At 37.8% G+C, this 57,671-nt stretch carries 51 protein-coding genes (1 of these 51 running past the window's edge); 28 read left to right on the top strand and 23 right to left on the bottom strand.

Annotated elements, in window-relative coordinates:
• Positions 1-120, bottom strand: the 5' end (the start) of a protein-coding gene (locus tag EPI11_RS11585; RefSeq protein WP_128390138.1) for a PKD domain-containing protein. 4,767 nt of this gene lie to the left of the window's left edge; only the first 120 of its 4,887 coding nucleotides appear in the window; the start codon lies at positions 118-120; its stop codon lies beyond the left edge, outside the window.
• Between the two features lie 358 nt (positions 121-478).
• On the opposite strand from EPI11_RS11585, the gene EPI11_RS11580 reads away from it, so the two are divergent.
• Entirely contained in the window at positions 479-2,938 is a 2,460-nt protein-coding gene (locus EPI11_RS11580; protein WP_128390137.1) for an AsmA family protein, read from the top strand.
• A 6-nt stretch (positions 2,939-2,944) separates the two neighbouring features.
• On the opposite strand, the gene miaE is transcribed toward EPI11_RS11580, so the two are convergent.
• The 4 genes from miaE to EPI11_RS11560 form a co-directional block, all read right to left on the bottom strand.
• Positions 2,945-3,526 (bottom strand): tRNA-(ms[2]io[6]A)-hydroxylase, encoded by a 582-nt coding sequence (gene miaE, locus EPI11_RS11575; protein ID WP_128390136.1) that lies wholly within the window; start codon positions 3,524-3,526, stop codon positions 2,945-2,947.
• Between the two features lie 117 nt (positions 3,527-3,643).
• On the bottom strand, positions 3,644-4,411 hold the full coding sequence (locus tag EPI11_RS11570; RefSeq protein ID WP_128390135.1) for a TIGR03915 family putative DNA repair protein: 768 nt from the start codon (positions 4,409-4,411) through the stop codon (positions 3,644-3,646).
• Between the two features lie 13 nt (positions 4,412-4,424).
• Positions 4,425-5,687, bottom strand: a complete 1,263-nt coding sequence (locus tag EPI11_RS11565; RefSeq protein ID WP_128390134.1) for a putative DNA modification/repair radical SAM protein — start codon at positions 5,685-5,687, stop codon at positions 4,425-4,427.
• A gap of 180 nt (positions 5,688-5,867) precedes the next feature.
• Positions 5,868-6,458 carry a riboflavin synthase gene (locus tag EPI11_RS11560; protein ID WP_128390133.1) on the bottom strand — a complete coding sequence of 197 codons (591 nt, stop codon included), beginning with the start codon at positions 6,456-6,458 and terminating at the stop codon, positions 5,868-5,870.
• 52 nt (positions 6,459-6,510) lie between these two features.
• On the opposite strand from EPI11_RS11560, the gene pdxA reads away from it, so the two are divergent.
• The 9 genes from pdxA to EPI11_RS11515 all read left to right on the top strand — a co-directional run bounded on the left by pdxA (position 6,511) and on the right by EPI11_RS11515 (position 13,957).
• Positions 6,511-7,560 carry a 4-hydroxythreonine-4-phosphate dehydrogenase PdxA gene (gene pdxA / locus EPI11_RS11555; protein ID WP_128390132.1) on the top strand — a complete coding sequence of 350 codons (1,050 nt, stop codon included), beginning with the start codon at positions 6,511-6,513 and terminating at the stop codon, positions 7,558-7,560.
• Between the two features lie 135 nt (positions 7,561-7,695).
• A complete protein-coding gene (locus tag EPI11_RS11550; RefSeq protein ID WP_128390131.1) occupies positions 7,696-8,247 on the top strand; it encodes a YceD family protein in 552 nt (183 codons plus the stop codon).
• A 9-nt stretch (positions 8,248-8,256) separates the two neighbouring features.
• Positions 8,257-8,451: a 50S ribosomal protein L32 gene (gene rpmF / locus EPI11_RS11545; protein ID WP_026993360.1), complete on the top strand. Its 195-nt coding sequence runs from the start codon at positions 8,257-8,259 to the stop codon at positions 8,449-8,451.
• Between the two features lie 159 nt (positions 8,452-8,610).
• Entirely contained in the window at positions 8,611-9,609 is a 999-nt protein-coding gene (locus tag EPI11_RS11540; RefSeq protein WP_128390130.1) for a beta-ketoacyl-ACP synthase III, read from the top strand.
• A gap of 27 nt (positions 9,610-9,636) precedes the next feature.
• Positions 9,637-10,119 carry an acetyl-CoA carboxylase biotin carboxyl carrier protein gene (accB, locus tag EPI11_RS11535; RefSeq protein ID WP_128390129.1) on the top strand — a complete coding sequence of 161 codons (483 nt, stop codon included), beginning with the start codon at positions 9,637-9,639 and terminating at the stop codon, positions 10,117-10,119.
• Positions 10,120-10,211: 92 nt separating this feature from the next.
• Positions 10,212-11,558, top strand: a complete 1,347-nt coding sequence (gene accC, locus EPI11_RS11530; RefSeq protein ID WP_128390128.1) for an acetyl-CoA carboxylase biotin carboxylase subunit — start codon at positions 10,212-10,214, stop codon at positions 11,556-11,558.
• A gap of 159 nt (positions 11,559-11,717) precedes the next feature.
• Positions 11,718-12,089 (top strand): hypothetical protein, encoded by a 372-nt coding sequence (locus tag EPI11_RS11525; RefSeq protein ID WP_128390127.1) that lies wholly within the window; start codon positions 11,718-11,720, stop codon positions 12,087-12,089.
• Between the two features lie 78 nt (positions 12,090-12,167).
• Positions 12,168-13,421, top strand: a complete 1,254-nt coding sequence (locus EPI11_RS11520) for a serine hydrolase domain-containing protein (protein ID WP_128390126.1) — start codon at positions 12,168-12,170, stop codon at positions 13,419-13,421.
• A 131-nt stretch (positions 13,422-13,552) separates the two neighbouring features.
• On the top strand, positions 13,553-13,957 hold the full coding sequence (locus tag EPI11_RS11515; protein ID WP_128390125.1) for a hypothetical protein: 405 nt from the start codon (positions 13,553-13,555) through the stop codon (positions 13,955-13,957).
• Positions 13,958-14,021: 64 nt separating this feature from the next.
• On the opposite strand, the gene EPI11_RS11510 is transcribed toward EPI11_RS11515, so the two are convergent.
• The 4 genes from EPI11_RS11510 to EPI11_RS11495 all read right to left on the bottom strand — a co-directional run bounded on the left by EPI11_RS11510 (position 14,022) and on the right by EPI11_RS11495 (position 19,632).
• Positions 14,022-15,605 carry an FMN-binding glutamate synthase family protein gene (locus tag EPI11_RS11510; protein WP_128390124.1) on the bottom strand — a complete coding sequence of 528 codons (1,584 nt, stop codon included), beginning with the start codon at positions 15,603-15,605 and terminating at the stop codon, positions 14,022-14,024.
• Positions 15,606-15,793: 188 nt separating this feature from the next.
• Positions 15,794-16,381, bottom strand: a complete 588-nt coding sequence (locus EPI11_RS11505) for a hypothetical protein (RefSeq protein WP_128390123.1) — start codon at positions 16,379-16,381, stop codon at positions 15,794-15,796.
• Positions 16,382-16,454: 73 nt separating this feature from the next.
• Positions 16,455-17,657: a C1 family peptidase gene (locus EPI11_RS11500; protein WP_128390122.1), complete on the bottom strand. Its 1,203-nt coding sequence runs from the start codon at positions 17,655-17,657 to the stop codon at positions 16,455-16,457.
• 73 nt (positions 17,658-17,730) lie between these two features.
• Entirely contained in the window at positions 17,731-19,632 is a 1,902-nt protein-coding gene (locus tag EPI11_RS11495; protein WP_128390121.1) for a S9 family peptidase, read from the bottom strand.
• 210 nt (positions 19,633-19,842) lie between these two features.
• Here EPI11_RS11495 and EPI11_RS11490 point away from each other — a divergent pair, with 210 nt between their 5' ends.
• From EPI11_RS11490 to EPI11_RS11465, 6 genes are all read left to right on the top strand, one after another.
• Entirely contained in the window at positions 19,843-21,072 is a 1,230-nt protein-coding gene (locus tag EPI11_RS11490; RefSeq protein ID WP_128390120.1) for a dicarboxylate/amino acid:cation symporter, read from the top strand.
• A gap of 28 nt (positions 21,073-21,100) precedes the next feature.
• The gene (locus tag EPI11_RS11485) at positions 21,101-21,820 is read left to right on the top strand and encodes a DedA family protein (protein WP_128390119.1); all 720 of its coding nucleotides are present in this window, start codon (positions 21,101-21,103) and stop codon (positions 21,818-21,820) included.
• Positions 21,821-21,835: 15 nt separating this feature from the next.
• Complete coding sequence (locus tag EPI11_RS11480) at positions 21,836-22,948, top strand: NAD(P)/FAD-dependent oxidoreductase (protein WP_128390118.1); 1,113 nt, start codon at positions 21,836-21,838, stop codon at positions 22,946-22,948.
• 4 nt (positions 22,949-22,952) lie between these two features.
• Positions 22,953-23,540 (top strand): class I SAM-dependent methyltransferase, encoded by a 588-nt coding sequence (locus EPI11_RS11475; protein ID WP_128390117.1) that lies wholly within the window; start codon positions 22,953-22,955, stop codon positions 23,538-23,540.
• Between the two features lie 617 nt (positions 23,541-24,157).
• Entirely contained in the window at positions 24,158-24,835 is a 678-nt protein-coding gene (mtgA, locus tag EPI11_RS11470; RefSeq protein ID WP_128390116.1) for a monofunctional biosynthetic peptidoglycan transglycosylase, read from the top strand.
• Positions 24,835-25,779, top strand: coding sequence for a lipid A deacylase LpxR family protein (locus EPI11_RS11465; RefSeq protein ID WP_128390115.1), 945 nt, complete (start codon positions 24,835-24,837; stop codon positions 25,777-25,779). Before mtgA ends, EPI11_RS11465 begins: the two co-directional genes overlap by 1 nt.
• Positions 25,780-26,003: 224 nt before the next feature.
• On the opposite strand, the gene EPI11_RS11460 is transcribed toward EPI11_RS11465, so the two are convergent.
• From EPI11_RS11460 to EPI11_RS11415, 10 genes are all read right to left on the bottom strand, one after another.
• On the bottom strand, positions 26,004-28,085 hold the full coding sequence (locus tag EPI11_RS11460) for a prolyl oligopeptidase family serine peptidase (protein ID WP_394343639.1): 2,082 nt from the start codon (positions 28,083-28,085) through the stop codon (positions 26,004-26,006).
• Positions 28,086-28,172: 87 nt separating this feature from the next.
• Positions 28,173-28,550: a DoxX family membrane protein gene (locus tag EPI11_RS11455; RefSeq protein ID WP_128390113.1), complete on the bottom strand. Its 378-nt coding sequence runs from the start codon at positions 28,548-28,550 to the stop codon at positions 28,173-28,175.
• Between the two features lie 144 nt (positions 28,551-28,694).
• Positions 28,695-29,261 carry a type 1 periplasmic binding fold superfamily protein gene (locus tag EPI11_RS11450; RefSeq protein ID WP_128390112.1) on the bottom strand — a complete coding sequence of 189 codons (567 nt, stop codon included), beginning with the start codon at positions 29,259-29,261 and terminating at the stop codon, positions 28,695-28,697.
• A gap of 17 nt (positions 29,262-29,278) precedes the next feature.
• Entirely contained in the window at positions 29,279-31,663 is a 2,385-nt protein-coding gene (locus EPI11_RS11445) for a TonB-dependent receptor (RefSeq protein WP_128390111.1), read from the bottom strand.
• A gap of 117 nt (positions 31,664-31,780) precedes the next feature.
• Positions 31,781-32,116, bottom strand: coding sequence for a hypothetical protein (locus EPI11_RS11440; protein ID WP_128390110.1), 336 nt, complete (start codon positions 32,114-32,116; stop codon positions 31,781-31,783).
• 152 nt (positions 32,117-32,268) lie between these two features.
• A complete protein-coding gene (locus tag EPI11_RS11435; protein WP_128390109.1) occupies positions 32,269-33,039 on the bottom strand; it encodes a hypothetical protein in 771 nt (256 codons plus the stop codon).
• 166 nt (positions 33,040-33,205) lie between these two features.
• Positions 33,206-34,195 carry an aspartate-semialdehyde dehydrogenase gene (locus EPI11_RS11430; protein WP_128390108.1) on the bottom strand — a complete coding sequence of 330 codons (990 nt, stop codon included), beginning with the start codon at positions 34,193-34,195 and terminating at the stop codon, positions 33,206-33,208.
• 140 nt (positions 34,196-34,335) lie between these two features.
• Positions 34,336-34,728 carry a large conductance mechanosensitive channel protein MscL gene (gene mscL, locus EPI11_RS11425; RefSeq protein ID WP_128390107.1) on the bottom strand — a complete coding sequence of 131 codons (393 nt, stop codon included), beginning with the start codon at positions 34,726-34,728 and terminating at the stop codon, positions 34,336-34,338.
• A gap of 62 nt (positions 34,729-34,790) precedes the next feature.
• Complete coding sequence (locus EPI11_RS11420; protein ID WP_128390106.1) at positions 34,791-37,232, bottom strand: bifunctional UDP-N-acetylmuramoyl-tripeptide:D-alanyl-D-alanine ligase/alanine racemase; 2,442 nt, start codon at positions 37,230-37,232, stop codon at positions 34,791-34,793.
• On the bottom strand, positions 37,229-37,873 hold the full coding sequence (locus tag EPI11_RS11415; protein ID WP_128390105.1) for a thymidine kinase: 645 nt from the start codon (positions 37,871-37,873) through the stop codon (positions 37,229-37,231). The genes EPI11_RS11420 and EPI11_RS11415 overlap by 4 nt, the downstream gene beginning before the upstream one ends.
• 101 nt (positions 37,874-37,974) lie before the next feature.
• Between EPI11_RS11415 and EPI11_RS11410 the strand changes: the two genes are divergently transcribed.
• From EPI11_RS11410 to EPI11_RS19215, 5 genes are all read left to right on the top strand, one after another.
• Positions 37,975-39,249, top strand: a complete 1,275-nt coding sequence (locus EPI11_RS11410; RefSeq protein ID WP_128390104.1) for a hypothetical protein — start codon at positions 37,975-37,977, stop codon at positions 39,247-39,249.
• The gene (gene rsmI, locus EPI11_RS11405) at positions 39,249-39,962 is read left to right on the top strand and encodes a 16S rRNA (cytidine(1402)-2'-O)-methyltransferase (protein ID WP_128390103.1); all 714 of its coding nucleotides are present in this window, start codon (positions 39,249-39,251) and stop codon (positions 39,960-39,962) included. Before EPI11_RS11410 ends, rsmI begins: the two co-directional genes overlap by 1 nt.
• A gap of 160 nt (positions 39,963-40,122) precedes the next feature.
• On the top strand, positions 40,123-40,896 hold the full coding sequence (locus EPI11_RS11400; RefSeq protein WP_164879163.1) for a toxin-antitoxin system YwqK family antitoxin: 774 nt from the start codon (positions 40,123-40,125) through the stop codon (positions 40,894-40,896).
• A gap of 96 nt (positions 40,897-40,992) precedes the next feature.
• Positions 40,993-41,406, top strand: a complete 414-nt coding sequence (locus EPI11_RS11395; RefSeq protein WP_128390101.1) for a hypothetical protein — start codon at positions 40,993-40,995, stop codon at positions 41,404-41,406.
• 35 nt (positions 41,407-41,441) lie between these two features.
• Complete coding sequence (locus EPI11_RS19215) at positions 41,442-41,573, top strand: hypothetical protein (RefSeq protein ID WP_262707702.1); 132 nt, start codon at positions 41,442-41,444, stop codon at positions 41,571-41,573.
• Between the two features lie 329 nt (positions 41,574-41,902).
• Here EPI11_RS19215 and EPI11_RS11390 read toward each other — a convergent pair whose 3' ends face one another.
• Entirely contained in the window at positions 41,903-43,297 is a 1,395-nt protein-coding gene (locus EPI11_RS11390; RefSeq protein WP_128390100.1) for a hypothetical protein, read from the bottom strand.
• A gap of 319 nt (positions 43,298-43,616) precedes the next feature.
• On the opposite strand from EPI11_RS11390, the gene EPI11_RS11385 reads away from it, so the two are divergent.
• On the top strand, positions 43,617-44,453 hold the full coding sequence (locus tag EPI11_RS11385; RefSeq protein ID WP_128390099.1) for a hypothetical protein: 837 nt from the start codon (positions 43,617-43,619) through the stop codon (positions 44,451-44,453).
• A gap of 32 nt (positions 44,454-44,485) precedes the next feature.
• The gene (locus tag EPI11_RS11380; RefSeq protein WP_128390098.1) at positions 44,486-44,986 is read left to right on the top strand and encodes a hypothetical protein; all 501 of its coding nucleotides are present in this window, start codon (positions 44,486-44,488) and stop codon (positions 44,984-44,986) included.
• A 25-nt stretch (positions 44,987-45,011) separates the two neighbouring features.
• Here EPI11_RS11380 and EPI11_RS11375 read toward each other — a convergent pair whose 3' ends face one another.
• Both EPI11_RS11375 and EPI11_RS11370 read right to left on the bottom strand, forming a co-directional pair.
• Positions 45,012-45,602 (bottom strand): hypothetical protein, encoded by a 591-nt coding sequence (locus EPI11_RS11375; protein WP_128390097.1) that lies wholly within the window; start codon positions 45,600-45,602, stop codon positions 45,012-45,014.
• Between the two features lie 73 nt (positions 45,603-45,675).
• Entirely contained in the window at positions 45,676-46,743 is a 1,068-nt protein-coding gene (locus tag EPI11_RS11370) for an IS1595 family transposase (protein ID WP_206619116.1), read from the bottom strand.
• A 218-nt stretch (positions 46,744-46,961) separates the two neighbouring features.
• Here EPI11_RS11370 and EPI11_RS11365 point away from each other — a divergent pair, with 218 nt between their 5' ends.
• The 3 genes from EPI11_RS11365 to EPI11_RS11355 all read left to right on the top strand — a co-directional run bounded on the left by EPI11_RS11365 (position 46,962) and on the right by EPI11_RS11355 (position 49,534).
• The gene (locus EPI11_RS11365; protein WP_128390096.1) at positions 46,962-47,282 is read left to right on the top strand and encodes a hypothetical protein; all 321 of its coding nucleotides are present in this window, start codon (positions 46,962-46,964) and stop codon (positions 47,280-47,282) included.
• A 101-nt stretch (positions 47,283-47,383) separates the two neighbouring features.
• Positions 47,384-49,081 carry a single-stranded-DNA-specific exonuclease RecJ gene (recJ, locus tag EPI11_RS11360; protein WP_128390095.1) on the top strand — a complete coding sequence of 566 codons (1,698 nt, stop codon included), beginning with the start codon at positions 47,384-47,386 and terminating at the stop codon, positions 49,079-49,081.
• Positions 49,082-49,180: 99 nt separating this feature from the next.
• Positions 49,181-49,534 carry a hypothetical protein gene (locus EPI11_RS11355; protein ID WP_128390094.1) on the top strand — a complete coding sequence of 118 codons (354 nt, stop codon included), beginning with the start codon at positions 49,181-49,183 and terminating at the stop codon, positions 49,532-49,534.
• Positions 49,535-49,543: 9 nt separating this feature from the next.
• Here the strand turns inward: EPI11_RS11355 and EPI11_RS11350 are convergent, their stop codons facing one another.
• Positions 49,544-50,296 carry a UDP-2,3-diacylglucosamine diphosphatase gene (locus EPI11_RS11350; RefSeq protein WP_128390093.1) on the bottom strand — a complete coding sequence of 251 codons (753 nt, stop codon included), beginning with the start codon at positions 50,294-50,296 and terminating at the stop codon, positions 49,544-49,546.
• A 227-nt stretch (positions 50,297-50,523) separates the two neighbouring features.
• Here EPI11_RS11350 and EPI11_RS11345 point away from each other — a divergent pair, with 227 nt between their 5' ends.
• Entirely contained in the window at positions 50,524-56,637 is a 6,114-nt protein-coding gene (locus EPI11_RS11345; RefSeq protein ID WP_128390092.1) for a choice-of-anchor L domain-containing protein, read from the top strand.
• Positions 56,638-56,784: 147 nt separating this feature from the next.
• A partial coding sequence (locus EPI11_RS11340) for a PorP/SprF family type IX secretion system membrane protein (protein WP_164879162.1) occupies positions 56,785-57,671 on the top strand: 887 nt, incomplete at its 3' end.

Raw genomic sequence — 57,671 nt, 5'->3', positions numbered from 1 at the left:
TTCTTTGTCCCACGTGAGGGTAATGTTTTGGGCGTTGAGGTTGTTAAACATCATCAGCCAGAATAAACAGCCCAGGACAAACTTGAGCCGCTTTCTTCGTTGCGTAAGGTGTCTTTTCATAATTGGTTGGTTTTTTTAAAAGTGATTGTTAAACTTTCTTAAAACTACCTAATTTATTGTGAGACAAAATGTTAAAAATATCTTAACAAAATTAATCTTACTAATTTATATCCGAAACCATCAGTGTTCATAAGTGTTTTTTAAATATAACATTTTAACTATTTTTTGTTGTATATAAAACATTGTAGTTAACAATTAGATAAATGTGTTAAAAATCCTTTAAAAATGCTATTTTTTTTATTTAAAAATAGAATATTGTTAATGTTGTGCTGTAGAAATGTTTTTTAACAAAATATAAAGTAGATAATGTATTAAATTTAAAATCATTATCCACTTCGGATAATCAAGATGCTATAGTATGAAGGAGAAAATAAAACAGTTATGGGCTTATTTTGCTAGACCTCGCAAGTGGCTGCGCATAACATTACGAATCATTTTGGTGTTTTTTGCACTGGTTATTGCTGCCTATGTGGGGCTTGCCTGGTATATTAATACCCATAAAAAAGAAGTTCAGGCTAATTTGCTCAAAGAACTTAATGGCGGACTTACAGGTATACTTACTGTAGGAAATATGGAACCTACTTTTCTAAAAGGGTTTCCTCAGGTGTCATTACGTCTTGAGAAAATTGTACTACGCGACAGTCTCTATCAAAAGCATGGTCATACACTGTTAACCGCTGAAGAACTTAATGTTACGGTAAATACGCTGGCGCTGATTAGAGGAACTATCGAAATTCAAAAAATGAACATAAGCAATGCCGCTATAGATATGTTTACAACTGTAGACGGCTATAGCAATACTGCTGTATTTAAAGAAAAGAAATCCCAGCCGGAAAGCGAGGGTAATGGCAGTTTTCCGCAATTGCGAAAATTGTCCCTAAATAATGTGAGCCTTGCGATAGATAACCGTCAGAGGAATAAACTGTTTAAGTTTAATGTAGAAGAACTCGATGGAATTATTGATTACAAATGGTCTGACTGGACTGCCGATGTTAGTTTAAGAACTGTTGTACACAGTATGGCATTCAATACACAGCATGGTAGTTTTATTAAAGAGAAAAAGATAGAAGGTAATTTTGATATTTCGTACACTAAAAACAAGGGATTCATTGTTTTTGAACCTAATAATCTGGATATAGGCGGAGAAGATTTTGTAATAGGTGCTAAGTTTCAAGTGGCGGATAATTCGTCCGATTTTACGATTAATATCTCTAACGAAAAGATCATGTGGCGCAATGCTGCCCATTTACTATCGGCAAATATATCTTCTAAGCTGGATATGTTTGCTCTTAGCCAGCCTATTAGTGTAAAGTGCGATCTTATTGGTGACTTTAACGAAGAAGGCGATCCTTTTATTCATGTTCTGGCAAAAATTCGTGATAATGAGCTTAACACGCCGGGAGGTTTGGTAAGTCAATGTAATTTTGACGGGGAGTTTACCAATAACCATGTTAAGGGTAAAGGGCTCAATGATGCTAACTCGGCAATAAAACTCTTTGGTTTTAATGGTGTGTATGCAGGACTACCTTTTGAGATGAAAAAGATATTTATCCTCGATCTTGAAAAACCTATCGCTGTGGGGAACTTTACATCAACATTTGATGTTGCCCAGCTAAAGAATATTATAGACAAAGACCTGCTTACTTTTTCTAAAGGTACTGCTGATGTTAAGCTTGATTTTACTGCTGATATTGTAGACTTCAAATTGGCAAAGCCAATGATAAAAGGCGTAGTAAATGTAAAAAATGCTGATGTGAGCTATGTGCCGCGTAAGCTCGATTTTAAAGATGTATCACTGGCGCTAACTTTTACACGTGACAATCTTAATATTAGCAAGATTGTTTTAAAAAGCGGAAAGAGCCTGGTAAATATGGAGGGGAATATTGAGAATTTTTTGAACCTGTATTATACAGATCCTCATAAAATAGTGCTAACATGGCAGATTCATAGTCCGCAATTGCATTTAGGGGAATTTCTTGGTTTTTTAGGGAGCAGACAGATAGCTAAGACAAAGCGTAAAAAAGCCAAAGGCAATTTTACCGACGAGATAAATGACCTTTTCGAGAAAAGCAATGTAGATATGAAACTTAGGGTAGATAAGCTCTACTACAACAGGTTTTTAGCGACCAATGTAAAGGCCGATATATTGCTTACAGATGCTAAAATAGTATTGAAAAATGCAGGACTCCAGCACGGTGGAGGTACATTACTGCTAAATGGGAATTTAGTGCCTAAGGGTAAGCTGAACCAGTTTAATCTTGATGCTGTGGTAAACAATGTAGACATCAATAAATTCTTTTATGCCTTTAAAAATTTTGGTATGGAAACCTTACAATCTAAAAACCTTTCGGGGTTGGTGAGTTCTAAGGCTGATATTTCAGGCACTATAACTGATGCCGGTGTCTTAGTGCCAAAATCAATATACGGGAATGTGTCTTTTGGAGTAAAAAAAGGAAAGCTGCTCAATTTCGATCCCGTACGCAATGTAGGTAAGTTTGCTTTTCCGTTTCGGGACATGAATACTATTGAATTCTATAACCTTAATGGAAAGTTTGATATTAAAGGCGAAAAAGTAACTATATGGCCAATGCAGATCAATTCTAGTATCTTAAATATGGATGTGCAGGGTATTTACTCTTTTGGGAAAGGGACACAAATTTATATTGATGTGCCCTTGCGTAATCCTAAAAAAGATAAAGATATTATAGATAAAGAAGAACTTGCCAAACGACGTAATCGCGGTATCGTTGTACACCTTACTGCCGAAGATGATAAAGATGGTAATGTAAAGATGAAAATTGGTGGTAAAAAAGATTGAGCCTTATTATCCGTGTATGGCTTCAGATTTACCATAGCTCTGGATAAGCTGTCCTTCATATTCAAGCCATTCAGCCCAGCGTTTATCTACATCCACATCTTCTGCATATTTTCGGGCAAGGCCTAAAAAGGTAGTATAGTGCGTAGCTTCAGACACCATGAGGTCATAATAGAATTTTGCCAGTTCAGGGTCTTTCAGGTTTCGTGACAACACTTTAAAGCGTTCACAGCTCCTTGCTTCGATCATTGCTGAAAAAAGCAGCCTGTCTACAAATGAAGTATTACGGCTGAGATCTTTTCTGGCAAATTTTAAGAGCTGGTTAACGTAATCATCTTTTCTTTCTCTACCCAGCGTATAGCCGCGCTGTTTTATAATAGCAACAACCTGCCTGAAATGTTCCAGCTCTTCTGCAGCAATTTCCAACATTTTCTCTACCACTTCCATGTGTTCAGAGTTATTGGTGACCAGGTAAATGGCATTGGTGGCTGCTTTTTGCTCGCACCATGCATGGTCAGTAAGGATTTCTTCCAGATTAGATTCGGCTATATTCGCCCAGCGAGGGTCGGTTAAAAGTTTGAGTCCCAGCATAAAATTAATTTATAGGAGCAAAAATAAGTAATTTGAAGATTTATGGCTTGATAATTTGAAGATTATGTTTGCTTGAATAAGGATTTCATCTTCCAAGCATTGCATTTTTAAAGATAATTATTGTTTCTCATTTAGGTATTTCCAATACCGTTTTGGCACATGCTGTATGTGAAGCTTCATGTTTTTACGGGCAGGGATATTAGTGCTGTTAAAATAATCTTTCCATAATATAGAGGCCAGTTCTTCTTTAGGATCAGTCAATTCTATAGGCAGGATAACTTTTTTAATATCAATTTCAGATATAAACTCATAGGTAATTTCCTGTACGCTCTTGAGGTCATAAAACAGGCCGTACTTCCTTTTAAGGTCATAAATAATCCATCTTTGGTCGGTATATCGGTTTTTAAAGAAAGAAGCTATAAGCGGCAGTACATTAAAGTCGGGGTCAACGGGGCAGTAGTAAATGTTGTCGCCTGTTTGCTGAAACCGAATAAAAGCTTTCATCCTGTGCTTTTCACGATTCACCTTTTTGTCCATCTTGGAGATCGCTATAACATGTGGGTTACCAAAATTGGCTTCGGCTCCTGCCGGATTATCAAAAATATAACGGGCAAAGTCAAGTAGATCCTGAAATGTTTGCGGATCTTCAGATAAATAAGCTTTGTAAAAACGGGTGCGCCATTCCGGACTCAGCTTTTTCTTTAGGCCATCCCAAACACGTTTGGCTTTAAATTCGTCATTTACTATTTCCAGTGCCTCATCAAGTATAGACGGCTGGTATAATTTATCCCATACCAACTCCACGGCTTTTTCTTTCCGGTCATAGAACTCGAAGATCGCGGTAAGAAGCCCTTCAAAAGAACCGTTGAAAATATAAGTGGTCATGGGTATTTATAATTTAAAATAACGACAGCTGGTTTTGCGGTACTTTTAAATACTTACTGCTGCTTTCTGTAAGAATAATGCTCTTTAAATGTGGTGCATCGGGCTCATTGAGTATAATAGGACTGTCGGCACAACGGATAAAATGTTTTGCCCTGTTATACGATATTCCTATTTTTTTAAGCTGATCGCTTCGCAGTTTACCAAATTTGCGGGCCTGGACTATTTTTTGTGCAGAGTTTACGCCTATGCCCGGCACACGCAGGATCATGTGATAATCGGCGGTATTTATGTCTACGGGAAACTGCTCGAGGTTGCGCAATGCCCAGCTTAGCTTAGGGTCGATATCAGTATCCAGATGCGGATTGTTAGTGTTGAGGAGTTCTTTTACATTAAAGCCATAAAAACGCATAAGCCAATCTGTTTGATACAATCTGTTTTCACGCAATAAAGGTGGCTGGCTGCCAATTACCGGCATACGACTATCGTGGCTTATAGGGATGTAACCGGAATAGTATACGCGCTTAAGCGAAAAGTTTTTATAATACTCGTCTGCGCTGTACATGATTTCCATATCAGTTTCGGGCGTAGCGCCAATAACCATTTGCGTACTTTGGCCTGCAGGCACAAATTTTGGAATGCTCTTTATAAGTCCGGTCTTTTTCTCGTCTTTAAATTTAGCTATAGTGTCTTTTATAAAACCCAGCGGCATCTTTACATCGTCGTGTGATTTTTCGGGAGCCAGAAGCTTTAGTCCCATTTCGGTAGGCATTTCAAGGTTAATGCTCATCCTGTCGGCATAAAGGCCGGCTTCGGTAAGCAGTTCCTGGCTGGCTCCGGGGATGGTCTTTAAATGGATGTATCCATTAAAACGCTCTTCAAGACGAAGCCTTTTAGCAATGCGAACCAGGCGTTCCATGGTAAAATCGGCATTTTTAAAAATACCCGAGCTCAGAAATAATCCTTCAATATAATTACGTCTGTAAAAGCTCATGGTAAGCTCTACGACTTCGTCTACAGTAAATGCGGCGCGTTTAACATCGTTGCTCTTTCGCGATACGCAAAAGGCACAGTCATACACGCAATGATTGGTAAGTAATATTTTTAGAAGCGATACACAGCGGCCGTCTTCGGTATAGGTGTGGCAAATACCGCTGGCACTGCTGTCGCCAATGCCTTTGTTGTCATTTTTGCGGTTGCCTCCGCTGGAAGAACAGGATACATCATACTTTGCTGCATCTGCAAGGATGCTTAGCTTCTCTCTAATCCGGTCATACATTTTTGCCTCCTTTTTCTACAAAAATAATCAAATACCACACCCGTAAAAAGCAGGAAATTGTTAAAAAGGAAAAGGTTATAAACAATTTAACGTTAGGGCTTAAGCAGTAAATTTATTATATAAGTAAAGTCGCTCAAAAATAAAAAAGCCTCTCGTGGAGTGAGAGGCTTTTAGTGATTTTTAATTGCGTAATCCGTGCAGTCTTGCAACATATTTTCCTACTACATCAAACTCAAGGTTTACTATGGTCCCGGCTTTTATGCTTTTAAAATTGGTATGCTCAAAAGTATATGGAATAATAGCCACGCTAAATTCATTGTCTTTAGAGTTTACAACTGTTAAGCTTACGCCGTTTACCGTTATAGAACCTTTTTCTATAGTAATGTTACTTGGTCCTTTATCATATTCAAAAGTAAAATACCAGCTTCCGTTAGCATTTTCAACACTCTTGCAAATTCCGGTTTGGTCTACGTGTCCCTGTACAATGTGTCCGTCAAGACGGTCGCCCAGTTTCATGGCGCGCTCTAAATTTACAATACCGCCCTGTGCCCAGCCTTTAAGATTGGTCTTGTCCAGTGTCTCTTTTATGGCGGTAACAGTATAAGTGTCGTTCTCGAGTGCTACTACGGTAAGACATACGCCATCGTGCGATACACTCTGGTCAATTTTAAGTTCGTTAGTAATAGCAGAGCTGATAGTTATGTTAATATTGTCGTTATCTTTTGCTATTTGGGTAATGGTTCCCTGTGTTTCAATAATTCCTGTAAACATGCTGATTTATTTTACTAAATTTGTCCCTCCAAAAGTACAATAAAACGGTATCATGACAAAAAAGGCAGAAAATGTAATTGTAGGTATATCTATAGGCGATCTTAATGGTATAGGTAGTGAGGTTATTCTTAAAACTTTTGAGGATACCCGCATGCTCGAATTTTGCACGCCCGTTATCTTTGGTAATGTAAAAGTGCTTTCTTTTATAAAGAAAACGATGGATCTAAGCTGTAACCTTCATGGTATAGATCAATTAGATCAGATGGTAGTGGGAAAAATAAACGTGCTTAACATTTGGAAAGAAAGTGTAAACGTCGATTTTGGTAAAAATGACGAAACTATTGGCAAGTATGCTGTGAAATCGTTTACAGAAGCGGTAGCTGCACTAAAAGACAAAAAAATAGATGTGCTGGTAACGGCGCCTATCAATAAATACAACATACAGTCGGAAGATTTTAAATTCCCGGGGCATACAGATTATCTTGATCAGGAACTGCAGGGCGATGCGCTTATGCTAATGGTTCAGGATAAACTTAGAGTAGGTTTGTTTACAGACCATATTCCGGTAAATGAAGTTTCGGCACATTTAACAGAAGCTTTGATCCGTAAAAAACTGCTTACTATAAATAAAACCCTTAAACAGGATTTTGGATTGAGTAAGCCGAAAATTGCAGTTTTAGGTGTTAATCCACATAGTGGAGATGGCGGTGTAATAGGTACGGAAGATGATAAAGTGGTAAAACCGGCACTAAAAAAACTTTTTGAAGAAGGAGTTTATGTTTTTGGACCGTTTTCGGCAGATAGTTTTTTTGGCAGCGGCCAATATGAAAAATATGATGCTGTTATAGCTGCATATCATGACCAGGGACTTATACCTTTTAAAACCCTTGCTTTTGGCGGCGGAGTTAACTATACTGCGGGTCTTGAGGGAATAAGAACGTCTCCGGATCATGGAACAGCTTATGATATTGCAGGAAAAGGCATTGCCGATTTTAATTCTTTTAAAGAAGCAGTTTATCTTGCATTAGACATATTTCAGGCTAGGGAGGAGTATAATGAGCTCACAAAAAACCCGCTGAAAATCAAAGAAAAACAGTTGTAAACAAAAAAATGTTGATAACCGTTTTGGAATTGCAATAATTTTTTATCTTTGCACGCTCAAAACTGTTGTAACGAAATGAGTTTCGGTAATTTAAGACCGCGGTTATTTTGTTAAAATGTAAAAAACCGACTGGAAATGAAAGCGAACAAAGAATTTTTGATTCCGTTTGTAGGGTTAAAGTTAGGGAAGCACCAGTTTGAGTTTGAGATTAATAAAACGTTCTTTGATGACTTTGAATTTGATGATTATAATGATGTCAATATCAAAGTGAATTTAGTTTTGGATAAAAAAAGCACAATGCTCGAACTAACGTTTAAGCATAAAGGTACGGTAAACGTGCCTTGCGATACTACCAATGAGGATTTTGACCTGCCTGTAAAAGGTAATTTGGTTCTTATTGTAAAGTTTGGTGATGCTTTTAATAACGACAACGACGAAATGCTGGTTTTGCCGCATGGTGACTACCAGGTAGACATATCTCAATATATATATGAGATGATTGTGTTGTCTGTCCCTTCAAAACGAATACATCCTGGAGTTAAAGACGGTACTATTGCCGTTGATATATTAGACAAACTTAACGAGTTGGCTCCTAAACAGGAAGAGAAGAAACAGAAGAAAGAAGAAACGAAAGAGAATACAGATCCCCGTTGGGACGAATTAAAGAAACTATTAACGGATAAATAATATAGTAAAATGGCACATCCTAAGAGAAAGACCTCGAAAACCAGAAGAGATAAGAGAAGAACACATTATAAAGCATCTGTTCCTCAAATTGCTACATGTCCTGTAACAGGAGAAGCACATTTATACCACAGAGCTTACTGGCATGAAGGCAAAATGTACTACAGAGGCCAGGTTGTAATAGACAAAGCGGAAGCTGTAGCATAATTGCAGTATAGAAATAGGGTAAAACTCTCACAGCGTGAGAGTTTTTTTGTTAAATACCTATTATTTTAAATTAACGGCGCTTATTACAACTCAATTTGTTTTTTTGTTGTAATTTCCACCACTTTTCAAATTCCTCACCTGAATTGAAAAATTTATCCTATGAGTAAAATAACAGCCGCCATTACAGCAGTAGGGGGATACGTTCCGGATTTTGTATTATCAAACAAAGTTTTGGAAACGATGGTAGACACTAACGACGAGTGGATTACATCCCGAACTGGTATTAAAGAAAGGCGCATTCTTAAAGATAAAGATAAAGGAACTTCCTTTTTAGCTATAAAAGCAGCCGAAGACTTACTTCAAAAGTCGGGCACAAACCCAGCAGAAATCGATATGGTATTGCTGGCAACTACAACACCGGATATGCCTGTAGCAGCAACAGCTGTTTATGTGGCCTCTAAAATTGGTGCTGTTAATGCATTTGCTTATGACCTTCAGGCAGCGTGCTCAAGTTTTTTATACGGCATGAGTACCGCGGCAGCCTATATACAGTCCGGACGTTACAAAAAAATATTAGTAATAGGAGCAGATAAAATGTCTTCTATTATAGATTATACAGACAGGGCAACGTGCATCATCTTTGGAGATGGCGCAGGAGCGGCACTTTTTGAGCCAAACCACGAAGGACTTGGTTTACAGGACGAAATTTTAAGAAGCGACGGTATTGGCCGTGAGTATCTTAAGATAGATGCCGGAGGATCGTTACTACCTGCTTCTCACGAAACAGTAGATAACCGTCAGCATTATGTTTTCCAGGATGGTAAAACGGTATTTAAATATGCAGTTTCTAACATGGCAGACATAAGCGATAAGATTATGCAGAAAAATAACCTTACTCATGACGATGTAAATTACCTGATTTCGCACCAGGCAAACCGTAGAATTATTGATGCAACAGCATCGAGAATGAAACTGGACGAAGCTAAAGTGCTGGTAAACATAGAGAAGTATGGTAATACTACATCGGCAACACTGCCTTTACTGCTTTACGATTTTGAACATTTGTTTAAGAAAGGAGATAACCTTATTTTTGCTTCCTTTGGGGGCGGATTTACATGGGGATCTATTTACCTTAAATGGGCTTACGATAAAAAATAAAACAAACTAAAAAAAATAACGGAAATCATGGATATTAGAGAGATTCAAAACCTAATCAAGTTTGTAGCAAAATCCGGAGCTACAGAAGTTAAGTTGGAGATGGATGATATTAAGATCACCATCAAAACTACAGATGCTGCGTCTTCTGAAACAACAACTTATGTTCAACACGTTCCACAGCAAATGCAAATGCAGCAAGCTCCACAGCAACAGGCAATCGCGCCTTCTGCACCGGTAGCGGCAGCACCAGCAGCTGATGAAAATGCTAAATACATTACTATCAAGTCGCCAATCATTGGTACACTTTACAGAAAACCGTCTCCGGACAAACCTGTATTTGTAGAAGTAGGAAGCACAATCTCTAAAGGAGATGTAGTTTGTGTTATCGAAGCTATGAAATTATTCAACGAAATTGAATCTGAGATTTCAGGTAAAATCGTTAAGGTTTTAGTTGATGATGCTTCTCCGGTAGAATTCGATCAGCCATTATTCTTAGTAGATCCATCATAAGGAAATTTTAAATACTAAATTTTGAGTGGAGAATTTTCGACATTCAAAAGGATTTAAAATCTATAATTCAAAATTTAAAAATTTTCGGAACGATGTTTAAAAAAATATTAATTGCAAACAGGGGAGAAATTGCACTTCGTGTAATAAGAACCTGTAGGGAGATGGGAATTAAAACCGTAGCGGTTTATTCTACTGCCGATGCCGAAAGCCTTCACGTGAAGTTTGCAGATGAAGCAGTTTGTATAGGGCCACCGCCAAGCAACCTGTCTTATCTTAAGATATCTAATATTATAGCTGCTGCAGAGATTACCAATGCAGACGCTATTCACCCGGGTTACGGGTTTTTATCAGAAAACGCTAAGTTTTCTAAAATATGCCAGGAGCACGGCATTAAGTTTATTGGTGCTTCGCCAGAGATGATCGACAAAATGGGTGACAAAGCTTCGGCTAAAGCAACCATGAAGGCAGCAGGTGTGCCATGTGTACCTGGATCTGACGGATTGTTAGAATCATTCGAGCAAACACAACAATTGGCTAAAGAATTTGGTTACCCAGTAATGCTTAAAGCTACTGCCGGTGGTGGTGGTAAAGGTATGAGAGCTGTGTGGAAAGAAGATGAACTTCTTAAAGCATGGGAAAGTGCACGTCAGGAAGCTGCTGCATCTTTTGGTAACGATGGTATGTACATGGAAAAACTTATCGAAGAGCCACGCCATATCGAAATTCAGGTTGTAGGTGATTCTTTTGGTAAAGCATGTCACCTTTCTGAAAGGGACTGTTCTGTACAAAGACGCCACCAGAAACTTACTGAAGAAACACCTTCTCCTTTCATGACAGACGAACTTCGTCAGCAAATGGGTGATGCTGCTGTTAAAGCTGCAGAATTCATTAAATATGAAGGTGCCGGTACAGTTGAGTTTCTTGTAGACAAGCACAGAAATTTCTACTTCATGGAAATGAATACACGTATACAGGTAGAGCACCCTATTACCGAGCAGGTAATTGACTATGACCTTATACGCGAGCAAATACTTGTTGCTGCAGGTGTGCCAATTTCTGGTAAAAACTACCTTCCGCAATTGCATTCTATCGAATGTCGTATTAATGCTGAGGATCCTTACAATGACTTTAGGCCATCACCGGGTAAAATTACTACCCTGCATATGCCAGGAGGACATGGTGTAAGACTGGATACTCACGTATACTCTGGCTACACTATTCCGCCAAACTATGACTCTATGATCGCTAAGCTTATTACCACTGCACAAACAAGGGAAGAAGCTATTAATAAAATGAAGCGTGCATTAGATGAGTTTGTGATCGAAGGTATTAAAACAACAATCCCTTTCCACAGACAGCTGATGGATGAGCCGGATTATGTTGCCGGTAACTACACTACAAAATTCATGGAATCTTTTAAAATGAAAGATCCTGCATAATACAAAAAGCCCTGCTGAAAAGCGGGGCTTTTTTATGCCTAAAAGTTTAATGTGCCCAGGCACAACCGTAACCAATTTCTATTATATTTGTGACCTTATAACCTGAAAAGGCTATACTATTAACTATAATAATCACGTTAACTAATAAAAATCAAAAATATGTTCAAAGCGGTAACATCAATGGTAAAAGGAATTGTAGGCGCAATTGCATTATTACTAGTAACTACAACAGCGGCAATGGCCCAGGATAAGCTTGCAGAAGGCGCTAAAACAGTAACTACAGAGATGAAAACTCAGTTGGTTTTAAATGATGGTCAATATTCTCAGGTACTTGATGTGAATCGTGCTTACCTTAAAAAGGTGAAAGAAAACAATGAATCGGGTGCTTCTTCAGTAGCTAAAGCAAAAAAAATGCAGGCATTGAACGAAGAAAAAGATACAAAACTAAAATCTGTACTTACAGAAGTTCAGTATAAAAAATATGCTGCAGGAAGAGCAGAGAACATAAAAAAGCTAAAAGCATTTTTGTAATAGTTTATTATAGAATAGAAAGCCCTGCTGAAAAGCGGGGCTTTTTTTTATTATTTTGGTCCAGGATAAAATCAGTCTATGAAAAAGATACTCTTACTTTTCGTGTTTGTTTCCTTTTATTCCTGCCAACAGAAAACAGCAGGGACTAAAGGATCAGATGTTGAAACATCTTTAAAGGATTCGTTGAATTCGGCATTGAAGGAGGTTTACAAGGAAGGTAATTTTAATGGTTTTGGCGTGGCAATTGCAAATCAGGATGGTGTGTTGTACAACGAAGGTATAGGATATGCTAATGCCGAAAGAAAAGAAAAATATACGCGAAATACACTTCAGCCGATAGCTTCTATTTCTAAAACATTTATTGGTATCGCACTAATGAAAGCACAGGAAATGGGGAAGTTAAAACTTGATGATCCTATAAGTAAATACCTGCCTTTTAAAGTGGTTAACCCAGCCTTTCCGGATGTGCCCATTACGATAAGGCATTTGGCAACGCATACTTCTTCTATTACTGATACCGATTTTTACCTGCAAAAAGCGTGGGTATTGATGGATAATGTTCCGGTTAACGGTAAGTTCGATTATCCTCAGCAATTCAATTTGCCATCTTCAAAAATTGCAATGGAAGTATTCCTGAGAAAGATTTTAGTAAATGGAGAAGAATGGTATAGTAAAGATGGATTTGTTAAGCACAAACCGGGCGCTTATTACGAGTATTCTAACATCGGGGCTACATTGGCTGCTTTTGTCATAGAAAAGGCTGCAGGTGAGTGTTATGACATGTTTACGGCTAAATATATTATTAAGCCGCTCCGCATGGATAGCTCCGGATGGAGTTATAAGGATATTGATGTTTCGAAGCGTTCAATGCTGTATGAAATGCCCGGTAAGGTATTGCCGTTTTATGAACTCATCACTTATCCTGATGGAGGGTTTATTACTTCGGCAGAAGATATGGGAAAATACCTGTGTGAACTGATCAAAGGGTTTGATGGTAAGGGAACATTGTTGGAAAAAGAAAGTTATAAGGAACTGTTTAAACAACAGCTCGATAAAAATAATTTTAGCGAACGCAACGAACAGAACCCATACAACGAGGAATACAATACAGGACTTTTTATGGGCTTTAGCTATAAAGGATATGTAGGCCATACCGGAGGCGATGCCGGAGTTGTATCGATGCTGTTTTTTGATCCAAAAACAAAAACCGGACGTTTTTTAATGATCAATACAAGTTTTTCTACAAAAGCGGGTAACGATCAATTTTACCGGATTTGGGATATATTAGGCGATTATAGCAAGAAACTGTCTGTTGGAAATAAAAAGCCTTAATAGCTTCATTATTAGTGTGTATGTTCTGTGTAGTTGATAGGTCAAACATTTTTTAGCTAAGCCACTTAGGGTTTTCCTTTTAATAACTGTTTATAGATTATTAAAAAGGATTTAAAAAAAATTACTGCGCTATGGAAATGGATATAATGCCGGTATTTAATAATTGTTACGGAAAAGTGTTTGATGATAAAGTCATTTTAGCTTCTCCGTTACGTGAAAATCATGTTGCTTTAGATTCAATATCAAAATTAAAGCTGGTTGCACGATTCAATTTAGATTCGGTGTTATGGGTGTTCATATCTGTATCCTTTTTTTTGATGGTATATCATGAAAGAAATTTTCATGGTTGGATATACTCGGTAGTTTTTGGAATAAGTATTGTTTTTACTATACTTTCCTTAGTCATGGTAGAGAAAAGCCATCATATTATGCTGTTAATGAATGATGGTTCTAAAAAGAAAATTGCTGTATCTAAGAATAAGAAAAAAGATGCCGAGAAATTTGTAGCGATAGCTATGAAAAAATGTGGCAGATAAAATTTTTGTTAGTTAAAAAAAAGCCTCACATTGTGAGGCTTTTTTGTGTATTGATTATTCGTTTTTAGAATTTTTCTGCTGCTGCTTTTTTCCAGAAATAAGAGAGTCTTTCAGGGACTGTATCTTCATTCAGCAAACATCCTTTTGTGAGTTCAGGATAGGTTTCCATAAAGGTCTGGATTCGTGTGCTGTCAAGGCGCATACTTACTATAGATCTGTCTACTTCATCAGGGTGTTTTATTCCTGCCGATGCCATAAGTTCCATGGCACTTTTTACGGTTTCATGCTGGAAGCGGAATACACGGACGCTTTTTTCTTCGGGTACGAGTCCTTTAACCAATTTTGGATTTTGAGTGGCAACACCGGTAGGGCAGGTGTTAGTATGGCATTCCAGCGCCTGTATGCAACCTAAGGCAAACATCATTCCTCTGGCAGAGTTGCACAAATCGGCACCAATGGCAAGTGTCTTTATAATATCAAAACCGGTTACGATCTTTCCGCTGCAAATAATTTTTATTTCTTCGCGTATACCAAAACCTACCAGTGAGTCGTGTACAAAAGCCAGTGCATCACGAAGCGGCATACCTACGTGATCTGAATATTCCAGTGGTGCTGCTCCTGTACCTCCCTCACCTCCATCTACGGTAATAAAATCGAGATAGGTTTGGGTTTGTACCATTGCTTTACAAATGGACAGGAATTCTGATTTATTGCCAATACATATTTTTATACCAATTGGTTTTCCGCCAGATCCTTTTCGAAGTGTTCTTACAAATTCCATTAATTCTAATGGTGTTGTAAAAGCAGAGTGATAAGATGGGGAGATGATATCTTTACCTCTCTCTACCAAACGGATAGCAGCAATTTCATCGGTTACTTTTTCTTTTGGTAAAATACCACCATGACCAGGTTTTGCTCCCTGCGAAAACTTTATTTCTATCATTTTCACGTTGTCTAATATGGCTCTTTTTACGTATTCATCATATAGAAAATGCCCGTTGTTGTCGCGGCAGCTAAAGTATCCGGTTCCAATATTCCAAACTACGTCGCCGCCTTCCTGCAGGTGATAGGGAGATAATCCGCCTTCGCCGGTGTTATGGTAAAAACCACCTTGTTTTGCTCCTGAGTTTAAAGCAATAATGGCATTTTTACTTAGTGAGCCGTAGCTCATGGCGCTAATATTAAAAAGACTGGCATTATATGGGCGTTCACATTGCTGTGAGCCTATTTTTATTTTAGGATTAAAATCGATATCCGTTAGAGGAAGTGCTCTTATGCTGTGGTTTATCCACTTGTAACCTGGTTCATATACATTAAGCTGTGTGCCAAATGGAGTGGTGTCAGTTTCTTTTTTACTGCGTTGGTATACCAAGCTTCTTTGCAGGCGGTTAAAAGGTTTTCCGGCTAAATCGGTTTCAATGAAATACTGGCGTATCTCAGGGCCAATTGATTCGAGTAGATAACGTAACCGGCCTAATAATGGGAAATTTCGGCGAATGGTTTTTTTGGACTGAAACATATCATAAAAACCCATTACGATTAACGGAACGAAAATTAAAAGCAAAAAGATGGATTTCCAGTTAATGTAAGTAAGAAGCGCAATAATGGCTAAAGATGTAATGCTGAAAATGACAAATACTTTTCTCATACCAGGCAAATTGTATTATGCTTTCAATAATTGAAAGCGGTTAGTTTTGTTTTATTCGTAAAAAGGAAAGACCTATTCTAACAAATATACTAAGTATTTAGTAAGGGTTTCCTTGGAAAGAGTATAAATAAGTGTATAAAAAATCCCGAAGTAAATGCTTCGGGATTAAATTATTTATAAACGATTGCTTAGAAAGTATAGCCTATACGAAGGTGTATGTCGAACATTATGTCTGCTGAATCATTTAGTCCATTTTTACCTGATAGATACCATATAGGCCCTAAGCCAGCACCAAGTTCATAGTTAAAGCTGCTTTTTGCAATAGCACGGCGAATACCCCATTTAGGAACAAAGCTTATTTGATTAGGTAATGATATATCGTCAGGGCCACTGGTTTTAAACCAGTCCGGGCTATATTTTACGGCAACTGTTAAAAAGTTAGCGCTGTTATTCGATGTATGTCTTCCATTGTCGGCACGTTTTTGTAGATTATAATACCAGCGTGGCTCTACACTTATAGATGGTGCAAAAAAGATACCCGTTTCACGTTCTGCTAGCGAATTGTATCTGTGGATCTCATACGACCACATATCCAGGCCTACTTCTGTGCGTAACGCCCATTGGTTTGCTAATCGGCCTTCATGGCTTGCCCATATGCCAACACCTGTTTGTATATTAAACAATGATTTTTCAACCGATGCCGTTGTTTCCTGAGCATTCATACATCCAAAAGCCATAAGGAAGACTAATGCAGTGTAAAGTTTTTTGATAAACATGTCTCGTTTTTAAGATTAAAAAAATCCCGAAGTGTTACCTCCGGGATCTTAATTTAGTAAGATGTAAAAGCAATTATTGTTTGATATCTAATTTTTTAGCGATTGGAGCCGGTATCCCACCTTTGTGAAGCAGTATCGCTGTAGATTTGTATTTTACAAAGTTCTTAGTCATGTACATATAACCTTTGTAGTCGTTTGATGCACCCCAAGAGTTTTTGATAATATAGTATTCTTTACCGTTTTGATCTTTAGAAAGACCTACAATGTGCATACCGTGATCATCTGTAGTCTGGTAGTTGTCAAACGCTTTCTGGCGGATGTCTTCAGTGATTTCAAGCTCTTCTTTTGGCCCAAGGAAAAGGCCTTCTTTTTCTTCAGGAGTCATGTCTGCAATGTTTTTTGCAGGAATGTAAGCTACGCCATTTTTCCAGCTAAAGCCTTTTTCGCTAACGTCTCCAGCCCATCCTACAGTGTACCCTTTTTTAAGAGCATTGTCTATAATGTCTGTAAGTTCGTTAAGTTTTACGTTGTAAACTAAGTCAAGAGACCAGTTGTCCGGCACCATTAGTACAAACTTAGAGTAGTAAGGGTATTCTTTTAATGAAGAGATCTCTACATAATCATCAGGATTAATACCTACAACATCTTTAGCAAATGTTTGCGGAGTGTATTTTTTTCCTTTGTATTCGAAAGACTGAGGAACGTCTCCTAAATAAGAGTCGATTACAGATGTGTAAGCTTTAATCCAGTTTGGAGAAAGCTCCCCGTTAGGATTTTTTACAGCTGCCTGTAAAACGCCTTCACCCATAGCAGCCATTTCGGCAAATTTATTGCTTGTTGTACCGTAGTTAAGACCGGTGTAAACGTTTTGTGGAAGTGCACCATACTTGCGGTACATATTGATAACATCGTGTAAAGCACCACCATCACCTAAAGTGATGGCACCATGCATACGTACATAGTTTTTTCCTTTTTCTATGTAAGCATTACGAGCGGTGTAAATTTGAGATATTTCAACAGGTTGTTTGCCCATACGGATCATTTCTGACTCAAGGAATGAGTTAGCAGAATAGCTCCAGCAAGTACCGGATGACCCTTGGTTTTTTACCGGCGTATTTTCTATATTGATAACATCGGTAAATTGAAAAGCTGTCGTGCTGTTAGCACTTTGATTATTTTTAAGTGAATTGACCAGGTAATCCTGAGCAAATCCCGTTTGCATTCCCGCAAATAGCAACGAAGCAGCTATGAACGGTTTAACTGAAAAATTATACATTGTAATATGTGATTTAAAATATTGAGCGCTAAAATACAGAAAATTTATGTAAGGTTATCTTTTTGTGAACATTCTATAAAGTTTCCTTTAGCCACTTAAAGAATTCGCGCTGCCAAACTAATGCATTTTGTGGTTTTATTACCCAGTGGTTCTCTTCCGGGAAATACATAAATCGGCTATTGATGCCTCTAAGTTGTGCTGCCTGGAAAGCTTCCTGCCCTTGCCCTATTGGTACACGGAAATCAATACCGCCCTGGATAACCATGATAGGTGTATTCCAATTGCCCACTTTGCTTATAGGGTTAAACTCTGTGTAGGTTTTTTGAGCTGCAGCATTGTCCTTTTCCCAGTAAGGTCCACCACTGTCCCAGTTGGTAAAGAAAACTTCTTCGGTAGTGCCATACATACTCTCAAGGTTGAATACACCACAGTGTGATATAAATGTTTTAAAACGGTTGTTGTGTATACCGGCAAGGTAAAATACAGAGTAGCCACCATAACTTGCACCCACTGCACCAAGCCTTGTCTTGTCTACATAGCTTTCTTTAGCAACATCATCTATTGCAGAAAGGTAGTCGTTCATTACCTGGCCACCCCAATCTTTACTGATGTCTTCATTCCATTTTACACCATGACCCGGCATGCCGCGTCTGTTTGGGGCAACAATAATATAGTCTTGTGCGGCCATAACCTGGAAGTTCCATCTAAAAGAATAAAACTGAGACAATGCAGATTGTGGTCCGCCCTGGCAGTATAGTAATGCAGGGTATTTCTTTTTAGGATTAAAGTTTGGAGGCAGTATTACCCATACCAGCATTTTTTTGCCATCGGTAGTAGTAACATAACGTTTCTCGGTTTTGCTCAATGCAATTCCTGCGTATGCCGCATCGTTCACTTTAGTGATCTGTGACCATTTTTTCTTGCTTAAATCATAACTGTAAATTTCGGTTGCGTGGTTCATATCTGTACGACCCACGATTATTTTGTCTCCGTTAAACCCGATAATGTCGTTAACGTCAAATATGCCGTCAGTAAGTTGTTTTACAGTAATTGCAATCCTTGTAAGTCCAGGGAAGTTTACTTCAAACAATTGTTTTGTACCATCTGTAGCAGCAAGGAAATATACTTTTTTGCCATCTTTACTCCATGTAAAGCTGTCTACAGTACCATCCCATCCGGCAGTAAGATTTATGTCTGTGCCTTTAAAACGAACAATAATGTCGTTTTTGTCAGCCTCATAGCCATCGTGTTTCATTTGCAGCCAGGTTAGGTCGCCATTCGGCGAATAAACAGGTTGTGTATCATAACCTAAGTTTTTAGGTGTTAGGTTTGTAGTAGCTTTGGTAGCTAAGTTATACTCATATAGATCTGTATTAGTGCTGGTAGCATATGCTGTGCCTGCTTTTTTCTTAGATACATATATGATGCTTTTACCATCCGGAGACCAGATGTAATCTTCTTCACCGCCAAAAGGTTTTTGCGGAGAATCATACGGCTCACCAGCCATAATGTCTGTAAAGTTATCTTTGTTGTCTGCAAGAGTAAAGCCTACGTGGTTGTGAACGCCTGTGTTCCAAGTGTCCCAATGACGGTAATCCAGTCCGTTGTAAATCTGAACGTTAGATTTTTGAAGTTCCGGATAAAAATCTTTTCCTTCTATTTTATTAACTTTAATTTCTTTTGATGTTAGCAAAAGTCTGCCATCAGGAGATAATGACTTGTCATTAAGCAGCTCTTTATATTCTTTTACCTCTGTGGCAGTACCGCCATTTACGGGAAGAGTGTAGAATTTAGAATCTAATTTGTTTTCTTCGATATTAGGTGTTGCCACCTTATAAACGATGTTTTTTCCGTCTTTAGTAATGCCCAGTGCGCTAACACGCCCTAGTTTCCAGAGTAGCTCCGGGGTCATGTGTTGTTGTGCCGAGGCAGTTAATCCCATGATGCTTAAAGTTAATAGGAGAATTTTTTTCATTGTAACGCAATATTTAATAGGGGCTAAAAGTAAACAATTTCTTTGATTGTTTTGAAGTCGTGATTGCGAATGCTATTTGTTGTTTGGATGGATATTGATATTTTTTTTAGTTAAATGTTTGTAAATACTGCAAAAGAATGGCTTAAAAATAATAAGGAAACCCGTATTTAAAAAAATATGAGTATTTTCACCCACTTAAAAATAAATATTTTGAAAAGTAATAATAAACTCTTTATCGCCATTGTTACAGGTCTTGTTCTTGGCGTTGCCTTAGGTGGCCTTGTGCATTACCAATACCCAGAGAGTGGAGAAGGCTTTGCAAAGAATATTAAGCTGTTAGGTACTATTTTTATTAGAATGGTACAAATGATTATTGCTCCGCTTGTATTTACAACCCTTGTGGTTGGTATTGCAAAGATGGGCGATATGAAGATGGTGGGCCGAGTTGGAGCGAAAGCCATGGCATGGTTTTTGTCGGCATCTTTAATGTCGTTATTACTGGGAATGCTGCTTGTAAACTGGCTTGAGCCGGGTAAAAACACAGCAGTAACCATGGAGAATGTAAAGTCTGCAGATGACCTGGTGCAAAATACACATTCGTTTTCTTTAGAACAGTTTGTTACGCATGTTGTGCCTAAAAGTATTTTTGAGGCTATGGCAACTAATGAGATATTACAAATTGTAATTTTCTCGATATTGTTTGGAATTGCATTATCATCTGTGGGTAAAAGTGCTGAGCCTGTATTAAGGGTTTTAGATACTATAGCCCATGTGGTATTAAAAATGGTGGGCTACGTTATGTGGGTAGCGCCATTAGGAGTATTGGGAGCTGTAGCCGCTGCGGTTGCCATTTATGGTTTTGATATATGGAAGCTGTATGCTAACTACCTTGCTGCCTTTGCGTTGGGTATACTGTGTTTATGGGTGGTTCTTTTAAGTGTTGGATATCTTGTATTAGGTAACAGGTTGTGGACTTTGTTAAGAAGACTGGCCAGCCCGTTGCTTATTGCGTTTTCTACAACAAGTAGTGAGGCTGTTTTCCCTAAATTAACAGAAGAGTTAGAGAACTTTGGGTGCGACCCTAAGATCGTTTCGTTCACGTTGCCGTTAGGGTATTCGTTTAACCTTGATGGGAGTATGATGTACATGACCTTTGCCAGCTTATTTATAGCACAGGTATATGGTATAGACATGCCAATCGAGAAACAAATTTTAATGTTATTGGTGCTTATGCTTACCAGTAAAGGTGTTGCCGGTGTTCCCAGGGCTTCACTAATTGTAGTAGTGGCAACATGTGCCATGTTTGGCATTCCGCCGGAAGGTATTGCTCTTATACTGCCGATAGACCATTTTTGTGATATGGCGCGTAGTATGACAAATGTACTGGGTAACGCTCTTGCTACGAGTGCAGTAGATAAATGGGAAGCAAAAGAAGTATAATTTTTTAGATTAAAAACACACACAGAATATGGACAGTTTTCACTGGACGCAGTTAATTAACCCTGAATTTTACATTAACCTTCAAATTGGAGGAGTACCGGTAGGTATTTACGTAGTATTATTTATTGTTTTTGCCGAAACCGGCCTTTTTGCAGGTTTCTTCCTTCCGGGCGACAGCCTTTTATTCCTTGCAGGTATTTATAGTAACGAGCTTATGGCTACATTATTTACCATTGAAGGCGAGTTTCTAAATGTTCTTTTACTGTCTGTTCTGGTTGCTATTGCAGGTATTGTGGGTAATACTTTCGGTTACTGGTTTGGTGCTAAAAGTGGTACATACCTTTACACTAAAGAAGATTCTTTCTGGTTCAAGAAAAAATACCTTATACAATCACATGACTTTTTCGAAAAGCATGGAGGCCGTGCCATTATTTTTGCACGTTTCCTGCCTATCATCCGTACGTTTGCCCCTATCATTGCAGGAGTTGTAAAAATGGATAAGAAAAAATTTATGCTATTTAATATCGTGAGTTCTTTCCTGTGGGCGTTCATCCTTATTTTTGCAGGACACTACCTGTATGAACTGTTCCTTACGAAATTCGATATCGATCTTAAATCTCACATTGAATACATCATCATTATCATCGTAGTAATTACTACTGTGCCATTGGTTCTTAATGCTATAAAAGGTAAAAAGGTAACCGAAGAAGAGGCTAAAGAAGTTGGTAAAGAAGACGAAGAACTATAATAACAACTTGTTGTTATGAACCTGAGCTATTGGGAAATTAAAAACTGGTTTACTGCTGTAGACTATACCATAGTAGGAAGCGGAATTGTAGGGCTTCATGCCGCATTGCGCCTTCGCGAACGGTTTCCCAATAGTAAAATACTTGTACTCGAAAAAGGGCCGCTGCCTCAGGGAGCGAGTACCAAGAATGCAGGTTTTGCCTGTTTTGGCAGCCTGTCTGAAATCATAGACGATTTAAAGAATCATACCGAAGAAGAAGTTATTGCCCTTATCCAAAAACGCTGGAGCGGATTACAACTGCTCAGGAAGCGACTGGGTGATGCCGCAATCGATTTTAGACCTTTTGGCGGTTATGAGCTGTTTCTTGACAATGATGCTGAAGGATATGAAGAATGCCTTCGGCGTATGCCCTTTGTAAATGAAATCCTGAAGCCTCTTTTTAAAGCAGATGTTTTTGCGAAAGAAGTAGACCGCTTTAATTTTAAAGGCATACAGGAATATCTAATATTCAATCCGTTTGAAGGACAGATCGATACCGGAAACATGATGCAGGCTTTACTTAAAGAAGCTGTTTCTCAAAACATTCTTATTTTAAATAGCCAGACCGTTACTGCCATCAACGAAAAAAGCGATGGTGTAGACGTAAGTCTTGGTGATTTTAATTTTACTACAAAAAAAGTGCTGTTTGCGACCAATGGCTTTGCCGGAGGATTGACAAAAGGGGCTGTAAAACCAGCTCGTGCACAGGTTCTTATTACAGAACCGATACCCAATCTCGATATAAAAGGTACGTTTCATGTAGACAGAGGATATTACTATTTTCGTAATATAAATGATCGCATACTTTTTGGAGGAGCAAGAAATCTTGATTTTCAAGGTGAAACTACAACCGAATTTGGTGAAACGGATATTATACAAAACCAACTGGAAAAAATGCTCCGTGAAGTAATTTTGCCTACTACCGATTTTACTGTTGCGCATCGCTGGAGCGGTATTATGGGAATGGGTGCTCAGAAAAACCCAATTGTACAGCAGTTATCCAATCATGTGTATTGCGGTGTACGGCTTGGTGGTATGGGGGTAGCTATAGGTAGTATGATAGGTGCAGAACTTGCTGAATTGGTTTAGAAATATGATAAAATCGTCACATAAATTTTATAATGCATTATCTTTTCTATATCCTGTGATAGATGTTTTTATTGGGGCGCATAAAAAAAGACTGATTAGTCATGCCAATGCTCTTCCCGGTTTAAATTTACTTGAAATAGGTGTAGGGAACGGCAGCTGCTTAAAGCTGTATAAAGACAAAGTTATTACCGCCATAGATTCATCTGAGGGAATGCTTGCAGAAGCAAAGATCAAAAATGGGGAAGGTGTTCAGTTTATACAGATGGATGGTGAAAAACTCGATTTTTCTGATGCTGCTTTTGATATTGCTGTTATGTGCCATGTGCTGGCGGTAACATCTAATCCTGATCGTATGCTTACTGAAGCATTCAGGGTATTGAAACCTAAAGGATATTTGTTGATCTTAAATCATTTTACTCCTGATAATTTTATAGGATTTATTGATAGAGGTTTTAAGCCTTTTGCCCGATTATTAAAATTTAGGTCTGAGTTTTATTTTAAAGATCTCGATACGTCAAATTATACTATTGTAAATAATTTAAAGTGCGGAAAACTGGGTTATTTTAAATTGATAATCCTTCAAAAGCCCTGATGAAAAAATATATTTACTATAGTATTATTGGATTATGTCTTTTAGGGGCATTATTTCTGTATACTTTTTATAGAACCACAGATACAGTTGTAAACAGAGTTTTTATAAGTGTGTTTTCTCGTGATTCATTCTATCAATTGAGGAATGTGGTAAGGACAATAATACCTTTGCCAGACTGGATCATATATTCAATTCCCGAAGCATTATGGGTGTTTTGTACTGCGTTGGTTTCTAAAAATATGTACTTTTCGATGGGTCGATATTCGGTAAATTGTATTTATATACCAATAGTGTTCGCTTACTTATGGGAGTTTTTCCAATTAATTGGTATTACAAAAGGATACTGCGATTTTTGGGATTTATTTCTGTGTACACTAGCATTTTTATTGGCAAAAAAGTTTTTTAAGCCACCACATGGTGTCGTGTATGTTTTTAAAACTTTTACTTTTCAGGTGTTTCTATTCTTTGTGATGTTTGCGATTGTCTATCTGTCGCATGTTGTATAGTCATTATTAATTCTTCTTAGACTAGTTCATAGAATCACAACTGTAATTTGATAAAGGGATTGAATTATTATCCAACAAATTCGTAATTTCGCTCTGTTAATCGTTTACTATATGCTTCGAAAAATATCCCGTTTCCTTTTTAAGGTATTTCTTTGGTTTTTTGCGCTATCTGTACTATCAGTAGTGATATTCCGCTATGTGCCGGTTCCTTTTACACCTTTAATGCTGTCAAGAGCATTAGAGCAAAAAGCAGAAGGTAAAGAAATGACATGCAGTCATGACTGGGTGCCAATTGAAGAAATATCGCCTAATCTTCAAAAAGCAGTTATTGCCAGTGAAGACGATTTGTTTTTAACACATAACGGCTTTAATTTTAAAGCAATGCAAAAAGCATTTAAAAACAACCAGAAAGGGAACAAAATAAAAGGGGGAAGCACCATTTCACAACAAACGGCTAAGAATGTTTTCCTGTGGCAGGGCAGAAGCTATCTTCGTAAAGGACTTGAAGCTTATTTCACAGTGCTTATAGAATTGCTGTGGAGCAAAGAGCGTATCATGGAAGTATACCTTAACAGTATAGAAATGGCCGATGGTGTTTATGGAGCGCAGGCTGCATCACAGCACTGGTACCACAAAAATGCCAACGACCTTACCAAATATGAAGCAGCCGGTATTGCAGCAATACTTCCAAATCCAAGAAAATTCAGAGCTGTTGGTTCTTCGGGTTACACAGAAAGACGAAAAGGCAGGATTGTACGCCTCATGCGTTATGTTAAGCTAGAATATTAATGACAAAATCCTATCTTATAGCAGCGCTTTTATATTCTGTTCTCATATTGGGACAGAAACCTGCAGAGATAGGCTTAATTACCGATAACGATCTTTACAGTTCTCCTGTAAACGATCAATACTATACGGCAGGACTCGAAATTTTTTACAGATACCTCGGCAGCAGCCAAAATGAAAAGGTAGCTAAAAAAATAACCGAGTTCAGGGTGGGACAATATATTTATAATCCGCAGTCGGTGCGTGCAAACGAGATCAATGTAAACGACAGACCTTTTGCCGGGTATCTTTTTGCAGAAGCAGGTATTAATACTTTTTATACCGATGAAAGTATTTTTAAGCTCACTTTTCAGGGAGGTGTAGTTGGGCCGGAATCGGGCGCAGAGGAAGTTCAGCGCGGATTGCACCAGCTTGTTGGTTATCCAACAGTAAGAGGATGGCAGTACCAGATAACAACAACCGTAGCAGTACAGGCAGCTGCCTTTTATTCTAAAAAGATATTTGCAGAGCGCTATAAAGAAAAGGTAGATTTTCACGTACAGGGTGAAATAAACATCGGCACGATATGGACTACTGCCAGTATAGGAGCAATGTCGCGTATAAGCTTTAAAAGGCCATTGCAGGCTATGTACAACTCCAGTCTTCATGGGGCGGTACTCAATCACAATAAGGAATTTTATAAAGAACAACGGGAGTTTTTCCTGTATATAAATCCTATGGTGCAGTACATGCAGTATGATGCTACCATTCAGGGCAGCCATTTTAATACTACAAGTCCTGTAACTTTTCCGCTTATACCGTTTCGATTCAATGCCGAAATTGGCTTAAAATACCGCTACAACAATTGGAATTATTCGTATTCGGTTCATTACAGAGGCAAAGAACTTTCTAATAATGTAATTACCGGATTCTACTACGGTTCCATACAGGTCTCTTATCTTTTATAATACATCAGACAATTTTAACGGAACGCGGATTTTATTGCTTTATCTCCATGGATGATGCTGTCACGCTGAGCTTGTCGAAGCGCCACATGATTGAATTAGGTGTCCTCTTTGTTTTAGCAAAAATGCTAAACCTTATAGTTTCGACACTCTTAAGTTAAACCCAACAAAAAATCCCATTCAGTTTCTACCGAATGGGATTTTTGATATACATCAGTTGTAGTTAATTACTTTTTGATCTTAGGTGTTACACCCATATTGTAAAGCGTAAATGCCTGAACATCGCTGTACTCTGCAATGGTTTGTGCAATAGATTTTCCGGCTCCGTGGCCTGCTTTAACACCAATACGGATAAGTACCGGATTTGTTCCCTGGTGTTTCTCCTGAAGCTCGGCAGCAAACTTAAAGCTGTGTGCCGGTACAACACGGTCGTCATGGTCACCTGTTGTTATCATTGTTGCCGGATATTGAATGCCTTTTTTAACGTTGTGTACCGGAGAGTATCCTTTCAGGTAATCAAACATTTCTTTGCTGTCTTCGGCCGTACCGTAATCATATGCCCATCCTGCACCTGCTGTGAAAGTATGGTAACGCAGCATGTCCAGTACACCTACAGATGGTAATGCCACCTTCATAAGGTCAGGGCGTTGCGTCATGGTTGCGCCTACTAACAATCCACCATTACTTCCTCCGCTTATAGCAAGGAATTTAGACGATGTGTATTTGCTGGAAATAAGGTATTCTGCAGCAGCAATAAAGTCATTGAATACATTTTGTTTTTGCTGTTTTGTTCCTGCATCATGCCATTTTTTACCATATTCACCACCACCTCTTAGGTTAGCCACAGCATAAATACCGCCGTTTTCCATCCATACGGCATTAGCAATGCTAAAGCTTGGTGTAAGGCTGATGTTGAATCCGCCATAACCATATAATATTGTAGGGTTAGTGCCGTCAAGCTTAATACCTTTTTTATGTGTTATTATCATTGGTACTTTAGTACCATCTTTAGATGTATAGAATACTTGTTTTGACTCATATTCGTCACCGTTAAAGTCTACTTTCGGTTTTTGGTAAACAGCCGATTTTCCTGTTGCAGGATCATATGTATAGATAGTTCCCGGTGTTATGTAATTGGTAAAAGAGTAGTATAAAATTTTCTCAGTTTTTTTACCACCGAAACCTCCGGCTGTACCAATTCCAGGTAATTCGATATTACGAACGAGTTTGCCATTGTAGTCATACTGTTTAATCACAGAAACGGCATCCTGCATGTACTCAGCAAAAATATACCCTGAACCTGTAGATGGCGATAATACGTTTTCTGTTTCAGCAATAAGGTCTTTCCAATTCTTTTGCGCCGGATTTGATGCATCTACCGTTACAATTTTCATGTTAGGCGCTTTGTAATTGGTTGCAATGTACAAGGTACTGCCGTTGTTGTCTATAATGTTGCTGTCGCTGTCAAAATTATCAGTAATATTTACAATTTTGCTGTCCGGTTTAGTCAGGTCTTTAATGTAAAGTTCGTTACCTGATGTAGAGTTGGCTGCCGAAATAATAAGGTATTTCATATCTTCGGTAACACCACCATTCACATAACGTCTTTTTTGATCCTGGCCAAAAATTACTTTATCGCTTTTTTGAGGCGTACCAAGTTTGTGGTAATACAGCTTGTGCTGATCGGTCTTTGCAGACAGCTCACTGCCTTCCGGCTTATCATAGCTTGAGTAGTAAAAACCTTCGCTGTTTTTCCATGAAACACCACTAAATTTTACATCTACAATAGTTTCACCAACGATTTTTTTTGTTTTAGTATCCATTACAAATACTTTACGCCAGTCGCTTCCGCCTTCAGATATGGCATAAGCAGCAAGATCACCTTTTTTGGTAAAGTTTATACCTCCTAAAGAAGTCGTTCCGTCTTTAGAAAAAGTATTTGGATCAAGAAAAACCTCTTCTTTACCGCTCTTATCCTTACGGTATAATACCGACTGATTTTGTAATCCGTTGTTTTTGTAATAGTAGGTGTAGTCACCTTCTTTAAAAGGGGCGCCTATTTTTTCATAATTCCATAACTTTTCCATGCGGGCTTTAAGAGCGTCGCGAAACGGAATTTTTGAAAGGTAGTTAAACGTTACTTCGTTTTCTGCTTTAACCCATGCTGCTGTTTCTTCAGATCGGTCATCTTCCAGCCAGCGGTAAGGATCCTGGATATTTGTTCCAAAGTAAGTATCAACATTATCGGCTTTTCGTGTTACGGGATATTTAATCTCCGATTTATTATTTTCGTGAGTCTGTGCATTCATAGTAAGGCAGCAGGCCGCAGCCATTACCGTTAGAGTGTTTTTCATTTTTAGCAAGTTAGATTCACAAATATAACGAATCGTACCGTTCTAAGAAACAAATAAAGGCTTGTATTTTACCCTGTGCTTGTACAATAATATGGCATTTAAGACTACTACAAGCAAGGCGGTGCCTATTGCCGGAATGTCAAGGAACAGGTGGAATAAAAGAATGTTGACTGAAATTGGAACAAGCAATAGAAGCGCAAATGGCACCCATATCCTGAAAATTAACATCAGGCCGATTACAATTTCAAAAATGGCAACTACGGTGAGAATGTAGCCGGTATCGGACATGGAACTCATAAAATCGGCAGCTGCTTGTGGAGGTTGGGGTAAAGGAATAAAGGAATATATTTTATTAACGCCGAATACAATCAGGATAAGACCAAGCATAATCCTTACAATTTGGGTAAATTTTGAATTCATAAGCAATAGTTTAAGTGTTAGTATTGTGTAGTTTATAATTAAATTTAATAAATTATTTATTGCATTTTTCGTAAAAATAAATGCAAATAAAAATGCCTCTGTACAACTACAGAGGCATTTAATTAATGAAGTATTTAAAACAGTTTACTGCACAGTTACATTAAAAGTTACCTGAGCATCGGTAGCACCGGCAGCATTGGTTATTATACCCTGTGAAACTCCTTCGCCCGCTTTGTTAGGCTCATGGATAAGTACGATGTTCAGTGTTCCTGTTGCAGGAGTTGCAGCTGCAGTATAAACGAAGTTCAAACCAATAGGTCTGTTGTTTACATCTTTATCGTTGTAAGCAAAGGTGCCTAGGCCAGTTTGCTGGAAAAAGATCTGGTGCTCATCGCCCTCTTCTTTTATTTCAGCCGTAATGTCTTCAGCAGGATTCGTTAGCTCATTAAGAAACGTTACAGTACCATTGTATATGGCTCCGACTGTAAAATTGCCCGATGCTGTTACTATAGGAGCATTTGGTCCGTCACCGTCAAGGTCGCGGGAAAGCAATACGACAGGGGTGCCTCCGCCTTGTGGTGTTAAGGTTGCGTTTATGGTAGTTATTACTTCTTCTTCGTTTACCAGGGTTGCTTTATCATCATCGCTGCTGCACGATGAAAAAGTTGTGATTGATACCAATGCTAAAGCTAAGATTCTAAGATTTTTCATGTTTGAAAGATTACGTATTAATAATTAAATTTTAATTGCAGTTGAAAATTTCTGCCTAGGTCGTCAGTATAAAGACGCTGGCGGTTAAGATAATCGCGGTAGGTTGTATTAAAAATATTAAGCACAGATAACCCAACCGTTACGGTGCTTTTTTGAGATGTATTAAATGTAATACCCGAGTTGAAATGTAATAGGTGGTAACCCGCCGGCGGCGTACTTACATCTACCGGCGTGCTTACCAACTCACCATTTACAGGAAGGTCTACATTGAAGTTGTTGTTAGGATAACGGGTTTGTTTAAAAATGGCTTCACTGCGTAATTCTAAAAACAGCTGATGCCAATTTTCTTTAGTATAGCGAATGGTGTTCGCGATATTAAGCGGAGGCATCTCGATCAAGGGCTGGTCTTTCGTAGTGTCCTGTCCGTATACATAAGCAAACGAAAAGTTATGCTGCCAGTTACTGGCTATTTTCCAGTTGGTGTGCAAATCTAAACCCGCTAAAAGCGCATCCGTCTGGCGGTAGCGGTATACCGGGAAAGCTCCCCTGATGGTGTACTCAATTTCGGTAGGGGCGAGGTATATAAAGTTGTTTATAAGATTTAAATAAGGTGTAGCTTCAAAAGTAAAGCTGCCGTTTGATTTTAATAAAGTTGCGGAGAATTTATACGCTTTCTCTTTGTCTGTACGCAAATCGCCTAACTCGATAGTTCCGTTAGAGTGGTGCAATCCATCGCTAAAAAGTTCAGACGGATTTGGGTTACGCATAGCAAGGCTGGCATTTGCCAATACCTGCATGCCGTTATCCAGCTCTTTACGAATACCAACACTTGCCGATATATTATGAAACGTAAATTGCGGATTGGTTAGCCATTGCGAACCGAAGTCACCCGTAATAAAATGTGCAAATTCTTTGTCATAGCCAAGGTTTGTCCAACGTGATTTTTGGTAAAATTTGGAGGCATCCATTTTAGAGAAATCATAACGAACCCCGGCTTCGGCAGTAAAACTGTCTGAGAAAGCATACGATGCTATTCCGTAAACCCCTGCGTCATATTTGCTGTAATTTGGAATAAGCGGGCGAATATTAGTATCAGGACTGGCATCATTTTTTTGTGCCGAACCACTTACGCCGCTTTTAAGTGTTAACGCATCTGTTTCTTTTTTCCAGTCGGCCTGCGCCGAATGTGTCACGAGAGTAAGATCGAGTGCGGGTTTATTGGTAAACGCACCACGGCGAATGTCGAACTCCTTACGGCTGTTGTGCTGAAAAGCATATTGTACCGATAGCGTAGAAGCATCACTAAATCGTTTATTGAAATTCAATTTGGCCAAATGATGCTGTACTTCCTGTCTTGGCGCATTAATGTCATAAGTAAAAGGCTCAACCACATTAGGACGTCCGCTATTAATAGCACGAACCAAATCACTTACATTACCTATATGGGTTGCTTTAGCGATACCAATGGTGGCATCATAAAAACTATAGGATGCCGAAAGATCATAATCACTACCAATGTATTTTACGTCGCCTGCAAAATTGCTTTCACGATTCCCAGTGTTCGATAATACATAATTCGGTGCTTCCCTGTCACCCATATATTTATAGGTTCCGGCAGCGTTCCAAGCCCATCCTTTTTCGGCACCTTTGTGCAGGCTGGAAGATATACTACCACCACGCCCGTTTGATGCTGCATTGAGTATGGTCTTTCCAAATAAAGTGTCTTTTAATACCTTAACAGGTTCTACCAATACAATGCCGCCCACGGCATCACCGCCATACTGCAGTGCCGAGGCACCTTTAATAACCGATATTTTTCCTGCCGAATTGATGTCTAAATTTGGTGCATGCTCTGTACCCCATTGCTGGTCTTCAAGCCTTACATTATTAGATATAACCGGAACCCTGCTGCTGTGCAGTCCATTAATAACAGGTTTTACAATGTTATTCCCTGTTTTTAAGGTATATACCCCGGCAATCTCTTTCAGGGCATCTCCCAGGGAAGCATTGCTGTATTTCTCAATGGTTTCGGTTTTGAGTTTCTGCTCATGAATAACATTTTTGGGGACAGCATTATTTGCAGATAACACCACCTCCTGCAGTTGAGTGGCTTCCGGTTTTAAAATAGCGTCCAATCGTGTTGAACCTGTAATGTAAAGCAGCGTGTCCAGGCTTTTATAGCCAATGTAAGATATTACCACACGGTGCTGCCCCGCAGGTATGTTCTGTATTTTGTAACTGCCGTCAGGATTACTCATGGCGTGCAGTTCCTCAATATGGATATGTGCCCCGTCCAGAGGCTTATTTTGGGTTGTGGTAACGCTTCCGCTAATGGTATTTTGGGAATACGCACACAGGCTTCCTGCCATAAAAACGGCTAGGAATATATAGTAAAATCGCATGATGTATAGAGTCTAAGAATAATACAATATCCCCTCTGATTCCGGCGTATGCCGAAAATCCGTAGTCGCGCTCAGTATATCGAAGCGTTTCGGGATGGGATGGTCGTAAATGATGTCTTAAACAAATGAAGGAGGGCCTCTATGCGCATACAGGCTTCCGGCAAATGCCTTGCTGCCTTCTATGCTGCTAAAGCTGTAAGGAATGGGTTTAAACGGAAAATCGAGCCTGCAGCAAAATTCCTGTGGGACAATGAAGTAGTCAAAATGGAAATCACAAATAGAGCAGTCTTCTTCGTGATCATGGTCGAGCGCGCTAAACTGCTTGGATTCTTTTTTTACCTTATGCTGTTCATGAGCATGCTGATGGCTAAACGCGTGAAAAGACTGATAGGCGATAGTGAGCTGCACTAATGCCATCAGGGCCAGATTGAATATGGCGAATTTTCTTTTCATGACAGCAAAGGTAGAAAAGATTTTGAATTAAATGCAATTGTGTTGCAATTAATGTTGTTTTAACCTGTTTCTGTCATTTCGACGAAGGAGAAATCTTGATATGGGTATATTTTTATTTCCAGTTAGCGTATAAATTAAAATGGATTGTTAGATCATTTTATTTTTTTTATCCAATCGTCCTGAACCAAGCCTTCAAACTCTTTAATACCTTCAGGGGTGTAGAAATGTAATATTTCGTAAGGTTTGCCATTTCGCTTTTTTTGTAATTGAAATATACCTTCATTATCTATCGAATATATATTATAGATATCTTCAGGGCATGTAGGTGTTATAAGATGTGATTGACTTACAAAACGTATTTTATCATCCCCAAAATTATACAGATTCATTCCGTTTTTTGCTTCAAATGCCCCAAAATAATTGGTTGTCTTTTTTGCAGTGTCATACAATAAGTAAAGATTTGTTGGGTAGTCTTTATAAATGCTATATTCAATCTCCACTGCAATTATATCTCTTCCGTTCAATTTGTATAATTTTACCTGGGTCCATTTACCTGTAAAATTTAAAGTGTCTTTCTTAAAGTTATGAACCTCATTTATAGTTGTTGTGCCTTTTAAAGAAATCTGTTTGTTATCAATAATCAAAATAGTTTCTTTTCTGCCATTGATCCATTTAATATTGTGGTTTGCTAACTTGATCTCATTTTCATTTCCATCAATATTATTGATCATCATTTTTGGGCGTATTTCATGATGTATGAAGTGATTTCTTAATCTTTCGGCATTAGACCGTACAATGCGTGTTGTGTCGTAATCATGATTATATTCATCATGTATTACATTTTCTTTTTTATTGTTGTCGCTTCTTTTACAGGATAAAAGTAAGCAGATTAGTGCGAGCAAAAGTAATACTGATCTGTTCATTGCAATTGATGGTTTAGGTAAAGATATAAATATTTAGTAGATGAGATCTGCATTGCTAGTAGGCATTAAACCTCAGGATTCTACTCCGTATTACTCCATTTGAATGGTATAAATAAAAAACCTGCAACTCTCGTTGCAGGTTCTATATAGAATTTGAATACTTGTATTATACTAGTCCATTTGCAACCAGGTACTCAGCAATCTGTACGGTGTTGGTAGCAGCACCTTTTCTAAGGTTATCAGCAACGATCCACATGTTTAGTGTATTGTCCTGACTTTCATCACGACGGATACGCCCTACATATACATCGTCTTTACCTTCTGCATAAAGAGGCATTGGGTAAGTAAATGTATCTATGTTATCCTGTACTACAACTCCCGGAGTGTTCTCAAGGATACTGCGTACTTCTTTAATATCAAAGTCATTTGTGAATTGTACGTTTACTGATTCACTGTGCCCACCTACGGTTGGGATACGCACCGTAGTAGCCGTTACTCTTATAGAATCGTCAGACATGATCTTTTTTGTCTCACGTGTCATTTTCATTTCTTCTTTCGTATAGCCGTTCTCTTCAAACGAATCGATTTGTGGAATAGCATTACGGTGAATAGGGTATTTGTATGCCATTTCGCCTTCAATACCGGCATATTCGTTCTCTAACTGTTTTACCGCCTTTACACCTGTTCCGGTAATAGACTGGTACGTAGAAACTACAATACGCTCAATGTTGTATTTTTTGTGCAGCGGTGCCAGCGCCAGTACCATTTGTATGGTAGAGCAATTTGGGTTCGCTATGATCTTGTCTTCTTTAGTCAGCTGGTTTGCATTGATTTCAGGCACTACCAGTTTTTTGGTAGGATCCATTCTCCATGCAGATGAATTGTCTATTACAGTTGTACCTGCTTCGGCAAATTTTGGAGCCCATTCTTTAGACGTGTCTCCACCGGCAGAAAATAGTGCTATTTCCGGCTTCATGCTCACGGCAGTATCAAGGCTCACCACCTTATACTTCTTTCCCTTATACTCGATTTCCTTACCTACAGATCGCTCAGAGGCTACAGGGATTAATTCGGTTATTGGGAAATTTCTTTCGGCCAGTACTTTCAGCATTACTTCGCCTACCATTCCGGTAGCGCCTACAACAGCAACTTTCATAATAGTATATGTTATTAAATTAATTTGAAGCAAAAGTAGGTAGAAAACAAATTGCTCCAACAGAAATTACACAAAGAAAAACCGTTCTCTGGGAACGGTTTTGTTAATAATAGAATATATAGTGTAGCGGAAACGTCTTTTTATAACTGTCTGTTCTTTAAAGCATCCCTTATCTCCATTAAAAGTTTTTCTTCGTTTGTTGGAGCAGGCGGTTCTGCAGGTGCTTCGATGTCTTTTTTTCTTGAGGCGTTAACACCCTTAATGATCATGAACAGTACAAAGGCAACAATAATGAACGATATTACATTCGAAATAAAATTACCATACTTTACTGCTGTACCCGGGATAACAAGCTGAGAAAGGTTTTCCAGGTTGGCTGCTTTTAAGGCAGGTGTTAATAATAATGGTGTGATAATGTCTTCTACAAGCGATTTTATAATGGCGTTAAAGGCAGCGCCAATGATAACACCAATGGCAAGATCCAGTACATTGCCTTTTAATGCAAAATCCTTAAATTCTTTCATTAATCCCATAGTTTTCAGTTTTTTAGTTTAAAATAATTGGTTTTGGTATAAGCTAAGTTACAAAACTATTTCTACTCTTTGTAAAAAATACGTTTTACACGCTGCGAAATACTAGTTAAAATTTCGTAAGGTATGGTGCCTAATACCTGAGCCATTTCGACCACCGATGGGTTTTTGCCAAAAATGACAGCACTGTCGCCTTCTTTGCAGTCAATATCGGTTACGTCTACCATCATCATATCCATAGAGATAGTACCTGTAATTACTGCTTTTTTGTTGTTTATGGTAACATAGCCTTTTTCATTTCCCCATGCTCTTCTTATCCCATCGGCATAACCTATGGGGAGGGTTGCAATACGGATCTTTTCTTTAGCTATAAATCTTCGGCTGTAGCCAATGCTTTCACCCGGATCTACATCTTTTATTTGAAGGATAACCGTTTTAAGGGTGCCCACATTTGCCAGGCATTTGTATTCTTCTTCGTCATTGCCTACACCATACAAACCAATACCGAGGCGCACCATATTGTACTGTGCTTCGGGGAAATTGTAAATGCCCGATGTGTTTAGTATATGGCGGATAGGATTTATTTCCAGTTCTTTCATTAAATGACTTGACCATTTCTCGAAGTTGGCAATTTGCCCCAGAGTGAAATCACGATAGTCCGTTACATCACTGGACGACAGATGCGAGAAAATACTCTTTACCGAAACCAGGTTGTTGTTGTGAAGCAGTTCAATAAGTTCAGCTAATTGGTCTTCCATAAAGCCAAGACGGTGCATACCTGTGTCGAGCTTAATATGGATAGGGTAGTTGGACAGGTTTTTTTGCTGCGCCACCGTTATAAAAGCCCTTAGCTCTTTAGCAGAATAGACTTCGGGTTCTAAATTGTAGGCAGCCATTGCGGCAAAAGCACTGCGCTCCGGGTTCATTACAATTATAGGAATGGTTATCCCTGCGTTGCGCAGGGCAATTCCCTCATCGGCAACAGCCACGCCTAAATAATCTACCTTTTGGTGCGATAAAGCTTTGGCAATTTCATAACTGCCGCTACCGTAGCCAAAGGCTTTTACCATAACCATGATTTTGGTCTCCGGTTTTAGCCTGCTTTTGTAAAAGTTAAGGTTATGGGTTATTGCGTTGAGGTTAATTTCGAGTACTGTTTGATGGGTTTTCTCTTCAAGGAATACCACAATCTCATCAAAGCGGAAATTTCTCGCCCCTTTTATCAGTACGGTTTCATTCTCAAAGGCATTTGCTCTATAGTGAGTCAGGAATTCCTGAGTTGTACTGTACGGATAGAAATTTGGCAGATGCGCCAGTTGTTTGCTAATCGTATCGCCGATACCTATTACCTGACTGATCTTATGCCCGGAAAGCATTTTTTCAACCTTGTCATAAAGTTCTTCGGTTTCAAAGCCACTTTGGAAAACATCCGAAAGGATTATTGTTTTCTTTTCGTGAGTTTTATGCTGCTCTAAAAAATCGAGTGCTATTTTTAATGACTGGTAGTCAGAGCTGTAACTATCGTCAATAAGTGTACAGCCGTTACTGCCGTTTTTTACCTGTAGGCGCATCTCTATCGGATAGAGTCCTGCCATGCGTTCTTTTATAATGTCTACTTTATAGTTTAAATGCAGTAAAACCATAAGGCTGTTAATAGCATTTTCTATAGAAGCATCGTCGGTAAACGGAAGAGTCACCGCAAACATTTCTTCAGGACGTATTACCGTAAGATTGGTGCTTGATGTATCTTTAATTGTATTCATAATTACATCGGCACTTTCATTAAAAGCCCATGTAAATGTTTTTAGATTAGGATCCAGCTCTTTAGCTACATCTCCATTTTTTTGATAGATAAGCAGCTTAGCATTTTTAAAGAGTTTCAGCTTTTCGCGGATCTTCTCCTGATGGCTTGTAAAACCTTCTTCGTGTGCAGTGCCAATATTAGTGAGCACACCAATTTCCGGACGGATGATGGGTTCCAGATGCTCCATTTCTCCGGGGATAGAAATTCCCGCTTCAAAAATTCCCAAATTGTGTTTTTGGTTGATACCAATGATAGATAAAGGAACACCCACCTGCGAGTTGTAACTTTTAGGACTTCGGATAATGTTAAAATCGGGGCTAAGCAGGTAATTGAGCCATTCTTTCACAACGGTCTTTCCACTGCTTCCGGTTATAGCTATAACCGGAAAGCTGAAAAGTTTTCGGTAATAAATAGCAAAATCCTGTAATGCTTTCAGGGTATTGTCAACAATAAAAAAGTTGGCTTTCCCAACAGCTCCTGTGGGAATATGGTTCACCACAAAATTAACTACACCTTTGTGTATAAGGTCGTTTATGTATTGATGGCCATTGCGGTTTTGTCCCGTTAAGGCAAAAAACAATGTACCTGTATTGTTTTGTAATGATCGGCTGTCTATAGATACATTATCTATTTCCATATCGGGCTGTATTCCTTCAAATTTGGAATGCATAGCGACGACAATATCCTGGATTTTTATACTCAAGGCTGTGTATTTAAATCGTCTTTTGGTAAAGGCGTTTCTTTATTAGATGTTTTTATTATTGAAGCTTCTCTCATTGCAGCATAATAGGCGGCTCTGCTTAAAGGTTCATATTCTTCGGTTTCACCAAGCAGGACAAGGTTGTCGTTGTTGGCTTTTCTAAAGCTGTAGTTGGCAAGGTTTCCGGTACGGGTACAAACCGCATGTACTTTGGTAACATACTCGGCTGTAGCCATAAGGGCAGGCATAGGACCAAAGGGATTTCCTTTAAAATCCATATCCAGTCCTGCAACAATAACTCTTATGCCGCTATTGGCAAGGTCGTTGCAAACGGTTACGATCTCATCGTCAAAAAACTGGGCTTCGTCTATACCTACTACATCACAGTCCTGTGCCAGTATCCGCATCATGGAAGATGAGGTAATGGGAGTGGAACGGATCTGGTTTGCATCGTGCGATATTACCATTTCTTCGTGGTATCGGGTTTCTATGGCAGGCTTAAAGATTTCTACCTTTTGCTGCGCAAACTGTGCTCTTTTAAGCCTACGGATAAGTTCTTCGGTCTTGCCCGAAAACATTGACCCGCAGATCACTTCTATCCAGCCGAATTGTTCTTTATGATTTACTGTATTTTCAAGAAACATTTTGTAATTTTCAGGGTGTAAAACAAAAATGTTTTGTGTTACTTTGTATAAAACAAATTTATTAAAAAACTATTGCGCTATCCCCTATAATTCTAAAAGTTATGAAGAAAAAGTTAGAAGCCGAACTGATAAGCATTGCTCACAGGATACTTAAATTGAAGAACAGGGCCGAACTGGATCAGTTGCAGCAGGAAACCCTGAAGCTGTACGAGAAGATCTCGGTACTGCGTTTTGTGGAAGATAACTTTAGTGAGATAAAGCCAACCATTGGTTTTGCATCGGCAGAAGAAACTTTGGAAGAAGTATATGGACTTGAGGAACAGCCTGAAGTTAAGGCGAATGAAATTGAGAAAGAGGAAGCAAAGGCAAAAGCGGATGCTGCAGCTGTTAAGATAGCAGAAGAAGCAAAAAAAGAAGAAAAACCGGTAGCGGTTAAAGAAGAAGTAACCCAAGCTGTTGTTGAGCCAGTTAAGGAAGAATTGGAAGAAGAGAAAGAAGAACTTGAAGAGGCAAAAGAAATAGTTGAAGACGAGATCGTTGAAGAGCCGGTAGCGGCAATGGAAATAGAAAAACCAGCCGGAGAGTTAAAAGCGATGGAGGAATCTGCGGAAGCGGTGTTTACAAAACCTGCAGAAACGACTATTGAAGAGCAGGAAAAAGCAAGTGATGCCGAGATCGCAACCATCGCTCCTGATGAAAGCGTTAAAGTTGAAGAGTCAGGAATAGATTTAGATTTTGCTTTTGAAAGAACTGCTGCTCCCGAAGTACCTCAAAAACAAAAAGAGATAACATTTGAAGATTATCACGATTATAAAGAACCGGAGTTTGTTAAAAAATCGGATAGTGAGCCTGCAAAAAAAGCAGAGCCTATAAAAGAAGAACCTGTAAAGGAGGAAGAAGAAGTAAAGCCTGTTGTTAGAGACTGGCGCGATTGGGAACCGGGGCAGTCTGATAAAAAAGAAACTGTAGAGGAACCTAAAAAAGAAGCAGAAGAACCTAAACAGGAAATTATACAGCCGCAGGCGGTTGTGGAAGAGCCTAAAAAAGAAATACAAAAACCTAAAGAAGAAGGAAGTACTGTAATAGGGAATCGCGCAACGCGTAGTGCAGATACTGACAGACCTAAAACACTTAACGATTCATTAGGTAAAACCATTTCACTTACCCTTAACGACCGCATTGCTTTCGAAAAACAATTGTTTGGCGGCAGTGGCGAAGACCTTAACAGGGTATTATCGCAGCTTAATACTATGAACAACTATGAAGATGCTAAAAGCTTTATAGAAGACCTTGTAAAACCAGACTACAATGACTGGGCAGGTAAAGAGGAGTATGCAGAGCGTTTTATGGGTATTGTGGAGAAAAAATTTGATTAATGTCTAAACTATATATTGTTCCTACGCCTATTGGCAACTTGGAAGACATGACCTTTCGTGCCATTAAAGTGCTAAAGGAGGTCGACCTTATCCTGGCTGAAGATACCCGTACCAGCAGCAAATTGCTTAAGCATTTTGAGATTGGCACACACATGCACAGCCATCATATGCACAATGAGCACAAAACAGTTGAAGGCATAATAAAACGTTTACAGGCTGGCGAAACCATTGCGCTGATATCGGATGCAGGAACACCTGCGATATCTGACCCAGGGTTTTTATTAACCCGTGCCTGTGTAGAAAACGATATTCCGGTAGAGTGCCTTCCCGGCGCTACCGCATTTGTTCCGGCATTAGTGAATAGCGGACTTCCAAACGAAAAGTTTGTTTTTGAAGGTTTCCTACCCGATAAAAAAGGAAGGCAGACCCGTTTCCTGGCACTTGCCGAGGAAACAAGAACCATGATATTTTATGTGTCGCCACACAAACTGGTAAAAACCCTGGCTGAGTTTGCACAATACTTTGGTGCAGACCGTCCGGTTTCGGTATCGCGTGAACTTTCTAAAATGCACGAAGAGACCGTTCGCGGTACAGCAACCGAAGTACTTGCTCATTTTGAAAAGAAAGAACCAAGAGGAGAAATTGTAGCTGTTGTGGGTGGGTTTGTTCCTGTTGGAAAAGTGAAAAGGGAAAAGCCTGAATATGATAGTTAGATCAATATTACTATTGCTATTATTTTGTTGTAATGTTGGAAATGGGCAAGTTCAGTTTCAGTTACAACGAATTACTCCTTGTGATAGTCTCCCGTATATTGAGAAAGAAACTTATTTTCTAATCGATGCAACTGGCGTCGAGGTTGAATCTTTTAGCAATATGGATTCAGATGTAATCACTTTACCACGTCCAGGGAAATATATAGTACAACGTGTAACCGAGCCTGGTTTAGAGTATTATACAATAGAACTCAAAGAAGGATTGACTATTGAGACATGTTATGATCCTAAAATAATGTTCAGACAGCCTTGGATAGTGGATTCCGATTTTGTTTATTTTGTTTGTGGAAAGCCTGCTTATGGTTATCAGGAAGATTTCTATCCTGATGGTAAAATAAAAATTAGAGGCACATTTAAAGATGGTTTTGTAACTGATAGTTTGGTTGAATATTATTCAAATGGGAAACTGCAAAGAAAAGTACGTTACAAAAAAGATGGCGTTCATACAGATCGATATGATAGTCTTGGTAAAAAAACAAGTTATTTTTGGAGTGCTAGGAGGGGATATATGGTTTATGGTGGCTGGCGTGAAATTATTTATTTTTCTAATGAAAAGATTAATTTGGATATTTCAGAAATTGGGCATATAGTTAAGATAGAAGGATATTATCCAAATGGGAATTTAAAAATAAAACAGACCAAAAAAAAACGTATTGAATATTACGAATCAGGAAATATTAAAACTATCTATTCTTGGAAAGCTAATAAGGAATTTGATAACACTATAGATAATGAAAGCATATATTATTATACCTTTCAGATCCAAGTGAAAAATTACGATGAAAAAGGGAGGCTGATTAATGAAGAATATAAAGAAGAAGATGGTAATTCATATCCTCAGCCATCAATAGCTTATGAAAATAAATTTAGATAATAATATACCCAGTATACCAACTCCCTTTCAAAATGAAAGGGAGTTTCTGTATGTAGGAATATTTGTGAATTTAGTATATTTATCAAAACTATCTAAATGAATCTGAAACTATTATTTCCTTTACTCATCACGTCAGTAGTTACAATGTTAGGATGGTTTATACTTCATTGGTTTGCTAAACGACGTGACATAGCTAATAAACAGAAAGAATTACGAATAAACTATCTAATTGAAGCTTGGCGAAAATTGGAATATGCAGCAAATCGTAATGAATTTGATAAAATTGAATGTTTAGAAAAGCCAATTGCAGATATTCAATTATTTGGTACGAAAAAACAAATCTCATTAGCTATTGAATTAGCAACTGCTATCGTAGAAAACCAAGACAGTAATTTGACAGGACTTTTGGAAGAACTTCGAGGAAATTTAAGAAAAGAATTAAACCTCGAAAAAGTTTCAACACCAATTAAAATCTTTCGAGTTAATAATTCAAAGGAAAGTATGAAATAATCAAGTGATACATATTATCTAAAAATATTTATGACATGAAACCACTTGGACAATACATCACAGAAAATCTTCAAGAAGACAATTCTAATGCTGAAAAGGTTAAGCCATTCAATGAGAAAACAATTATTGATACTGCTATTGAACGTGAAGAATCGGAAGAGGAATAACCTGATATTGTTTAATTAATAAAAGAAGGACCGCCTGCAATGAGCAGGCGGTTTTTTCTTAGTTGAACCATCTTTCTAGACAAAACTGGATAATGTACCTAATAATTTCAATCAATAGTGGTATTATCCATTTCCATTTAAATTTTGTCGCTTTCTTTAGCTTTTTAATTTTCTTTTTCTTCGCTCTTTTTCTGAGAGATACGGATGTTTGGTATATTTTTTTCATGCAGCATCTATCAATAGATTTCCGCCACTAAAATTTTTGACAATTATTAGTTTTAAAAAACCGAATTATCAGTAGTCTTTTGTATACTAGCTAGTTATGATCATTACATTCTCAAAACCCCTTTCGAAGCTAAGAGATTATCTGAAAAAGCATCCAACATATTTGATTTGTTTAGTAGTGTAAAAGAATAATTCCCATCATATTTCTCCGAGAGTTTATTGATTTGCAACATTAACTTTTGAGCATTCGTTGTTGCAGTTCTCCAAGCATTTATATCAGCATTTGACATTTTACTTTTTTGAATACGATAAAGACTAAGGTATTTATCTAACAATTTCGAATGAGATACTGTTTGTTTTATAAGGGAAGCGATTTGACTTTGGTCATTATCTAATGTTGTGATATAGTTAGAATTCTTTTTCAATTCATTATAAGTACCAACGTCCAATCTAATTTCAGCAGTTTTAGATTTAATATATAAATCTTCTCCTTCTCGATATTCTTTGTAACCTAATTTATGTACAATCTCTAAAAGTTCCTTTTCTCGTTGCTTCGTTAAGAGATCGGATAAATATGCATCTGACATGATATAATAGTATTCATCAGTATCTTTTTTCTTTATCAGTGAATATCTCTGTGATAAACCACCTACATTATAGTAATCCTTAGTATCATCAGTTAATTCGTTCTTTACAAACTTATTTTCAATATCCTTAAGAGCAAGCATATACTTCACAGGTAACTCAATGAATTCTCCTGAAAGAGCATTTATGTCCATTTCATTATCAATCATAAAGACTTTACGTTTTAATATTTCGGATGATAATACTTTACCAAATTGAGTTTTCTGTATTGTCTTCTCTTTTTCTTTAAATTCTAAATATTTCTTTGCTCCATTTGAAATTCTAACTTCAGGGAATTTCATCTTTTCAATTTCATTTTTGTAAAATTCAATATCCTTTTTCGAACTTGGCTTCTTGCCATTATGAAGTCTGAATGCTTTGGTATCATTTTTTATTAAACCATGATCATTTACCTTCTTTGCAAATAGACTTGTGTTCTCACCTTTGATTTCAATATTGTGTTTATCTGCAATAGATTGGGCATCGATTAAATATTTGTCTTTAATGTCCAATTTTTCATTTGAAGAGAGGTACAGTTCTATGTTATGGGAGATTTTCTTTAAATCATTTCGAACGATAGAATCTTTTGAAACATCTTTTACATACTCATCATATTCTGGTTTATATTGATTTAAAGTTGCAAGTAAGAAATTGTAATCATTTGTATTGACTTGTCCTTCGATATAAGGATGGTATTCAATTTCTTTTTGAGTTACATGATAAGTTTTGAAATTACTGATTTTTCCTTCAATTACTTCTTTTGTAAGCTGTGGAGTAATTGTAAAAGGCAAATCTTGCTGAGCATTTGAAATTGTAGGTAAAAATAAGGTTGCCAGAAAGGAGGCTTTGAAAAAGCCTTTCAATTGTTTTTCCATGTGGTGTTTGGATTTAGTTAATAAATAAGCTTAATGTAAAAAAATAGGCGTGGACATTGTACCACACTAAATCCAGGACACCACATCCCATACAAGCAATGATACAAGCCACGCCATTACGGCGCACCTTATACATTATTTTGCTTGTAAAATCAAGAAGTCTTAGACTTCAGGGTGGTGTTTAGATTTTAGCAATAATGCAATTAGTACGAATATTTTTATACAATACAAATTTAGACAAAAGAAATCACAAGGGGAAATTTGTAAGTAATAGTTTAATTTTTATTACTTTCGTTGATCACCAAAAATACAATATATTATGATTTTTAGAATTTACAGGTATCATCTATCACCTTTATCAAATGATAATAAGGAAATTAATATAGAAGGACAGAATAAAACTTTCACAGCTACTGAATTGAAAGAAAATAAAAACATCTTTTTTGAAAACACTTTAAATAATGTCGATTTCTATAATAATAGCAGAAATGTATTAAAAATAGAATTAAATAGTGATAACATATTTGTAATAAAACTTGCTAATAAAAAGTCTGTCAATGTAGTCGAAAACTTTGTTGAAAAAGAAATCCCTACACATCCATTTGTATATATTTTAATTGATAATGATAATTCGGAACAAAAAATAGCGATTAGTCATAATTCTGATGCATTTTCTAATCCTGATGTAGTAAAAAATATACTTTCCAGAGAATTAGATAAAGGCTTGAAAAAGTACGGTTTAGCCATTAAAATTGAAGGACTATATCAGAAAGAAGCTGTCTGGAAAATGATTCAAGCTCATAAAAATGAATTAAAATCACTCGAAATTAAATACATTAAGCCTAACTTAGCAAGTATATCTGCTTCGTTGCCAGAAGAATTCAAAAAATTAACAGAAAGGTTAAATAGTCAAGAAAGCACGATTAATTTCAGAGCAGCTTCTAATGGAGTCTTAGAAAATATAAATAGAAACAATAGTGACCTTGTAGGTCTAATTGATTATACTTCTGAAGGCGCGGGAAATGTAAAAATTGGGATTAAGGGGTATAAAAAGAAAATTTCATCAATTGATACACCAGTTGAAATTGGAATTGAGGAAGCTACATTTGAAGGTAAGCCAGAAGATATTATAAAAGTTATAAAAGAAGTTTTATAAATATTATATCTAATATGAAATAAAATATACTTATGAAAGATTTATTTAGATTTTTAAAATTCTTCTTAATATTTTTTGCTATCTCTATCCTTTTAGAAATAGTTACGCTTGCGATTGAATCTTCTTATTTGAAAAAATTTTTAGAAGCAAATATATTAACAATATTACTAGCCTTCCTTGCTATTAACACAGCTACTTTGGGAGTTATAGCGTCTAAAGTACAAGAAATACTAGCAAAATACCCTAACAATACATTTAGCACCACTATTAGTGAGATGTGCTTTTCACTCAAAGAACAAGTATTGCTTTTAATATTGAGCTTAATAATATTAATTTGTCAAGACTCGAAAATAATTATTTTTGCTTATAAAGATCTAATATTCAATTCAGCATTGACCGCGATATTTTTTTACTCAATATATGTTTTATGGGATACTGGTAAAGCCGTTTTTATCATGACAAATTTGACAAATAATTTATCAAACGTGGATGAAAACTCAAATAATACTTATAAAAAGAAAGACTCGTTTTAAAACGAGTCTTTCTTTTTATATCCTATTATTTCTTCTTGAAAACACGAAAAAGTTCATCTCTCTTCAATTCTAACTCTGCATTAATATGGTTTTTAATTGAAACGTTCCATACTTTCGTAGCTTCGCTATTATGTTCAGCAATATATTTAGATAATCTAAAAAGAGATCCTGCCAAATTAATTGCACCGTCAGGAGATAAGGTTGGTAATTCAGCATACACTGTTACATAATTTGAAGACTCAGGCTTTATTAAGCCATGATCTGAAGTTGAATATGACATACCATCAAAAGTATGGCCAAATAATTCAACAGAACCCGTAAAATTATATCGAATTTCATGAATATAAATATCCTTATTAAATGTGCTGAAAATTTGCTGTTCTAATCGTGGCTGCCTTTCTTCGTATTCGTGATCTATGAATTGAGGTTCTTCAAAAACTATTGGAGTAAGAAGCACAGCATCCTTAATTCTTTGTTTTGTCTTTTCAAATTCCTCATCTTCTTCAACGTCTTTTAATTTTAAATTGTTAATTAACATTGGTAATTTACTTGTTCTTGCTTGAAACAGTTGAGAAAGCGAAGGCAAATTGTTAAAAGGGTGAAATTGTTGTTTCATTTTAATAATATTTTTGGGTTATCGTAAAACATTAATAATCATGCCAATAATATCATAAGACATTTTGTCAGAATTAGTAATTATAAATCAACTCTTTATAACTCAATCTCTCATCAGAATTAATAAGTGTCAGATTGAACTGTTCTCCTTGACTTAAAGTTCTGATGTTATAACGATATGCAAACTCATCACAATATCGATGCAAATGTTTCTCACTAGCATGGTGATACATTCCAATAAGTCCTCTTTTTAAAATGCTCCAAAATCCCTCAATAGCGTTTGTATGATAACCACCAGTTTTGAATACTCCTATATTATGCTTAATAATTTTGTGGATATATTCCCTTTCCAAGCCCCTATATCCAACCCAACCATCACTTACTATTATTGATCCTTCTTTTACTTTTGATCTGATGATTGTTTTCAAAGTCTTTCCTTTTGTATTCTTTACAACTTGGGTGTAAACCATTCCATTGTTAAGCATCCCGAAAACTGGAATTTTGGTTTTAAGACTTCTACCTTGAGTGTTATCGACTTTTTTACCTTTATTTCGGTTTTTATTTTTTCCTCCAACATAAGTTTCATCAACCTGTACTATTCCTTCAAATTCGAAATCCACTCTATTGTGAACAGAATTACGAAGTCTATTTAACATGAACCAAGCAGTTTTTTGAGTTACACCTATTGTACGATGAAGTTGAAGACTACTAATGCCTTTCTTTCCTGTAGTGAATAGAAATATGGCCATAAACCATTTTTGAAGAGGGATAGTTGATTTTTCAAAGATTGTTCCTATTGTTACACTAAATGGTAATCTACAGTCTTTGCATTTGTATCGACCTTTATATTCGCCTCTTGTTTTTATTCGATAATGATTCTTACGTTGGCTACCACAATGGGGACATATTGGTTCTCCATTCCAACGTAATTTTTCTAAGTGTTCCCGACATGCTTCATCCGTATTCAGAGTTCTCGTCATATCGTACATTGACTTGAAAACAGAGGTAGTATTAAGTTCAATATCAGGATGTTTAGCCATAATTGATTTATTAAATATAATACTTTTTGGTGTAATGGGAAAGGTTTTTCTTACTTTATTTAGTTCTTTTCTTACTATTTCGTGTATTGGAGCTTCGACCATAATTTTCGTTTTGGTCGAATGCAACAATGTTGAATAGTTTTGATCGATAGAAAAAATCTATTTTGCAGGCTTCATGACATTGTTTAATTATATCATACAAAACCAAACCCCCACCCTGGCGTGGGTGGGGGTTGATTAAAGAACTTAACAACTAAGTAAGGATGTTTAAAATAAAACTATATTTGTTTCTAAGTCGGTTTATACCATATTTTAGAAAGATGACAAGAGAAAAAATTTCAAAGAAATTCGACGTAGAAATAAATAATCATTTTCGATTTTTTAATGATTTTAAAATTGAAAGAGTTGAACAATTTCATACATTAACAAATGGTTCGATTATTAAACACATAATAAACTATAAGACCAGTCATCAAGAATTTGAGTTGCTGTTTACAGTTGAATACAATGACAAGAATGTTAAAATAACTTGCTTAGGAGATATGGAGCTTCTTGAATCAAAAATGATCTTCATTATTCATTTAAATAAACTGAATAAAGAATCACTAGAAACTCTTTTTAAATTAATTGATGAAATTTAGAAGTGGTATACTGGGTATATTATTATCTAAATTTATAGGTACTAACAATTAATATTCCCTGTTATTTATTCTCAGTAATTAACCGCTAATCAATTTAGTTCATGCGCTGGAACCTCAAGCCCAAACCCGATTCTCATAAAGTAAAACATATCTCTGATGTTCTTGGCGTAGATGCTGTTGTGGCAACACTGCTGGTACAGCGTGGTATTGAAACGTTTGAGGAGGCGAAGAGTTTTTTCCGTCCAAGCCTGGACGATCTGCACGATCCATATTTAATGAAAGATATGGACAAGGCGGTTATCCGTATAGAAAAAGCGATAACGAACGGGGAGAATATACTTGTTTTTGGGGATTATGATGTAGATGGTACTACTGCGGTTTCATTAGTGTCATCTTACCTGCGTTCTTATTATCCTAATGTAGCGACCTATATTCCGGATCGGTATAAAGAAGGATACGGAGTGTCTAATGCCGGAATCGATTTTGCCGATGACAACGGCTGCTCCTTAATTATAGCACTGGATTGCGGTATAAAATCGATCGATAAAGTGGCCTATGCCAATGAAAAAAATATTGATTTTATTATTTGCGACCACCACAGGCCAGGCGATACTTTGCCTGATGCTGTTGCGGTACTCGACCCAAAACGGGAAGATTGCAGTTATCCGTATGACGAACTTTGCGGTTGTGGTGTAGGGTTTAAGCTAATTCAGGCACTCGGGGTAAACCGGGATCAGGATATTAATGATCTTATACCTTATTTAGATCTTGTGGCTACGGCTATTGCTGCCGACATTGTGCCTATAACAGGAGAGAATCGTGTGCTGGCTAAATTTGGGTTAGAAGTGATTAATACTTTTCCGCGTCCCGGAATCAAAGCACTTGTTCAAAATGTAAAGAAACCAACACTTACCATAACTGATGTAGTTTTTATTATAGCACCGCGCATTAATGCGGCGGGAAGGATCAAACATGGTAATTATGCAGTTGAACTATTAACAGAATTCAATTTGGATCAGGCAGAAGAGTTTGCCTCTCAAATTGAAGGTCTTAATGCGGATAGAAAAGATCTGGATAAGCTAATTACCGCCGAAGCTTTGCAGCAAATTGAGCGAAACAGAGATCAGGATAAGTTTACTACCGTTGTGTATCAGGAAGACTGGCACAAAGGAGTAATAGGTATTGTAGCTTCCCGATTGATTGAAACCTATTACAGGCCAACTTTGGTCTTTACTAAAAGCGGTGATAAGTTGGCAGCATCGGCACGATCTGTAAAAGATTTTGATGTTTATAATGCCCTTGAAGCGTGTGCTGAACATTTAGAACAATTTGGAGGACACATGTATGCCGCAGGTTTAACATTGCTTGAAGAGCAGTATCCACTTTTCAGGGCGAAGTTTGAAGCTGTTGTTGAAGAGACTATAGATCCCGAATTGCTTATTCCTGAAGTGTCTATAGATGCTGAGATCGAACTGAATGATATTACACCTAAATTCCACAGGCTGTTACAGCAGTTTGAGCCTTTTGGACCGGGTAATATGTCGCCTGTTTTTATGAGCCGTAATTTAAAAGATTCCGGTTTTGGAAAACCTATAGGTGCTGATGCTACACACCTTCGTTTATTTGTAAAACAAGAAGATTCAGACGGTTTTGCAGCTATTGGTTTTGGCCTTGCTTCAAAAATGGATGTTGCCTGCAGCGGGGAACCTTTTGATGCAGCTTATTCCATTGATGAAAATGTTTGGAATGGACAAACCAGCCTGCAGCTGCGTTTACGGGATATTAAGTGTATTGAATAGTAGTGTAATAAGCCTGTTGAAAACTTTAACTAAAGATTTCTGTTATTTATTTAGAATGATTTTAAATAATTGCTATTTTTGTTTGAAATCAATCCTAACATGAGAGAAATTGAGCAAATATATTTTAATGATTTTGGTGTAGCATTCCATTGGAAAAGAGACAACACAGTGTTAACAGAGAGGGTTCAGATTATCTTTAAAGAAACCGGTTTTTATTTATCTCTTAATGAAATAAGAGCCTTTGCACAGCTCATAGAAAATACCTGCGAAGAAATGGATTGCAGTGGCTGCTGCCATAGGGCAAGCTGTCATAAATATTTACTTAAAACCCCATTACAGCAAATAGATCTTGCGGTATCTAAAAGCGAGCTTCTCCAAATAAAAGACCTGGTAGAAGGAACTTTATTTACTATGGATTTGTACGACTATATTAATGATGTGTGTAAAAACTAAGTTTTAGGCTTATTTTTTATATTCTTTCAACTCGAAAGTTTCTCCCTCAAAAACACCATACGTAAAGTAATTTATCCAGTCGCCAAGATTAATATAAGATGAGTTCTTGCCTACTTCAATTATCATTGGTAAATGGCGGTGGCCAAAAACAAAATAATCATAGTGTTTGGTCTCCAGTTTGCGTTTTGAATAAAGCACCAGCCATTCGTTATCTTCCCCTAAGAACGTTACATCAGAATCGCCGGAGATAAGTTTGTTTTTTACTGAAAGGTATTGCGCCAATTTTACACCAATATCCGGATGCATCCATCGGAACAGCCATTTCGAGAAAGGATTTGTAAATACCTTTTTCATTCTTTTATAGCCTTTGTCGCCAGGACCTAAACCATCACCATGACCTATTAAGAATGTTTTATTGTTAAAAGTAAATTCCTGTGGGCGGTGATAAACGGGAATATTTAATTCTTTTTCAAAATAATCGGCCATCCACAAGTCGTGATTACCTACAAAAAAGTGAATTATTATACCGCTATCGCGAAGTTCTGCCAGTTTACCTAAAACTCTTACAAAACCACGAGGTACTACTGTTTTGTATTCAAACCAAAAATCAAAGAGGTCACCCAATAGAAAAATAACATCGGCATCATGCTTAATTTCATCAAGCCATGCTACAAATTTTTGCTCTCTGGGAAAGCTTTTTTCTGCTGTTGGTGCTCCAAAATGTTGATCTGAAGCAAAATATATGCGTTTTGTTGTATTCATTAGTGCTATAAGATGCCTCAAAGATATAAAGACTATTTATTATAGTGAATTGTTTCTGTGACGATTCTTAATAAATATAAAGTTGCTTTTTATATTCATAACAAATGGTAGTAATTTTGTTTTTTTTAACTAAAAACTAAAGGATGTGCAATTCTAGCTGTAATTCGTTGAGATTTTTTGTTTATTTTCGGAACTTAAACATAAACTACTAATTAATTTATTCATTTATGAAAAAAATTACTTTGATCTTTTTCATGTCATTGCTTTCTTTCTGTGGCTACGCTCAGTTCCCGGAAGGATTTGAAACGGGCTTTACGCTCGCGCCAACAGGCACGAGTGCGACAGGCTGGTTTACCATGCAAAATGACATTGGGCTCACCATTACATGGGTCCAGGGTGCTGCTAACAGCACTGTTCAACAGCCGGCACATACAGGTGCGCGTGCGGCATATCTTCAGAGAGACCTGGGTACAGGTGGAATTCCTAAAGATTATTTGGTTACGCCGGTATTTACAGTGCCAGCTGATCCAGAGCTTAGATTTTTCTCCAGGCTTACACAGCTTGGCGATCAGGGAAGTATCTATAAGGTTTTTATATTAAATCTTACAGCTACACCTACAGCCGATCTTAACTCGCCAGCTTCGTATACCGAGCTGCAAACGTGGACTGAACTTCAGATCAATCCTGATCAGACAAGTTATGTAGAAAAAGCGGTATCGATACCTGCCTCTTATGTTGGGGCACAGGTACGTATTGCATTTATGATGGCAGCAGGACCAGCTAATAGCGACCGTTGGTTAATTGACGATGTTACTGTTGTGAAAAAATGTGTTACACCTCTTACTTTGACAGCTACTAATATTGGTCTGAATTCAGCCGATCTTAGTTGGGCTAATCCAGGAGGAGCTACAGCATGGGATATCGAGTTGGTAGGAGAGGATGACGTTCCTACAGGAATTCCTACGTATTCACATACAGGAGCTCTTCCTTTTCATGTTCCGGCTGGTGTTTTGGAATCTGACACATGTTATAAATACTATGTCCGTTCAGATTGTGGTGCAGACGGTAAAAGTCAATGGGTGGGTGCATTTTATTTTTGTACTAAAGGGTTAGGTGACACTTGTGCCGATCCTTTACTTGTTACCGCACTGCCGTACACTGATACAGATAATACAAACAACTTTGCTGATGAATATGAAGGCGAGGCAGGAACTGGTTGTAATACCAGTCCTTGGGAGAGTTATCTGAGCGGTAATGATGTTGTTTACAAATATGTAGCAACTTTTACCGGAGAAATAAATATTGACCTTAGTAATATAGGTCCGTCTGCGGGAGTATTTGTATATGGATCATGTGCTGATATTGGACACACGTGTCTTGATGGAGGTACCGGTAATATGCCTAATAGTATTTCTCTTGATGGATTCAATGTAACTACGGGCGAAGACTATTATATCGTTATTTCCAGTAATAGTGAGCCAACAACTCCTTATACATTAACGATACAGGCTGTTGCCTGTGATGAACCCGTAGGTTCTCCCGCTGCAAACATAGGTATGACTACGGTAGAATTGTCATGGACAAACCCTTCCGGAGCTACTTCATGGGGATTAGCGGTTCAGCCAAAAGGTACTGGTGTTCCTTCTGGAACAGGAGATGCAGTTACTGATAATACAAATTATGTTTGGGATGAACTTATTCCTTCAACAGCATATGAATATTGGGTAAGGGCAGATTGTAATAATGGTACTTTTAGTGCTTGGGCAGGTCCTTATTATTTCAACACAATGCTTTGTGAGGTAGTCGATCAGTGTAGTTTTACTTTCCACATGTGGGGAGTTTACGACAGTTGGGAAGGTCATACCATGGATGTTAAACAAAATGGTATTACTCTTGTTACGTTGACAGGGCCTAATAATGATATCCCTACGCTTGATGTGACTGTTCCTTTATGTAATAATATGCCGGTTCAGTTATTTTGGAATACAGGTGGAAGCTCTTGGGGTACACCAAATGTTGGAGTGAGTGTTAAAAACTCATTTGGGCAGGATATATATGAAAAACTACCAGGACAAGGTATTCCAAACACCGTTCTGTATGATGTAGTTGTGGATTGTATAAAGCCTTATTGCTTGGCTCCAAAAGGATTAACAGCTACTAATGCTACTCAAACAACAGTCGATTTAGGCTGGAATGGAGCAGCAACCGGTCAATGGGAATACTATATTGTAGAAGCAGGTCAGCCGGCTCCTGTAGATGCTACGCCTGGAATTCTTGCAACAACAAATCCTGTAATAGGTGCAGGTCCATTAGTAGAAGCTACTAATTATGAATTTTATGTAAGAATGTTATGTCAGGGTGCCAGTACAGATAAAAGTGAGTGGAGTCAACCATTTCCATTTAGTTCATCAGTATGTGCTCCGGCAAATAAGTGTGACTACGAGTTTGTGATGAAGAGTGCTTCATGGCAAGGGGGCTGGGATGGAGCTATTATGACTATCAGACAAGATGGAACTAATGTTGCTATTATAGGTCCTACATTTACTGAAGGAGAAGAGCAAACAATCACTGTTCCTTTATGTACAGGTGTTCCATTTGATGTATTCTGGACTAATGGTGGTGGATGGGATGGTTCTGTTGGACTTTCTATCATTAATCCATTCGATCAGGAAATCTTCACTCATGAGTTTTTTACAGATGGTGTAAATACAGTTATTTATGAAGATATTGTAGATTGTCTTAATCCTAAATGTATGGCGCCTGTAGGCTTAACGGCTTCAAACGGCACAATGACAACTATCGATTTAGGCTGGACAGGTCCTGCAACAGGACAATGGGAGTATTATATTGTAGAGGCCGGACTACCTGCACCTACAGATGCTACTGTTGGAACTTTAACGGGGACTAATCCTACAATTGCCGCTCCGCTTCCGGCACCGGCAACGAATTATGAATATTATGTAAGAGTTATATGTACAGGTGCGAGTACGCCAACCAGTAAATGGGCTGGTCCGTATTTAATGCACTCTGAGCCATGTAATCCTGAAGATAAATGTATTTTCTTCTTTGAATTAACCAGTAAAAAAGGCTGGAATTATGGAGGAAACACAATGACTGTTTCTCAAGGTGGTGTTGAAGCTGTTGTCTTAGGGCCAACTTTTGATGCTGCTGATAATGGATATATCCATATGGTTGAGGTGGCTTTATGTCCAAATATACCTATAGAGATCAAATGGAATGAAACAGGATGGGATCAAAATGATAAAGGTCTTCATGTTTATACTCCATTTATGGAAGATGTGTATGTTAAACCTTTTGGCGAAGGAGCTCAGGGCGATATATTGTTCGCGGGTCTTGTTTCTTGTGAAGCACCTCCTTGTCCAAAACCACAACATCTTGCAGTTTCAGATGTTACATTTACATCAGTTACGCTGGACTGGACAGAAATGGGAGATGCTGCATCTTGGGAAGTTTGGGTACTACCGATAGATTCTCCAGCACCTACAACGCCAGGTACAATAGTGTCGGCTCATCCACATGCGTGGGCAGGAGTGTTAACATCGGGAACTCCTTACGTTTTTTATGTAAGAGCGTTATGCGGAGGAACTGATGGAAACAGCACTTTATCTGGTCCATTTAAATTTATAACGTTAATTGAAAATGACGATTGCGCAGGAGCAATTACGGTTCCTGTAAATGCAGGCATTGAATGTCTTCAGTCAGTTAGTGGAACATTAACCGGAGCAACAGGCTCTGGTGTTGATTCCAGCTGTGTTTGGGGTGATATAAATTATGACGTTTGGTATGAATTCACCGCTTCGTCAGCTGAACATATTATAAGTCTTCGTAATCAGGTTGATGTTGAAGCTGAATTTACAGTTTATGAAGGCAATAACTGTGGTGCTAACCTTACCGAAGTATGGTGTGGAAGTAATTCAGGTGGAGGAAATACAAACGGAATAATTTCGGGTTTAATACCAGGGAATAAATACTATGTATTAGTGTATACTACGTGGGCACCGGAACCGGATGCTCTAACTAGTTTTGAAATATGTATTGCAACTCCAAGATCTATTATTGTTGATGATACGGTGCCTGTTGAAGATATCGTTCTTAATACATTAATTCAGTCTTCTTGCGCGAATATTCAAAACGTTACATGGAGTACAGGTACTGATCTTGGAGTGAATGGTATTGGCCGTTTTGAGAAAGGCCTATCAGCATTCCAGTTAGAAGAAGGAGTGGTTCTGTCTACAGGTAAGTCCATGGATGCTCCAGGACCATACATGGGTGGATCAGGTGAAGGAGGATGGGAAGGTGACCAACAGTTGCTGGACTATATGAATGATCTTGGTTTGAATCCGGGAACTTATCACGATGCGACTGTGCTTGAGTTTGATTTTGTACCATTAGCTAATAAAATTAAGTTCCCATTCATTTTTGCATCAAACGAGTATGGTGTTTACCAATGTGGTTATTCAGATGCTTTTGCATTTTTCCTTACAGGACCAGATGGACAAACAGTTAATCTAGCTCTTGTTCCGCAAACAAATTCACCGGTTTCGGTAGTTACTATAAGGAATTCGGCGTTTAATTCGGGTTGCGAATCAGTTAATGAGACTTATTTTGATAAGTACTATGGTAATTTTGGAGGAGCAACCGGAGGAACAGATCCATTGCTTGCGCCACTTAACTTTGACGGTAATACTGTTAAGATGTTTGCTGAAGGTGAGGTTGTTCCAAATGAAATGTATCATATTAAGCTGGTTATTGCTGATAGGGGAGATCCAGGGTATGATTCTGCAGTATTGATCGGTAAGTTTGATATAGGTAATGTTGACCTTGGTCTGGACTTAACATTAGTAAATGGCGGCGGTCTTTGTGCCGGTGCTACACATACTATAGAAAGCGGTATGGATCCGGATGATTATTCATTTGTATGGTATAAAAATGGAGAAGTAATACCTGGCGAGACAGGTCCAAATTTAGTAGTGAATTCTACAGGTGATTACAAAGTTGTTGCAGACTTTGGAGGCACATGTTCAACTACGGATACTGTTAGAGTAGAGTTCTATGATGATATAGAAATCGTTACAGGTAATCCATTACAATTAACAATATGTGATGCTGATGGATTTGGAACATTCAATCTTTCAGATAATACATCGGTAATTGTTGGAGCTAATGCTGCGCTATTTACTGTTTCATATCACCTTAGTAATGATGATGCTTTAGCAAATCTTGGAGCATTACCATTAACTAATTATGATAACGTTACGCAATTTGAACAAATAATATATGTAAGGATCGTTAATAAAGGTGGCTGTGTAGCAGTTAAGCAATTTAGCCTTGTTGTACAGGATCTTACACCAATATTCAAAGTTAATGAAGACTTCGCTATATGCCAGGGATCTACAGGTACGATCACAGTGACACCGGTTGAACCGGCTAATTATGATCCTGCAGATGCAACATATACTTGGACTTTAGGCGGTATTGCGTTAACAGAAACGACCTCTACTATTACTGTTTCTACAGGTGGTATTTATGAAGTTACCGTGAATAATTTAGGATGTCCTGGTAAAGATGCTGTTAAAGTTTCTATCACACCTACTCCTGTTGCTGATGCACCTGCAGATGTAATAGAGTGTGGAGTATATGTACTGCCGGCACTTAGTGTGAATAATGACTATTATACCGGTCCTGGAGGTACAGGAGAATTAGTGCCTGCTGGAAGAGAGATAAAAACGTCGCAAAAACTTTATGTATTTGCGCACAGCGCAGTAACTCCGGAATGTACATCAGAAAATGTGTTTAATATTACTATCATAGCTGCGCCTATTGTAGCAATAGTTGAAAGCTGTGAGGGTAGTAACTATATGTTAGAAGTTATGTTTGACGGCGATGAAATATACAATGTCGATAATGTAGCATTTACATGGAAAAATACTGCCGGAGTAACATTAGGTACAGGTTCTACACTTGTTGTAACTGCACCTGATACATATTATGTTACTGTAACACCATTGGCAGCTCCAAAAAGCTGTCCTGTTATTGGAGAAGCGAAAATTGACAATACTACATGTTTAGTACCACGTGGTATCTCTCCAAATGGTGATGGACTGAATGATAGTTTTGATCTTACAACTCTTGATGTAGCAAAACTGGAGATCTTTAACCGTTACGGACAGGAAGTTTATAGCAAATCCAATTATACTAAAGAGTGGATAGGACAAGGTAGTAATGGGGATAAACTACCTACTGGAACTTACTTCTATATGATCGAACGTTCAAATGGAGAAAGTATAACAGGATGGGTTTATATTAACAGACAGGAATAATAAATTAAATATTTAAAAAAAATTAGGGCTGGACGATAAATGCAATTAAACCTTTTGCAATTAATTGAGTCTAATTACTTAGTTAGTGTAAAGTATATCTAATTGTATTTTAGACCAGCCCTATTTTATAATAACCAAAACACACACATGAAGAAAATTTACCTTGCAGCATTATTGGCTCTTGGCGGGCTCGCAGATGCGACAGCCCAACAGGATCCGCATTACACACAGTACATGTATAACATGAATGTGATTAACCCTGCTTATGCAGGTTCCAAGGAAAACCTGTCTTTCGGTTTGTTATACCGTAAGCAATGGGTTGACATTGAAGATTCTCCAACAACAATGACCTTTTCAGGGAGCAGCCCGGTAGGTAAAAATGTTGGTTTAGGATTATCTGTAATCAATGACAAGATTGGACCAGTTGAAGAAACAAACGTTTACGCCGATTTCTCGTACACACTTAACCTAGGCGGCGAGCACCGTTTAGCCCTTGGTTTAAAAGCAGGTATAACCCTGCACGATGTAGGTTTGTACAGTGATATTGGTAACGGTCACGTTCCGGATCCGGGAGATCCGGCATTCAGCGAAAACGTAAATAATACGTATTTCAATGTAGGAGCAGGATTTTTCTACTACACTCAAAAATACTATTTGGCTTTCTCGGTGCCAAACATGCTTAAGAGCAAGCACCTTGATTATAAAACAGCAAATCAAAAATTTGGATCAGAAACCCAGCATTACTTCTTAACGGGTGGATATGTATTCCAACTTACCGATAACCTGAAGATGAAACCATCGTTCATGTTAAAGTCAGCTTTTGATGTGTCGCCATCTATCGATGGGTCATTAAACTTCTTGTTCTTTGAACGCTTCGAGATTGGAGCAACTTACAGACTGGATGACAGCTTTGGTGCTATGGTAAACTATGCAATTACACCAGGCCTACGAATTGGATATGCTTACGATCATATCATCTCAGATCTTAATGTAACAACTCCTGCATCGCATGAGATCATGTTATTATTCGATCT

The organism is Flavobacterium cerinum (genome assembly GCF_004028155.1).
Taxonomy (GTDB): Bacteria; Bacteroidota; Bacteroidia; order Flavobacteriales; family Flavobacteriaceae; genus Flavobacterium; species Flavobacterium cerinum.
Note: the sequence above shows the minus strand (reverse complement) of the source record. Positions and strands in the feature narration are given on the sequence as shown.

Coding starts and splice junctions, on each gene's coding strand:
- EPI11_RS11475 (WP_128390117.1), top strand. CDS start 22,953: ATGATAAAATCGTCACATAAATTTTATAATGCATTATCTTTTCTATAT.
- EPI11_RS11375 (WP_128390097.1), bottom strand. CDS start 45,602: ATGAAACAACAATTTCACCCTTTTAACAATTTGCCTTCGCTTTCTCAA.
- pdxA (WP_128390132.1), top strand. CDS start 6,511: ATGACAAAAAAGGCAGAAAATGTAATTGTAGGTATATCTATAGGCGAT.
- EPI11_RS11365 (WP_128390096.1), top strand. CDS start 46,962: ATGACAAGAGAAAAAATTTCAAAGAAATTCGACGTAGAAATAAATAAT.
- EPI11_RS11505 (WP_128390123.1), bottom strand. CDS start 16,381: ATGTTTATCAAAAAACTTTACACTGCATTAGTCTTCCTTATGGCTTTT.
- EPI11_RS11355 (WP_128390094.1), top strand. CDS start 49,181: ATGAGAGAAATTGAGCAAATATATTTTAATGATTTTGGTGTAGCATTC.
- rsmI (WP_128390103.1), top strand. CDS start 39,249: ATGTCTAAACTATATATTGTTCCTACGCCTATTGGCAACTTGGAAGAC.
- EPI11_RS11565 (WP_128390134.1), bottom strand. CDS start 5,687: ATGTATGACCGGATTAGAGAGAAGCTAAGCATCCTTGCAGATGCAGCA.
- EPI11_RS11455 (WP_128390113.1), bottom strand. CDS start 28,550: ATGAATTCAAAATTTACCCAAATTGTAAGGATTATGCTTGGTCTTATC.
- EPI11_RS11370 (WP_206619116.1), bottom strand. CDS start 46,743: ATGGTCGAAGCTCCAATACACGAAATAGTAAGAAAAGAACTAAATAAA.
- EPI11_RS11450 (WP_128390112.1), bottom strand. CDS start 29,261: ATGAAAAATCTTAGAATCTTAGCTTTAGCATTGGTATCAATCACAACT.
- mtgA (WP_128390116.1), top strand. CDS start 24,158: ATGCTTCGAAAAATATCCCGTTTCCTTTTTAAGGTATTTCTTTGGTTT.
- rpmF (WP_026993360.1), top strand. CDS start 8,257: ATGGCACATCCTAAGAGAAAGACCTCGAAAACCAGAAGAGATAAGAGA.
- EPI11_RS11520 (WP_128390126.1), top strand. CDS start 12,168: ATGAAAAAGATACTCTTACTTTTCGTGTTTGTTTCCTTTTATTCCTGC.
- EPI11_RS11445 (WP_128390111.1), bottom strand. CDS start 31,663: ATGCGATTTTACTATATATTCCTAGCCGTTTTTATGGCAGGAAGCCTG.
- EPI11_RS11435 (WP_128390109.1), bottom strand. CDS start 33,039: ATGAACAGATCAGTATTACTTTTGCTCGCACTAATCTGCTTACTTTTA.
- mscL (WP_128390107.1), bottom strand. CDS start 34,728: ATGGGATTAATGAAAGAATTTAAGGATTTTGCATTAAAAGGCAATGTA.
- EPI11_RS11540 (WP_128390130.1), top strand. CDS start 8,611: ATGAGTAAAATAACAGCCGCCATTACAGCAGTAGGGGGATACGTTCCG.
- EPI11_RS11460 (WP_394343639.1), bottom strand. CDS start 28,085: ATGAATGCACAGACTCACGAAAATAATAAATCGGAGATTAAATATCCC.
- accC (WP_128390128.1), top strand. CDS start 10,212: ATGTTTAAAAAAATATTAATTGCAAACAGGGGAGAAATTGCACTTCGT.
- EPI11_RS11410 (WP_128390104.1), top strand. CDS start 37,975: ATGAAGAAAAAGTTAGAAGCCGAACTGATAAGCATTGCTCACAGGATA.
- EPI11_RS11500 (WP_128390122.1), bottom strand. CDS start 17,657: ATGTATAATTTTTCAGTTAAACCGTTCATAGCTGCTTCGTTGCTATTT.
- miaE (WP_128390136.1), bottom strand. CDS start 3,526: ATGCTGGGACTCAAACTTTTAACCGACCCTCGCTGGGCGAATATAGCC.
- EPI11_RS11430 (WP_128390108.1), bottom strand. CDS start 34,195: ATGAAAGTTGCTGTTGTAGGCGCTACCGGAATGGTAGGCGAAGTAATG.
- EPI11_RS11570 (WP_128390135.1), bottom strand. CDS start 4,411: ATGACCACTTATATTTTCAACGGTTCTTTTGAAGGGCTTCTTACCGCG.
- EPI11_RS11485 (WP_128390119.1), top strand. CDS start 21,101: ATGGACAGTTTTCACTGGACGCAGTTAATTAACCCTGAATTTTACATT.
- EPI11_RS11415 (WP_128390105.1), bottom strand. CDS start 37,873: ATGTTTCTTGAAAATACAGTAAATCATAAAGAACAATTCGGCTGGATA.
- EPI11_RS11495 (WP_128390121.1), bottom strand. CDS start 19,632: ATGAAAAAAATTCTCCTATTAACTTTAAGCATCATGGGATTAACTGCC.
- EPI11_RS11350 (WP_128390093.1), bottom strand. CDS start 50,296: ATGAATACAACAAAACGCATATATTTTGCTTCAGATCAACATTTTGGA.
- EPI11_RS11395 (WP_128390101.1), top strand. CDS start 40,993: ATGAATCTGAAACTATTATTTCCTTTACTCATCACGTCAGTAGTTACA.
- EPI11_RS11480 (WP_128390118.1), top strand. CDS start 21,836: ATGAACCTGAGCTATTGGGAAATTAAAAACTGGTTTACTGCTGTAGAC.
- EPI11_RS11385 (WP_128390099.1), top strand. CDS start 43,617: ATGATTTTTAGAATTTACAGGTATCATCTATCACCTTTATCAAATGAT.
- EPI11_RS11580 (WP_128390137.1), top strand. CDS start 479: ATGAAGGAGAAAATAAAACAGTTATGGGCTTATTTTGCTAGACCTCGC.
- EPI11_RS11345 (WP_128390092.1), top strand. CDS start 50,524: ATGAAAAAAATTACTTTGATCTTTTTCATGTCATTGCTTTCTTTCTGT.
- EPI11_RS11515 (WP_128390125.1), top strand. CDS start 13,553: ATGGAAATGGATATAATGCCGGTATTTAATAATTGTTACGGAAAAGTG.
- EPI11_RS11510 (WP_128390124.1), bottom strand. CDS start 15,605: ATGAGAAAAGTATTTGTCATTTTCAGCATTACATCTTTAGCCATTATT.
- EPI11_RS11440 (WP_128390110.1), bottom strand. CDS start 32,116: ATGAAAAGAAAATTCGCCATATTCAATCTGGCCCTGATGGCATTAGTG.
- EPI11_RS11550 (WP_128390131.1), top strand. CDS start 7,696: ATGAAAGCGAACAAAGAATTTTTGATTCCGTTTGTAGGGTTAAAGTTA.
- EPI11_RS11525 (WP_128390127.1), top strand. CDS start 11,718: ATGTTCAAAGCGGTAACATCAATGGTAAAAGGAATTGTAGGCGCAATT.
- EPI11_RS11400 (WP_164879163.1), top strand. CDS start 40,123: ATGGATTCAGATGTAATCACTTTACCACGTCCAGGGAAATATATAGTA.
- EPI11_RS11560 (WP_128390133.1), bottom strand. CDS start 6,458: ATGTTTACAGGAATTATTGAAACACAGGGAACCATTACCCAAATAGCA.
- recJ (WP_128390095.1), top strand. CDS start 47,384: ATGCGCTGGAACCTCAAGCCCAAACCCGATTCTCATAAAGTAAAACAT.
- EPI11_RS11390 (WP_128390100.1), bottom strand. CDS start 43,297: ATGGAAAAACAATTGAAAGGCTTTTTCAAAGCCTCCTTTCTGGCAACC.
- EPI11_RS11380 (WP_128390098.1), top strand. CDS start 44,486: ATGAAAGATTTATTTAGATTTTTAAAATTCTTCTTAATATTTTTTGCT.
- EPI11_RS19215 (WP_262707702.1), top strand. CDS start 41,442: ATGAAACCACTTGGACAATACATCACAGAAAATCTTCAAGAAGACAAT.
- EPI11_RS11465 (WP_128390115.1), top strand. CDS start 24,835: ATGACAAAATCCTATCTTATAGCAGCGCTTTTATATTCTGTTCTCATA.
- accB (WP_128390129.1), top strand. CDS start 9,637: ATGGATATTAGAGAGATTCAAAACCTAATCAAGTTTGTAGCAAAATCC.